53 protein-coding genes (1 of these 53 only partly in view) are annotated in these 55223 nt (G+C 74.5%); 21 read left to right on the top strand and 32 right to left on the bottom strand.

Translation table 11 applies throughout. The features are described from left to right. Window positions 1-58 precede the first annotated feature (58 nt). On the bottom strand, window positions 59-1996 hold the full coding sequence (gene typA, locus AC3WUG_RS05915; protein WP_492326815.1) for a translational GTPase TypA: 1938 nt from the start codon (window positions 1994-1996) through the stop codon (window positions 59-61). A gap of 138 nt (window positions 1997-2134) precedes the next feature. Continuing rightward, complete coding sequence (locus AC3WUG_RS05920; protein WP_492326816.1) at window positions 2135-4060, bottom strand: ABC transporter ATP-binding protein; 1926 nt, start codon at window positions 4058-4060, stop codon at window positions 2135-2137. Window positions 4061-4153: 93 nt separating this feature from the next. On the opposite strand from AC3WUG_RS05920, the gene AC3WUG_RS05925 reads away from it, so the two are divergent. Next, entirely contained in the window at window positions 4154-4768 is a 615-nt protein-coding gene (locus AC3WUG_RS05925) for a PH domain-containing protein (RefSeq protein ID WP_492326817.1), read from the top strand. A gap of 4 nt (window positions 4769-4772) precedes the next feature. On the opposite strand, the gene AC3WUG_RS05930 is transcribed toward AC3WUG_RS05925, so the two are convergent. The 5 genes from AC3WUG_RS05930 to AC3WUG_RS05950 form a co-directional block, all read right to left on the bottom strand. Continuing rightward, on the bottom strand, window positions 4773-5843 hold the full coding sequence (locus tag AC3WUG_RS05930; protein WP_492326818.1) for an ABC transporter permease: 1071 nt from the start codon (window positions 5841-5843) through the stop codon (window positions 4773-4775). Beyond that, window positions 5840-7456: an ABC transporter permease gene (locus AC3WUG_RS05935; protein WP_492326819.1), complete on the bottom strand. Its 1617-nt coding sequence runs from the start codon at window positions 7454-7456 to the stop codon at window positions 5840-5842. The genes AC3WUG_RS05930 and AC3WUG_RS05935 overlap by 4 nt, the downstream gene beginning before the upstream one ends. A gap of 206 nt (window positions 7457-7662) precedes the next feature. Further along, the gene (locus AC3WUG_RS05940) at window positions 7663-9513 is read right to left on the bottom strand and encodes an ABC transporter family substrate-binding protein (RefSeq protein WP_492326820.1); all 1851 of its coding nucleotides are present in this window, start codon (window positions 9511-9513) and stop codon (window positions 7663-7665) included. Between the two features lie 520 nt (window positions 9514-10033). Next, window positions 10034-10450, bottom strand: a complete 417-nt coding sequence (locus AC3WUG_RS05945) for a VOC family protein (RefSeq protein WP_492326821.1) — start codon at window positions 10448-10450, stop codon at window positions 10034-10036. A gap of 92 nt (window positions 10451-10542) precedes the next feature. Further along, window positions 10543-11064, bottom strand: coding sequence for a CGNR zinc finger domain-containing protein (locus AC3WUG_RS05950; protein WP_492326822.1), 522 nt, complete (start codon window positions 11062-11064; stop codon window positions 10543-10545). Window positions 11065-11186: 122 nt separating this feature from the next. Here AC3WUG_RS05950 and AC3WUG_RS05955 point away from each other — a divergent pair, with 122 nt between their 5' ends. The 4 genes from AC3WUG_RS05955 to AC3WUG_RS05970 all read left to right on the top strand — a co-directional run bounded on the left by AC3WUG_RS05955 (window position 11187) and on the right by AC3WUG_RS05970 (window position 14536). Then, window positions 11187-11855 carry a hemerythrin domain-containing protein gene (locus AC3WUG_RS05955; protein WP_492326823.1) on the top strand — a complete coding sequence of 223 codons (669 nt, stop codon included), beginning with the start codon at window positions 11187-11189 and terminating at the stop codon, window positions 11853-11855. 99 nt (window positions 11856-11954) lie between these two features. Beyond that, the gene (gene gadC, locus AC3WUG_RS05960) at window positions 11955-13550 is read left to right on the top strand and encodes a glutamate/gamma-aminobutyrate antiporter GadC (protein WP_492326824.1); all 1596 of its coding nucleotides are present in this window, start codon (window positions 11955-11957) and stop codon (window positions 13548-13550) included. Further along, window positions 13547-13990, top strand: coding sequence for a hypothetical protein (locus tag AC3WUG_RS05965; protein WP_492326825.1), 444 nt, complete (start codon window positions 13547-13549; stop codon window positions 13988-13990). Before gadC ends, AC3WUG_RS05965 begins: the two co-directional genes overlap by 4 nt. Before the next feature lie 102 nt (window positions 13991-14092). Then, window positions 14093-14536: an iron chaperone gene (locus AC3WUG_RS05970; protein ID WP_492326826.1), complete on the top strand. Its 444-nt coding sequence runs from the start codon at window positions 14093-14095 to the stop codon at window positions 14534-14536. A gap of 15 nt (window positions 14537-14551) precedes the next feature. Here the strand turns inward: AC3WUG_RS05970 and AC3WUG_RS05975 are convergent, their stop codons facing one another. Further along, window positions 14552-15799, bottom strand: coding sequence for an ATP-binding protein (locus AC3WUG_RS05975; RefSeq protein ID WP_492326827.1), 1248 nt, complete (start codon window positions 15797-15799; stop codon window positions 14552-14554). A gap of 117 nt (window positions 15800-15916) precedes the next feature. After that, the gene (locus tag AC3WUG_RS05980) at window positions 15917-16420 is read right to left on the bottom strand and encodes a MarR family winged helix-turn-helix transcriptional regulator (protein ID WP_492326828.1); all 504 of its coding nucleotides are present in this window, start codon (window positions 16418-16420) and stop codon (window positions 15917-15919) included. A 109-nt stretch (window positions 16421-16529) separates the two neighbouring features. Here AC3WUG_RS05980 and AC3WUG_RS05985 point away from each other — a divergent pair, with 109 nt between their 5' ends. Next, a complete protein-coding gene (locus AC3WUG_RS05985; protein ID WP_492326829.1) occupies window positions 16530-17321 on the top strand; it encodes an SDR family NAD(P)-dependent oxidoreductase in 792 nt (263 codons plus the stop codon). 10 nt (window positions 17322-17331) lie between these two features. On the opposite strand, the gene AC3WUG_RS05990 is transcribed toward AC3WUG_RS05985, so the two are convergent. The 6 genes from AC3WUG_RS05990 to AC3WUG_RS06015 all read right to left on the bottom strand — a co-directional run bounded on the left by AC3WUG_RS05990 (window position 17332) and on the right by AC3WUG_RS06015 (window position 22619). Beyond that, window positions 17332-18465: a class I SAM-dependent methyltransferase gene (locus tag AC3WUG_RS05990; RefSeq protein ID WP_492326830.1), complete on the bottom strand. Its 1134-nt coding sequence runs from the start codon at window positions 18463-18465 to the stop codon at window positions 17332-17334. After that, a complete protein-coding gene (locus tag AC3WUG_RS05995) occupies window positions 18462-18881 on the bottom strand; it encodes a type II toxin-antitoxin system VapC family toxin (RefSeq protein ID WP_492326831.1) in 420 nt (139 codons plus the stop codon). Before AC3WUG_RS05995 ends, AC3WUG_RS05990 begins: the two co-directional genes overlap by 4 nt. Then, window positions 18878-19111 carry a FitA-like ribbon-helix-helix domain-containing protein gene (locus AC3WUG_RS06000; protein WP_492326832.1) on the bottom strand — a complete coding sequence of 78 codons (234 nt, stop codon included), beginning with the start codon at window positions 19109-19111 and terminating at the stop codon, window positions 18878-18880. The genes AC3WUG_RS05995 and AC3WUG_RS06000 overlap by 4 nt, the downstream gene beginning before the upstream one ends. Before the next feature lie 74 nt (window positions 19112-19185). Continuing rightward, on the bottom strand, window positions 19186-20271 hold the full coding sequence (ychF, locus tag AC3WUG_RS06005; protein WP_147795830.1) for a redox-regulated ATPase YchF: 1086 nt from the start codon (window positions 20269-20271) through the stop codon (window positions 19186-19188). Between the two features lie 39 nt (window positions 20272-20310). Beyond that, entirely contained in the window at window positions 20311-21876 is a 1566-nt protein-coding gene (locus AC3WUG_RS06010) for a hypothetical protein (protein ID WP_492326833.1), read from the bottom strand. Then, window positions 21852-22619, bottom strand: a complete 768-nt coding sequence (locus AC3WUG_RS06015) for an ABC transporter ATP-binding protein (RefSeq protein WP_492326834.1) — start codon at window positions 22617-22619, stop codon at window positions 21852-21854. Before AC3WUG_RS06015 ends, AC3WUG_RS06010 begins: the two co-directional genes overlap by 25 nt. Window positions 22620-22670: 51 nt before the next feature. Here AC3WUG_RS06015 and AC3WUG_RS06020 point away from each other — a divergent pair, with 51 nt between their 5' ends. Continuing rightward, entirely contained in the window at window positions 22671-24056 is a 1386-nt protein-coding gene (locus AC3WUG_RS06020) for a DNA recombination protein RmuC (protein WP_492326835.1), read from the top strand. A gap of 145 nt (window positions 24057-24201) precedes the next feature. Here AC3WUG_RS06020 and AC3WUG_RS06025 read toward each other — a convergent pair whose 3' ends face one another. Next, complete coding sequence (locus AC3WUG_RS06025) at window positions 24202-25242, bottom strand: 4-hydroxy-3-methylbut-2-enyl diphosphate reductase (protein ID WP_492326836.1); 1041 nt, start codon at window positions 25240-25242, stop codon at window positions 24202-24204. Window positions 25243-25452: 210 nt separating this feature from the next. Here AC3WUG_RS06025 and xseA point away from each other — a divergent pair, with 210 nt between their 5' ends. After that, window positions 25453-26793: an exodeoxyribonuclease VII large subunit gene (gene xseA / locus AC3WUG_RS06030; protein WP_492326837.1), complete on the top strand. Its 1341-nt coding sequence runs from the start codon at window positions 25453-25455 to the stop codon at window positions 26791-26793. A 15-nt stretch (window positions 26794-26808) separates the two neighbouring features. Here xseA and AC3WUG_RS06035 read toward each other — a convergent pair whose 3' ends face one another. Continuing rightward, window positions 26809-27573: an SDR family oxidoreductase gene (locus AC3WUG_RS06035; protein WP_492326838.1), complete on the bottom strand. Its 765-nt coding sequence runs from the start codon at window positions 27571-27573 to the stop codon at window positions 26809-26811. Window positions 27574-27673: 100 nt separating this feature from the next. On the opposite strand from AC3WUG_RS06035, the gene AC3WUG_RS06040 reads away from it, so the two are divergent. The 3 genes from AC3WUG_RS06040 to AC3WUG_RS06050 all read left to right on the top strand — a co-directional run bounded on the left by AC3WUG_RS06040 (window position 27674) and on the right by AC3WUG_RS06050 (window position 29847). Beyond that, window positions 27674-28525, top strand: a complete 852-nt coding sequence (locus AC3WUG_RS06040) for a helix-turn-helix transcriptional regulator (RefSeq protein ID WP_492326839.1) — start codon at window positions 27674-27676, stop codon at window positions 28523-28525. Window positions 28526-28576: 51 nt separating this feature from the next. Continuing rightward, the gene (locus AC3WUG_RS06045) at window positions 28577-28828 is read left to right on the top strand and encodes an exodeoxyribonuclease VII small subunit (protein WP_371300427.1); all 252 of its coding nucleotides are present in this window, start codon (window positions 28577-28579) and stop codon (window positions 28826-28828) included. An 80-nt stretch (window positions 28829-28908) separates the two neighbouring features. Beyond that, entirely contained in the window at window positions 28909-29847 is a 939-nt protein-coding gene (locus AC3WUG_RS06050) for a carbohydrate kinase family protein (protein ID WP_492326840.1), read from the top strand. Between the two features lie 103 nt (window positions 29848-29950). Here the strand turns inward: AC3WUG_RS06050 and AC3WUG_RS06055 are convergent, their stop codons facing one another. The 4 genes from AC3WUG_RS06055 to AC3WUG_RS06070 are packed head-to-tail and all read right to left on the bottom strand — an operon-like array spanning window position 29951 to window position 34413. Beyond that, entirely contained in the window at window positions 29951-31243 is a 1293-nt protein-coding gene (locus AC3WUG_RS06055) for an ABC transporter ATP-binding protein (protein ID WP_492326841.1), read from the bottom strand. 37 nt (window positions 31244-31280) lie between these two features. Beyond that, complete coding sequence (locus AC3WUG_RS06060; protein WP_492326842.1) at window positions 31281-32138, bottom strand: carbohydrate ABC transporter permease; 858 nt, start codon at window positions 32136-32138, stop codon at window positions 31281-31283. Further along, window positions 32138-33124 (bottom strand): carbohydrate ABC transporter permease, encoded by a 987-nt coding sequence (locus tag AC3WUG_RS06065; RefSeq protein ID WP_492326843.1) that lies wholly within the window; start codon window positions 33122-33124, stop codon window positions 32138-32140. Before AC3WUG_RS06065 ends, AC3WUG_RS06060 begins: the two co-directional genes overlap by 1 nt. Next, window positions 33121-34413: a sugar ABC transporter substrate-binding protein gene (locus tag AC3WUG_RS06070; RefSeq protein ID WP_492326888.1), complete on the bottom strand. Its 1293-nt coding sequence runs from the start codon at window positions 34411-34413 to the stop codon at window positions 33121-33123. The genes AC3WUG_RS06065 and AC3WUG_RS06070 overlap by 4 nt, the downstream gene beginning before the upstream one ends. 198 nt (window positions 34414-34611) lie before the next feature. Here AC3WUG_RS06070 and AC3WUG_RS06075 point away from each other — a divergent pair, with 198 nt between their 5' ends. Both AC3WUG_RS06075 and AC3WUG_RS06080 read left to right on the top strand, forming a co-directional pair. Then, entirely contained in the window at window positions 34612-35277 is a 666-nt protein-coding gene (locus tag AC3WUG_RS06075) for a carbonic anhydrase (RefSeq protein ID WP_492326844.1), read from the top strand. Window positions 35278-35373: 96 nt separating this feature from the next. Beyond that, entirely contained in the window at window positions 35374-36786 is a 1413-nt protein-coding gene (locus tag AC3WUG_RS06080; RefSeq protein ID WP_492326845.1) for a class II fumarate hydratase, read from the top strand. A gap of 60 nt (window positions 36787-36846) precedes the next feature. On the opposite strand, the gene AC3WUG_RS06085 is transcribed toward AC3WUG_RS06080, so the two are convergent. Beyond that, window positions 36847-38979, bottom strand: coding sequence for a methyl-accepting chemotaxis protein (locus AC3WUG_RS06085; protein WP_492326846.1), 2133 nt, complete (start codon window positions 38977-38979; stop codon window positions 36847-36849). Window positions 38980-39185: 206 nt separating this feature from the next. Further along, complete coding sequence (locus AC3WUG_RS06090) at window positions 39186-39671, bottom strand: MarR family winged helix-turn-helix transcriptional regulator (protein WP_492326847.1); 486 nt, start codon at window positions 39669-39671, stop codon at window positions 39186-39188. Window positions 39672-39745: 74 nt separating this feature from the next. Between AC3WUG_RS06090 and AC3WUG_RS06095 the strand changes: the two genes are divergently transcribed. After that, window positions 39746-40873: an FUSC family protein gene (locus AC3WUG_RS06095; protein ID WP_492326848.1), complete on the top strand. Its 1128-nt coding sequence runs from the start codon at window positions 39746-39748 to the stop codon at window positions 40871-40873. A 72-nt stretch (window positions 40874-40945) separates the two neighbouring features. Here the strand turns inward: AC3WUG_RS06095 and phoH2 are convergent, their stop codons facing one another. Beyond that, window positions 40946-42292: an RNA 5'-3' helicase PhoH2 gene (phoH2, locus tag AC3WUG_RS06100; protein WP_374225944.1), complete on the bottom strand. Its 1347-nt coding sequence runs from the start codon at window positions 42290-42292 to the stop codon at window positions 40946-40948. Window positions 42293-42583: 291 nt separating this feature from the next. Continuing rightward, the gene (locus AC3WUG_RS06105) at window positions 42584-43345 is read right to left on the bottom strand and encodes an isoprenyl transferase (protein WP_492326849.1); all 762 of its coding nucleotides are present in this window, start codon (window positions 43343-43345) and stop codon (window positions 42584-42586) included. Between the two features lie 209 nt (window positions 43346-43554). On the opposite strand from AC3WUG_RS06105, the gene trhA reads away from it, so the two are divergent. Both trhA and AC3WUG_RS06115 read left to right on the top strand, forming a co-directional pair. After that, window positions 43555-44226 carry a PAQR family membrane homeostasis protein TrhA gene (gene trhA / locus AC3WUG_RS06110; protein ID WP_492326850.1) on the top strand — a complete coding sequence of 224 codons (672 nt, stop codon included), beginning with the start codon at window positions 43555-43557 and terminating at the stop codon, window positions 44224-44226. Between the two features lie 95 nt (window positions 44227-44321). After that, entirely contained in the window at window positions 44322-45065 is a 744-nt protein-coding gene (locus AC3WUG_RS06115; RefSeq protein WP_492326889.1) for a GTP pyrophosphokinase, read from the top strand. A 121-nt stretch (window positions 45066-45186) separates the two neighbouring features. On the opposite strand, the gene AC3WUG_RS06120 is transcribed toward AC3WUG_RS06115, so the two are convergent. Genes AC3WUG_RS06120 through mca form a run of 3 tightly spaced genes read right to left on the bottom strand, consistent with a single transcriptional unit; the run spans window position 45187 to window position 47221 of the window. Further along, on the bottom strand, window positions 45187-46011 hold the full coding sequence (locus AC3WUG_RS06120; protein ID WP_492326851.1) for a carbon-nitrogen hydrolase family protein: 825 nt from the start codon (window positions 46009-46011) through the stop codon (window positions 45187-45189). Next, window positions 46008-46367, bottom strand: coding sequence for a hypothetical protein (locus AC3WUG_RS06125; RefSeq protein ID WP_492326852.1), 360 nt, complete (start codon window positions 46365-46367; stop codon window positions 46008-46010). Before AC3WUG_RS06125 ends, AC3WUG_RS06120 begins: the two co-directional genes overlap by 4 nt. Beyond that, window positions 46364-47221, bottom strand: coding sequence for a mycothiol conjugate amidase Mca (gene mca / locus AC3WUG_RS06130; RefSeq protein WP_492326890.1), 858 nt, complete (start codon window positions 47219-47221; stop codon window positions 46364-46366). Before mca ends, AC3WUG_RS06125 begins: the two co-directional genes overlap by 4 nt. A gap of 133 nt (window positions 47222-47354) precedes the next feature. On the opposite strand from mca, the gene AC3WUG_RS06135 reads away from it, so the two are divergent. Beyond that, window positions 47355-47759 carry a DUF4307 domain-containing protein gene (locus AC3WUG_RS06135; protein WP_492326853.1) on the top strand — a complete coding sequence of 135 codons (405 nt, stop codon included), beginning with the start codon at window positions 47355-47357 and terminating at the stop codon, window positions 47757-47759. 225 nt (window positions 47760-47984) lie between these two features. Further along, window positions 47985-48473, top strand: a complete 489-nt coding sequence (greA, locus tag AC3WUG_RS06140) for a transcription elongation factor GreA (RefSeq protein ID WP_166943209.1) — start codon at window positions 47985-47987, stop codon at window positions 48471-48473. 76 nt (window positions 48474-48549) lie between these two features. On the opposite strand, the gene AC3WUG_RS06145 is transcribed toward greA, so the two are convergent. From AC3WUG_RS06145 to AC3WUG_RS06160, 4 genes are all read right to left on the bottom strand, one after another. Further along, window positions 48550-48783, bottom strand: a complete 234-nt coding sequence (locus tag AC3WUG_RS06145) for a hypothetical protein (RefSeq protein WP_492326854.1) — start codon at window positions 48781-48783, stop codon at window positions 48550-48552. A gap of 186 nt (window positions 48784-48969) precedes the next feature. Next, complete coding sequence (gene ilvA / locus AC3WUG_RS06150) at window positions 48970-50175, bottom strand: threonine ammonia-lyase (protein ID WP_492326855.1); 1206 nt, start codon at window positions 50173-50175, stop codon at window positions 48970-48972. Between the two features lie 17 nt (window positions 50176-50192). Further along, a complete protein-coding gene (locus AC3WUG_RS06155; RefSeq protein WP_492326856.1) occupies window positions 50193-51533 on the bottom strand; it encodes an AI-2E family transporter in 1341 nt (446 codons plus the stop codon). Further along, window positions 51530-52759: a cystathionine gamma-synthase gene (locus AC3WUG_RS06160; RefSeq protein ID WP_492326891.1), complete on the bottom strand. Its 1230-nt coding sequence runs from the start codon at window positions 52757-52759 to the stop codon at window positions 51530-51532. The genes AC3WUG_RS06155 and AC3WUG_RS06160 overlap by 4 nt, the downstream gene beginning before the upstream one ends. A 126-nt stretch (window positions 52760-52885) precedes the next feature. Between AC3WUG_RS06160 and msrA the strand changes: the two genes are divergently transcribed. The 3 genes from msrA to AC3WUG_RS06175 all read left to right on the top strand — a co-directional run. Continuing rightward, window positions 52886-53554 carry a peptide-methionine (S)-S-oxide reductase MsrA gene (gene msrA, locus AC3WUG_RS06165; protein WP_492326857.1) on the top strand — a complete coding sequence of 223 codons (669 nt, stop codon included), beginning with the start codon at window positions 52886-52888 and terminating at the stop codon, window positions 53552-53554. Window positions 53555-53743: 189 nt separating this feature from the next. Next, window positions 53744-54481, top strand: a complete 738-nt coding sequence (locus AC3WUG_RS06170) for a HEAT repeat domain-containing protein (RefSeq protein ID WP_492326858.1) — start codon at window positions 53744-53746, stop codon at window positions 54479-54481. 76 nt (window positions 54482-54557) lie between these two features. Then, window positions 54558-55223: the 5' portion of a hypothetical protein gene (locus AC3WUG_RS06175; RefSeq protein WP_492326859.1), read on the top strand. The gene runs 87 nt beyond the window's last position; only the first 666 of its 753 coding nucleotides appear in the window; its start codon is at window positions 54558-54560; the stop codon falls past the right edge of the window.

The following is a 55223-nucleotide window of genomic DNA, read 5'->3' on the forward strand; positions in this document are numbered from 1 at the left end:
ACAACCACCCACCCTGTCCTGTTCTCCGGCCTCCCGGTGCCGGTCATGCGCGCAGGCGTCAGGCGCGCTTGGTACGGGCCACGGCCCGGGCGCGCTCCGTCTGGTCCAGGATCACCTTGCGGATGCGGACGACCTCGGGGGTCACCTCGACGCACTCGTCCTCGCGGGCGAACTCCAGCGACTCCTCGAGGGTCAGGTGCCGCGGCGGCACCAGGTTCTCGAAGTTGTCGGCCGTGGAGGAGCGCATGTTGGTGAGCTTCTTCTCCTTGGTGATGTTGACGTCCATGTCCTCGGCGCGGGAGTTCTCGCCGACGATCATGCCCTCGTAGACCTCCTGCGTCGGGTCGACGAAGAACGACCCGCGCTCCTGCAGGTTGATCATCGCGAACGGCGTCACGACGCCCGCGCGGTCGGCGACCAGCGAGCCCGCGACCCGGGTCTCGATCGGGCCGGCCCACGGCTCGTAGCCCTCCGCGATGGACGACGCGATGCCGGTGCCGCGGGTGTCGGTGAGGAACCGGGTGCGGAAGCCGATGAGGCCGCGCGACGGGACCAGGAACTCCATGCGGACCCAGCCGGTGCCGTGGTTCGACATGGTCTCCATGCGGCCCTTGCGCTGCGCGAGCAGCTGCGTGACGGCGCCCAGGTACTCCTCGGGCACGTCGATCGTCATGCGCTCGACCGGCTCGTGCACCTTGCCGTCGATCTTCTTGGTGACGACCTGCGGCTTGCCGACGGTGAGCTCGAAGCCCTCCCGGCGCATCTGCTCGACCAGGATCGCCAGCGCGAGCTCGCCGCGGCCCTGGACCTCCCAGGCGTCGGGGCGGTCGGTCGGGACGACGCGGAGCGACACGTTGCCGATGAGCTCCGAGTCGAGCCGGTCCTTGACCTGCCGGGCGGTGACCTTGTGGCCCTTGCCGCCCTTGCCGGCCAGCGGCGAGGTGTTGATGCCGATGGTCATCGAGATCGCCGGGTCGTCGACCGTGATGAGCGGCAGCGGCCGCGGGTCGTCGGGGTCGGTCAGGGTCTCGCCGATGGTGATGTCGGCGATGCCCGCGACCGCGACGATGTCGCCGGGGCCGGCCTTCTCGGTCGGGACGCGGTCGAGCGCCTTGGTCTCGAGCAGCTCGGTGATGCGGACGTTCTGCATCGTGCCGTCGTGCCGCGCCCAGGCCACGGTCTGGCCCTTGGTGAGCTCGCCGTTGAAGATGCGGAGCAGCGCGAGCCGGCCGAGGAACGGCGAGGCGTCGAGGTTGGTGACGTGCGCCTGCAGCGGCGCGCCCTCGGTGTAGGTCGGCGCCGGGATCTTCTCGAGGATCGTGGCGAACAGCGGCTCCAGGTTCTCGGAGTCCGGCAGGCCGCCGTCGGCGGGCTGGGTCAGCGAGGCGCGGCCGGCCTTGGCGGCGGCGTACACGACCGGGACGTCCAGGATCGCGTCGAGGTCCAGGTCCTCGACCTCGTCGTGCAGGTCGGACGCCAGGCCCAGCAGCAGGTCGGTCGCCTCGGCGACGACCTCGGTGATGCGGGAGTCCGGGCGGTCGACCTTGTTGACGACCAGGATGACCGGGAGCTTCGCGGCCAGCGCCTTGCGCAGCACGAACCGGGTCTGGGGCAGCGGGCCCTCGGACGCGTCGACGAGCAGCACGACGCCGTCGACCATCGACAGGCCGCGCTCGACCTCGCCGCCGAAGTCGGCGTGGCCCGGGGTGTCGATCACGTTGATCGTGATGCCACCGGGCTCGCCCGCCGCGGCCGCCGCGGGGCCGGCGTACCGGACCGCGGTGTTCTTCGCGAGGATGGTGATGCCCTTCTCGCGCTCGAGGTCGCCCGAGTCCATCGCGCGCTCGTCCACGTGGGCGTGCGCACCGAAGGCGCCGGACTGGTGGAGCATCGCGTCGACCAGCGTGGTCTTGCCGTGGTCGACGTGCGCGACGATCGCGACGTTGCGCAGGTCGCCGCGCACGCGCGTGCCCGTGGGCGAGGTGGGCACAGTCATGTCAGGACTCGTTTCCGCGAGGAAGTGGGGAGATGAGGGGCGCGACGACGTCGAGCGCCGATCGATTGTACGCGCACGCGCGCCCCGGCACGAGGAGGGGTCGTGCCGGGGCGCGCGTGGTGGTGCTCGTCGGAGGGGTCAGACCCCGTCGGAACCGCCGCGCGGGCGGATGTTGCCCTCGTAGCGGCCCGCGTTGGTGACCTGCTCGTCCTCGAACGCCTGGACGCGCTGCCCGTCGGCCACCGCGGCCTGCGCGGCCGAGGTGCCGGCCGGCGCGGCCGCGGCCAGCAGCCGGTCCCGCTCCTCGCGGCGCAGCTTCTGCTCGGCCGGGTTCGGCACGGGCACCGCGGCGAGCAGGCGCCGGGTGTAGTCCTGCTGCGGCGAGCGGAGGATCTGCTCGCGCGGGCCGACCTCGACCAGGTCGCCCTTGCTCATCACGGCGATCCGGTTGGACAGGATCTCCACGACCGCGAGGTCGTGGCTGATGAACAGGCAGGCGAACCCGTACTCGCGCTGCAGCTCCTGGAACAGCTCCAGCACGCGCGCCTGCACCGACACGTCGAGCGCGGAGGTCGGCTCGTCGGCGATGAGCAGCTTGGGCGACAGGGCCAGGGCGCGGGCGATGCCGACGCGCTGGCGCTGGCCGCCGGACAGCTCGTGCGGGTAGCGGTTCCGCATGGCGCGGGGCAGGTGCACCCGGTCCAGCAGGGACTCGACCCGGCGGTCCAGGTCGGCGCCCGAGGCGATCTTGTGCAGCTTGAGCGGCTCGCCGATGGACTCGCCGATCGGCAGGCGCGGGTTCAGCGAGGAGCCCGGGTCCTGGAACACGATCGAGACGTCCTGGCGGACGGCGCGCAGGTCCTTCGGCTTGATGCCGGCCAGCTCGACGCCGTTGACCGAGAGCGAGCCGCCGGCCACCGGGAGCAGGCCGACCGCGGCGCGGCCGACGGTGGTCTTGCCGGAGCCGGACTCGCCGACCAGGCCGACGACCTCGCCCTTGCCGATGGTCAGGTCGATGCCGTTGATGGCGCGGAACGCGGGGACGCGGCCGCGGCCCGGGTACTCGATGACCAGGCCCTTGGCCTCGAGCGCGAAGCCCGGGGCGGCGGCCGGCGCGGCGGTGCCGAACGGGTCGACGCCCGCGCGCTCGGTGACCTGCGCGGTGCCCTCGGCCTCGGCGACCGGGTGCTCGCCGTGCAGGCCCTGGGCCGCGTAGGTCTCGGAGCCGAGGTGCGGCACGGCGTCGAGCAGCTGGCGGGTGTACTCGTGCTGCGGGCGGTTGAACACCTCGTCCGCCGAGCCCGACTCCACGACGCGGCCGTTCTTCATCACCATCACGCGGTCGGACAGGTCCGCGACCACGCCCATGTCGTGGGTGATGAGGATGATGCCGGCGTCGACGCGGTGCCGCAGGTCGCGCATGAGCTTGAGGATCTCGGCCTGGACGGTGACGTCGAGCGCCGTGGTCGGCTCGTCCGCGATGAGCAGCTTGGGCTCGCAGGCGAGGGCCTGGGCGATCATGGCGCGCTGGCGCTGGCCGCCGGAGAGCTGGTGCGGGTACTTGTCGACCGACTCCTCCGGGTTCGGGAGGTCGACCAGGCGCAGCAGCTCGATCGCGCGCTCGCGCGCCTGCTTCGGCGTCATGTCGAAGTGCACGCGCAGGGTCTCGACGATCTGGAACCCGACGGTGTACACCGGGTTCAGCGCGGTCATCGGCTCCTGGAAGATGACGGCGACCTCGTTGCCGCGCACCTTGCTCAGCTGCTTGTGGTTCAGCCCGAGCAGCTCGCGGCCCGCCAGCTTCGCGGAGCCCGACGAGCGGCCGTTCGGGGGCAGCAGGCCGATCAGCGACATCGACGACTGGGTCTTGCCGGAGCCGGACTCGCCGACGATCGCGAGGACCTCGCCCGGGCGGACGTCGTAGCTGACGTCCTGGGCGGCCGGGAACCACTCGCCGTCGACGAAGAACTCGACCGTGAGGTCGCGGACCTCGAGGATCGGCGCCTTGGCACCGGGGGCCGGGGCGGCCGGGCCGCCGGGGGCGGTGGCGAAGTCAGTGGACACGGTTCACGAGATCCTTCCGTGGGACGACCCGATGTGGGCGGGCCGCGCGACGTCGAGAGGGGCGGTCGTCCGCTGGTCTGGGACGATGGCCGCATGGTCTCGGCGGACGTGGTGGAGTACAGGCCGGCCTTCGGCCGGGTTCTGGCGGTGGTCGTGGCGGTCCTGGGCCTCGGTGGCCTCGTGACCGGGCTGGTGGCCGACGCGGGGGCCACGTGGCCCTACGTGGCACCGGTGCTGCTGGTGGTGCTCTGGGTCTGGGCGGCCTACTGGCGCCCGGCCGTGCTGGTCAGCCCCGCGGGCGTCGAGCTCCGGAACGTCACCCGGACGATCGAGCTGCCCTGGCCGACGATCCAGCGGGTCGACACCCGCTACGCGCTCACGCTGCACACCGCCTACGGCGACTACGCCGCGTGGGCCGCTCCGGCGCCGAGCCGGGCCCGGGTGGCCACCGCCGGCAGGGACGACGTGGCGAACCTCCCCGGCTCGACCTACGGCCCCGGCGGCACCGTGCGCCCCGGCGACCTCGCGTCGAGCGCCTCCGGCCAGGCGGCCATCCTCGTGCGCGCCCGCTGGGAGGAGCTGCGCGACGCGGGCGTCCTGGACGACCCCCGCCTCGAGCGCGCGACCCCGCGGGTCCGCTGGCACGCCGGCACGCTGGCCGCGATCGCCGTGCTGATCGCGGCCAGCGTGCTGACCGTGGCGCTCTGACACGTCAGGCCCTGGCCGCGGCCCGCGCCTGGGACTTGGCCTTGCGCGCGTCCGCCCGGGCGAGCGCCCGCCTGGTCGGGATGCGCCGCTGCCGCGGGTCGAAGGCGTCCCGCAGGCCGTCACCGATGAAGTTCACGCACAGCGCGATCGTCACGATGAACAGGCCGGGCCACCAGAACAGCCAGGGCCGCGTGGCGAACGCGGTCTGATACTCGTTGATGAGCTGGCCCAGGGAGACCTCGGGGCTGTTGATCCCGAAGCCCAGGTAGGACAGCGCGGTCTCGAGCAGGATCGCCGAGGCCATGAGCAGCGTCGCGTTGACGATGATCACGCCGACGGCGTTCGGCAGGATGTGCTTGAACATGATCCGGCCGTTCGAGGCGCCGGCCACGCGGGCCGCGTCCACGAACTCCCGCTCGCGCAGGGTGAGGAACTGCCCGCGCACGAGCCGCGCCATGTTCGTCCACGACACCAGCGACAGGGCGATGGCCAGCGACCAGGGGTTCGCGCCGCCGACCAGCACGCCGAGGATGGCGCCGATCATGATCACCGGGATCGTGATGATCATGTCGGTGAACCGCATGAGCAGGTCGTCCAGGCGGCCGCGGAAGAACCCGGCCGCGGCGCCGACCAGCACGCCGATCGTCGTCGACAGCAGGCCGATCACGACCATGACGGTCAGCGACTGCTGCGTGCCGCGCATGACGAGCGCGAAGCCGTCGTGGCCGATGTTGTCCTGGCCGAACGGGTGGTCGCCGAAGACGAACCGGCCGTTCTCGAAGCCCATCGTCGGGGCGCCGCCGGCGTTCACGATGTCGCTGGTCTCGCGGTAGCCGTACTTCCACCAGCCGGGGATCGGGCCCCAGCCGATGGACGTGGTCACCAGGATGACGACGCCGAGCAGGACGATCGCGGAGATCATCGCGCCCCGGTGCCGGAGGAACCGCCGCAGGACGATGCGGCCCTGCGAGAGGCCCTCGACCTCCTTGAGCTCGATCGCGTTCTCGGTGTTCTCGACCGCGGCCTTCGGGTCGGTGATGCCCTCGTGGGGCTCGAGGGGAGGAGTGATGCTCATGAGTTCACCCGGATCCGGGGGTCGAGCGCGGCGTACACGAAGTCGACCACGATGTTGGCGAGGACGAGGAGCGTGCCGGTCACGAGGAAGTACCCCATGATCGGGTCCGCGTCCTTGGCGCCGAGGGACTTGATGAACAACGCGCCCATGCCGCTCCACGAGAAGATGCGCTCGGTGATGATCGCGCCGCCGAACAGGGCCGCGATGTCGAGCGGCACGACGGTGGCCAGCGGGATGAGCGCGTTGCGGAAGGCGTGCCGCGTGGTGACGACCCGCTCGGACAGGCCCTTGGCCCGCGCGGTGCGGATGTAGTCCTGGTTCATGACCTCGAGCAGGCTCGCCCGGGAGTACCGGGTGTAGCTCGCGAACGAGATCAGGATCAGGGCGATCGTCGGCAGGATCAGGTGGGTGAACTTGTCGAGCGACTGCACCCAGAAGTCCCCGGACAGGCCCGGCGTCTGCGACCCGATGGTCGCGATCGGCCGGCCGTTGATCTGCGACGCGTTCGAGTACGGGTACCAGACCGCCATCACGCGGTCGACGAACAGCAGCACGCCGACGCCGATCGCGGTGACCGCGGCGGCGCGCATCGAGACGACGCGGTCGTAGCCGCCGAACAGGTAGCCGACCACGAGGCCCACCGCGAGGGCGGCGACGGCGAGCAGCGCCATCAGGCCCCAGCTCGCGTTCACGAACGCGTACTGCAGCGGGTAGTAGAGCGCGGCGCCGATGGCGGCGGTCGTGAGCGAGGCGTACAGCGCGCGGCGGTTCTGCAGGCCCGCGGTCAGCGCCACGATGCCGAACGCGATGCCGACGCCGAGGGCGAGCACGCCCACCAGGCCCAGGCTCGGGTCGAGCAGCCAGCCGGTGTTCGAGATGAACAGCAGCGCGGCGGCCGTCGCGACGACCGCGGCGCCGAACGACACCCAGCGGGTGCGCGTCGTGCCGCCGATGATCGACGACCACAGCACGCCGGAGATCACCGACAGCAGGGCGATCCACAGCGGCGGGACGTGCGGGTTCGCCAGGAAGTCGTTGAAGCCGATGGCGCCCCAGAGCTTGAGGAGCACGGCGACCCAGAAGGAGGGCAGCGAGTACAGGACGAACGACATGAACGTCACGCTGTAGTCGAAGCGCGTGTACTGGCGCAGGGCCGACACGATGCCGACGAGGACGCCGAGGCCGATCGCGAGGAACGTCGACGCGGCGACGAGCTGCACGGTGCTCGGGATCGCGGAGCTCAGCAGCGCGGACACCGGCTGCCCCGTGACCCAGCTGGAGCCGAGGTCGCCGGTGAGCAGCGAGCCCAGCCACTTGAAGTACCGGATCACCGGCGGGGTGTTCAGGTCCAGCGCCTGGATCCGCGCCGCGATCAGCGCCTCCTTGTTGGGGGCGGTGCTGGTCCGCAGCTCCTCGAGGGGGTCGAGGGAGTACGCGAGGAGCATGTAGACGATGAACGTCGCTCCGAGCAGCACGATCGCGGACGAGACGAGGCGTCGCCCGAGGAACGTCAGGGTGGGCGCCGCGTTCCTGAACCAGGAACGGCGGGCCGTGACCGGTGCGTCGGGCGCGGAGCGCGCGCCGGAGGCACGGGTCGTCACAGAGGTGGCCATGGGGTCCTTGCCTCACGGGAAGGGGGGTACTCGCAAAGCGCAAGTGTAGGCACTCCCGGTAGGGGTGCTGCGCCTCGGGCCGGGGTCGGCCGTGAGTGCCGTTGCGGCTGTGGTACTAGGGGCACGGCAACGGGGGTACCGCGGTGGCCGCGGTACCCCCGTGCCGGCGTCGCTCGCTGGTGGAGCGTCAGTGCTGCGTCAGATCGTCACTCGGTCTCGGTCGCGCTCGGCGCGTCGAGGGAGTCGGACGCGCTGATCTCCCAGTCCCAGTAGTTCCAGAAGATGGTCGGCGAGAGCGCGATGGTCGAGACGCCCTGCAGGACGTCGCGGTGCGCGACCACACCGGGGAACTGGAAGATGTTGACGCCGAAGGCGTCCGCGTTCAGCTGCTTCTCGATGTCGATCGTCAGCTGGGTCTCGACGTCCGCGTCCGTGTTCGTCGACATCTGGCCGTACAGCTCGTCGATGGCCGGGTTCGAGTAGCCACCGAAGTTGTTCACGCCGTCGGTGATGTAGTTCGCCTCGGAGTTCAGGGCGAACGTGTTGGTCGACTGCCAGCCGAAGAGCGAGGCGTCGTAGGTGCCGCCACCGAGCAGCGAGGACCAGTTGTCGTCACCGTTGTCGATGACGTTGAAGCCGGCCTGCGACGCGGACTGCGCGATGAGCTGGTACTCGTTCGCGCGGCGCACGTTGGACTTGCCGTAGAGGAAGCGCACGTCCACCGGGGTGGTCACGCCGGCCTCGGCGAGCAGGGCCTTGGCGCCCTCGATGTCGACGTCCGTCCAGAGCGAGGAGTCGTTGTTCGCGACGACCTCGTCGTAGTTCGGGGAGCCCGGGACCACGGTGAAGGAGTCACGCGTCGTGGCGTCCTCCTGCAGCGGCTGGATGAGCTTCTCGATGATCTCCTGGCGCGGGATCGTCTTGAGGAACGCCTGGCGGACCTTGAGCGCCTTCTCGGCGTCGCCGCCGTAGGCCGCCGGGTCGAACGGGCCGCCGTTGTTGAACGTCAGGTCGACGTGCTCGTAGGTGCCCTCCTGCTCGGTGGAGTAGGAGACGCCGTCGATGCCCTCGAGGGTGGCCAGCACGTCCACGGAGGACTGCGGGGCGATCAGGTCGACCTCACCGTTCTGGAGCGCGGTGACCGCGGCCAGCGGGTCCTCGGTGTAGCGGATCGTGATCGAGTCCACCTTGGGCTCCGGGCCCCAGGTGTAGTCGGGGTTCTTCGTCAGCGTGACGTACTGGTTCTCGACGTAGTCCGAGATGATGTACGCGCCGTACGAGAGGTAGAGACGCTCGTCGTCCGGGAGCGACGTGAAGTTGAACCCGTTGTTCCAGGTCTCCGAGATCGGGGCCAGGGCCGCCGCGTCGTTGTTCTTGAACGCGTCGATCAGGGCGTTCTTCGCCTCGGTCGGGTCGTCGATGCCGAGCGCGATCTCCGCCACGGCGTGCGCCGCGATCGGGGACGGCTGGCTCATCGAGACCTCCCAGTCCGAGCGCGGCTCGGTGTAGTGGAAGGTGACCGACTTGTTGTCGTCGCTGATCTCCGGGAAGTCGGTGATCAGGTTCATCGCCGGGGAGGACGAGTCGAAGTAGACCGAGCCCTCGGGGGCGGTGACGGAGCCGTCGTCGCCGGACTCCACGTCGTCGCCGGAGGCGGTGTCGAACATGTCGTTCTGCGCGCCCCACCAGAGGATCATGTCGGCCGCGTCGACGGGCTCGCCGTCGGACCACGTGACGCCGTCGTTGATCGTGTACTTGACGACCAGCGGGTCCTCGGACTCGACCTCGTACGTCCCGAAGTCCTCGTTCTTCGCGAGGTTCAGGTCGCCGTCGTAGTAGTTGAAGAACGAGGTCATCAGGTAGATGACGTTCGCGTTCGCGGTCGCGTTGCCGTTCGACGTGAGGTTGTTCGTCGAGAACATCGGCTGGTTCCAGCTGACGTTGACCGACGTCGTCTCGTCGATCTCGCTCTGCGGGGCGGGGCTCGAGCACGCCGTGAGCACGAGTGCCCCCGCCGCCACCGCAGCCGCCGCGGCGCTGATTCGCCTGATCTTCAATGTTCCTCCTGTGAAGGTGGCGCCCGCCCGTCCTCGCGCCGCGTGGGCCGACCTCCGGGGTCGTCCCGAGCGCGGCAGACGTGCGGTCCCGCCGTGGATGGGGCAACGCTAGTGACCCCAGTCAGGACAAATCGGACACATCCCCCCGCAGCGGGCGATCGTTACCGGATCGATACTGAGCAGTAGTGTCCAGCATTCAAGACGGAACCCGCCGGTAACATCGCGGAAACATGCCGCTCGGAGCGCCCGTCGGCGGCGGGCGCCCTCGTCGGGGGCCGTCGGCTCAGCGCGGAACCACGGCCCTGTGCTATGGGGACGACCTCGCGGCCGCCCGTCCCCCGCGCGACGACCTCGTCGTCCCCGCGCGCGGTGTGACGAGGGTCGCACAACCCGGCCGGTCCGGCACCCCGGCGGCCGCGGGCGCGGCGGGGCCGCCCCGCCCGGGACGGGAGGGGCGGCCCGTGGTGTGCGGCGTCGGGGCCGCGACGGCGGCCCCGACGCCGCCCGTGACGAGCGGGGCTCAGACCGCGGCGGCGACGCGCACCGCCTCGACGTTGAGGATGTTCCCGTCCGGGTCGGCGAACCACACCGACCGCATCGGCCCGTCGGTCAGCACGCCGTCGGACCAGGAGCCGGACGGCAGCTCGAACGTCTGGAACTCGATGCCGCCGGCCCGCAGGGCCGCGACCTCCTCCTCGAAGGCCTCGTCGGCGACCTGGAACGTCACGGCGGTCGCCTGGTTGGTGCCGGCGTAGGAGGACGGGTACACCAGCATCCCGCCCTGCTTGGTCGCGTAGACGACGCCGGTCATCTCCTCGGCGTCGGTGAACCCCGGCAGCTCCTGCTTCCGGAAGCCCAGGGTCTGCTCGTAGAACTGGCGCGCACGGCCCAGGTCCCGCACGGCGAGGCAGGGCATCGCGGGGTGGTCGGACAGCATCGTCGCCTCCAGCGCGGGTCGGCCGACGGTCGACCGACCGGCGCCGCGAGCGTACGGCGACCGGGTCGCAGCGGGGTCGCAGCCCGGGGCCGTCAGGCCCGCGCGCGGCGGCGGTACGCGCGCGCCTTCATCACGTCGCCGCACTCGTCCATCGCGCACCAGCGGCCCGACCGGTTGCGGGACGCGTCGTGGTAGACCCACTGGCAGTCCGGGTTCGCGCAGGCCTTGAGCCGCGCCCACTCCCCCGTCGCGACCGCGCGGTGCAGCGCGGCCAGCACCTCGGCGACGAGCGCCGTGTCCCGGTCGGCGCCGGGCGCGGGCACGAGGGCGAGGCCGCCGCCGGACGCCGGGTCGCCGGGGGCCAGCACGAGCGGGTACCGCGCCGCGAGCGCGCCCAGCGCCGTCGCGTCGCCGCCGCCGAGGTAGCCGCGCAGGACGTCGCGGGCCTCGACGAGCACCCGCGGCCCGGTCCCGCGGAGCCGGTCGACCCCGTGGAACCGGTCGTCGGTGTTGAGCAGCGCGCGCAGCCCCTCCGTCGCAGCGGGCGCGACGCCGGGCGCGGTCCCGCGCACGACCCACGCGTCGAGCGGGTCGGTGCTCTTGACGGCGGACATGGCCCTGAGGATAGTCGTCACCACCGTTCGGCGATAGCCGGTGACGCCCGCAGGGGCGGCGTCACCGGCGCCGGGCGCCCCCTGCCCCGCCGCACCACCCACCGAGCGAGAGCGAGCCGACGATGACCGCGACCACCGACCGTCCCGGGTGCGACACCTCGGACCTGCTGCACATCCACCAGCTGTTCCGCCGCGCGTTCGGCGACGCGCCCGGGCTCGTCCGCGGGGTGCGGGACGGCGACGTCGCCCGGATGCGCGTCGTCGCCGCGCACGTCCGGGAGGTCGCGACCGGCTTGCACCACCACCACGAGGGCGAGGACCTCCTCCTGTGGGACCGCCTCGAGCAGCGGTCCCCCGCGTGCGCGCTGCACGTCGGGCTGATGCGCGCCCAGCACGCGGACGTCGCCGGGCTGCTGCGCGACCTCGACGCCGCGCTGCCCGCGTGGGAGGCGGGCGCGCCCGCCGCCGCGCGCGACGACGTCGCCCGGGTGCTGGACGAGCTGCAGGCGCTGCTCGTGCTGCACCTCGGCCAGGAGGAGGACCGCATCCTGCCCACGGCGTCGAGCGTGCTGAGCCAGCGGGAGTGGGACCAGCTGCACGAGCACGGCATGGCCTCGGTCCCGCGCAGCCGGATGCTCCTCCAGCTCGGCTGGATCCTGGACGCCGTCCCGGAGGCCGAGCGGGCGGGCTGGCTGCGCACCAACCTGCCCGCGCCCGCCCGGCTGCTCTGGCGCACGGTCGGGCGGCGGCGGTTCGCGGCGCACCGCGCGCGGGTCTACGGCGTGCGGTGACGCGTCCCCGGGGGTAACCCCGGCCGGGTGAGGACGACCGCTCCGGCGCCTCCCTAGCGTGAGTCCCGTCGCCGGAGACGGCGCGGAGAGGGGGGCACCATGTCCGCGGAGACCGCACCCACCACCGGCGAGCCCGCGCCGCGGCACCGGGCGGCGACGGGACCCGACGCCGGCGGCGTCGCCGTCGACGGCACCCCCACCACGAACGGCAGCCCGGTCGGCGACGGGCGCGCGGGTGACGCCCCCGAGCCGCCGCCCGCCGACGCGGTGCCGCCCCGCGCCCCCGCGCCGGCGGCCCAGTGGATCTCCTGGGTCGCGCTCGCGATGATGACCACCAGCTCGGTGGCCAGCCTGCGCGCGGCGCCGACGATGGCGATCTACGGGCTCGCGGCCGTGTTCCTCTACGTCGTGCCGGCCATCGTGTTCCTGCTGCCGACCTCGCTGGTGTCCGCCGAGCTCGCGTCCGGGTGGAAGGGCGGCGTCTACAACTGGGTCTCCGAGGGCATCTCGAAGCCGGCCGGCTTCCTCGCCGTCTGGTGCCAGTTCGCGATGACGATCTTCTACTACCCGACGCTGCTCGGGTTCGTGGCCAGCACGCTCGCGTACGTCATCAACCCCGACCTCGCGACGAGCGGCGTGTGGACCGCCGCGGTCATCGTGGTCGTCTACTGGAGCGGCGTGTGGGTGTCGTCCCGCGGCACCAAGGCGATCGCGGGGCTCGCGTCCGGCGGCCTGATCATCGGCACGCTGATCCCCGGGGTGCTGCTGGTGACCCTGGGCGTCGTGTTCCTCGGGCAGGGCAACCCGTCGGCCGCGCCGATGGACGCCGAGCACCTGCTGCCCGCCTGGGCCGGCCTGTCGAGTCTCGTGCTGATCGTGAACAACTTCCTGTCCTACTCGGGCATGGAGATGAACGCGGTGCACGTGTCCTCGCTGCGGAACCCCGGGCGCGAGTTCCCGCGGTCGATGTTCCTGGCGATGGGGATGGTCCTGCTCATCTTCATCCTGCCCGCGCTGGCCATCTCCTGGTTCGTCCCCGCGGAGGAGCTGTCGCTCACCGCCGGGATCATGCAGGCCTTCGACGCGGTGTTCGCCCAGTTCGGCTGGCAGTGGCTCACGCCGGTCATCGGGGTCATGCTCGTCACGGCGTCGGTCGCCGGGATGCTCACCTGGCTCGCCGGGCCGTCGAAGGGCCTGCTGCTGATCTCCCGGCAGGAGGGCTACCTGCCGCCGTTCCTGCAGCGGCTGAACAAGAACGGCGTGCAGCAGAACATCCTGGTCACCCAGGGCGCCGTCACCACCCTCATCGCCCTCGGGTACGCGCTGATCCCCTCGGTGTCGAGCGCGTACTGGGTGTTCTCGGTGATCACCACGCAGGTCTACCTGATCATGTACCTGCTGATGTTCGTGGCCGCGGTGCGGCTGCGGCGCCTGCACGCGGACCACCCGCGGGGCTACCGGGCCCCGATCATCCGCACGCTGTGCGGCGTCGGGTTCGTCGCCTCGGCGGCGGCGCTGCTCGTCGGCTTCGTCCCGCCGTCGCAGCTCGGCACCGGCAGCCCGTGGGTCTACGTCCTGGTCGTCGGCGGCGGTGCCCTCGGCCTCGGCCTGCTCGTGCCGTTCCTGTTCTACCGGTTCCGCAAGCCCTCGTGGCGGCTCGCGGAGGCGCAGCAGCCGGAGGTGAGCGCGTCATGACCGTGCCCGTCGAGACCTCGACCCGCCGCGAGCGCGGCTGGGTGTACGGGGTGAGCATCGCCGTCCTCGCGGTGCTGGTGCTGGTCGCCCTGCTGTCGTTCCGCTCCGCCCGGCAGGGCGCCGAGGCGCAGGAGAAGGCCCAGGAGCTGGTCGACGCCATGGCCGCCGCCGGCGCCGAGCAGCTGCCCTCCGCCGACCGGGTCGCCGCCGTCCTCGGCACCGACGGCGGGGTCGCGTGCAGCGACCCGGCGTCCGCGCTGGGCCAGGCCGCGATCTTCGCCGGCCTCTCCAACGGCGCGACCGGGCCGGGGTACCGGCCGACGATCGCGGAGAGCCGGGCAGTCCAGGCGGAGCTGCTGATCGTGGGCGTCTACTGCCCGGAGCACCTCGAGGACGTGCAGGCGATCGTCGACGACCTGGACCTCGCCGAGTCCGACTGAGCCGCCACGCGGACCCGTCAGGATCGGAGAAGCACCGCGCCGACCGCGGCTCCTACGGTGGGGAGCACGCACCGCACCCCGCCCGACCAGGAGGCACCGAGCATGGCCGACACCCACGGGTCCACCGCGAACTTCACCGCCGAGGAGCGCGCCGCGATGCAGGAGCGCGCCGCCGAGGTCCGCACCGCCCGCAAGCGCGGCAAGGCCGGCGGCGACCCGGAGGCCGAGCTGCTCGCGAAGATCGCCGAGCTGCCGGACGAGGACCGGGCGATGGCCGAGCGGATCCACGCGATCGTCCGGGAGGTCGCCCCCGGGCTCACGCCGCGCACCTGGTACGGGATGCCGGCCTACGGCGCGACGAAGGCCGTGCTGTTCTTCCAGCCCGCGTCCAAGTTCAAGGCCCGGTACGCGACGCTCGGGTTCAACGACGACGCGCGGCTGGACGACGGCGCGATGTGGCCGACCGCGTACGCGCTGACCCGGGTCGGCGACGCCGAGGAGGCGACGATCCGGGAGCTGGTGCGGCGGGCTGCCGGGGAGGGGTGAGGGCGGTCGTGCTGCTCACGCCCCGAGGAGCGCGAGCGGCACGACCGCGACCCCGTCGCGGCGACGGTAGGCCGTCGTCCCCGTGGTCACGACGACGAGGTCGGCGACCAGGTCGGGCAGCCGCTCGCGCAGCCACAGCAGGTGCCGCACGTCGGCGTCGGTCACGGCCGGGGCCAGCTTCACCTCGACGCCCACGACCCTCCCGTCGTCCCCCTGCACCACCAGGTCGACCTCGCGGTCGCCCGACCCGGTCCGCAGATGGTGCACCGTCGCCTCGGCCGCCTGCGCGGCGACCCGCACCCCGAGCGTGACGAGCGACTCGAACAGCGGGCCGGTCATGTGCGCGCCCGCCGGGCCGAGCAGGGAGTCCGCCGAGAGGCCGAGGAGCCGGGCCGCCAGCGCGGGATCGGCCAGCTGGTGCTTGGGCGCCCGCTGCAGGCGGGAGATCGGGTTGTTCGCGGGGATCCACCCCGGCACCGGGTCCAGCAGCCACAGCCGGGTGAGGTGGTCGCGGTAGGCGATCGTGGTCGTCTTGGCCGGTTGGGCGCCGTCTCCCCCGGTCGTCGCGTCGAGCAGCCGCGAGTACGCGGTGGTGGTCGAGGAGGCCGCGCCGTACGCGGCCAGCCAGCGCCGAAGGGTCTCCGGACGGCGCACCGAGAAGCCGAGGTCGGGCAGGTCGCGGTCGACGACGCGCTGGAGGTAGGCGTCGAGCAGGCCGCGGCGCACGCGCGACGCGTGCGTCCTGACCCCGGGCAAGCCGCTCTCCACGATCGCCTCGGCGTAGTCGCGGAGCGAGGTGGTCGACTCGCCCTCGACGATCGCACCCCCGGTGAGCAGGGCCGCGAGCGACACGGTCGGCTCCACCTCGCCCCGCTCGTGGAGGGCCATCGGCCGCATCCGCAGCGAGAGGATGCGGCCGGCGCCGCTGTGCGTGCCGGCACCGTCGACCGGGGTCGCGGAGCCCGTGAGCAGGAACCGGCCCGGCGGCGCGCCGGCGTCCACCTGGCGGCGCACCGCGTCCCACACCTGCGGGATCCGCTGCCACTCGTCGAGGAGCACGCCCCCGGGCGGGGGCGTGGAGAGCGCGGGGTCGGCAGCGGCCACCTGCCGCTGAGCCGGGTCGTCGAGGAACCAGGCGGTCGTGGCGCGACGGAGCGCGGTGGCGGTCTTCCCCACGCCCTTGGGACCGTCGAGGGCGATCGCGGCCGCGTGCGGGAGCAGCGCGGACAGCTCGGCGTCGACGGTCCTGGTGAGGTACTCCACGGCCCATACGCTACCGCTCGCGGCCGCACTACGCTACCTCTGACAGGATTCCTACGCTACCTTTTGCACCCTTCCGACGCTACCTTCCGCAGGCGCCTCGCGGGCCCGCCACGCCGCTCACCGCTCCCCCGCCGCGGGCGGCAGCCAGCCGCCCTCCTCGCGCACCCCCCGCGCGATCCGCCGGCTGATCTCCCGCAGCTGCCGCGCCTGCGCCGCCGTCAGCCGGTCGAGCACCAGCCGGTGCACCGTCGCGACGTGGGCGGGCGTCGCCGCCGCGACCGCCGCCCGCCCGGCTTCGGTCAGCAGCGCGAGCGTGTAGCGCCCGTCGGCGGGGTCCGGCTCCCGGCGCAGCCACCCGCGCCCCTCCAGCCGGGCCGCCGCGCGGGACAGCCGGGACAGCGTGCTGTTCGCGTAGTCCGCGAGCACGCTCATCCGCAGCGTCCCGTCGTCCGCCCGGCTCAGCGCGTAGAGCACCCCGTACTCGAAGTGCGTGATCCCGGCGTCCCGCTGGAGCTGCGCGTCGAGCGCGGGCGGGAGCCACTCGAGGACGGTGGCGAGCGACGACCAGGTCGCGAGGTCGTCGCCCTCGAGCTCGGCGGGGGGCTGCGCGGCGTCGGTCACACGGAGCAGCCTAGCGCGGACTGACTTGCTCAGGAAAGTCCTCTCCGCCTAGGTTGACTTTCCTGAGCAAGTGATCGCCGCGCGGTGCGGCGGCACGGGGAGGACCACCATGGATCTGCAGCTGACCGGGACCCGCGCGTTCGTCAGCGGGTCGACGCAGGGCATCGGCCACGCGATCGCCGCGGCCCTGCTGCGCGAGGGCGCCGAGGTCGTCGTCAACGGGCGCGACGAGGGCCGGGTGCAGGACGCGGTCGCCCGGCTGCGCGCCGCCGTCCCGGGGGCCGCGGTGTCCGGGATCGCCGCCGACCTCGCGGACGCCGGCCAGGTGGAGCGGCTGCTCGACCGGCTCGGCGACGTCGACGTGCTCGTGAACAACGCGGGCGTCTTCGACGTCGCGCCGTTCGACCGGGCCACCGACGCCGACTGGCAGCGCTACCTCGACGTCAACCTGATGAGCGGCGTGCGCCTCACCCGCCGGCTGCTCCCGCCGATGCTCGCCCGCGGCCGGGGCCGGGTGCTCTTCGTCAGCAGCGAGTCGGGGGTGGACGTCCCGGCCGACATGGTGCCCTACGGCGTGACGAAGGCCGGGGCGCTCGCGCTGGCCAACGGCCTCGCGAAGACGACCCGCGGCACCGGCGTCACGGTCAACACGATCCTCGGCGGGCCGACCTACTCCGACGGGGTCGCGCGCACGGTCGAGCAGATCGCGCAGGCCCAGGGGGTGCCCGCCGGCGACCTCAAGGACACGCTCGCCGCGGCCCGGACGACGTCGCTCCTGCAGCGGTTCATCGAGCCCGAGGAGATCGCGCGGCTGGCGGTGTACCTGGCGAGCCCGCTGTCGTCGGCGACGAACGGCGCGGCGGTGCGGGCCGACGGGGGCGTGCTGACGACGCTGCTGTGAGGCCGTCTGGTCAGACCCGGCGGGACGCCGTGATCGTGAACTTCGGGTTCCGCGCCACCTGCCGGGTCGGGCCGACCGCCGCCTGCAACGCCGGCCGGTAGCCGAGCCCGGAGTTCCACACGCACCACAGCTCGCCGCCGGGGCGCAGCACCCGCGCCGCCTCGGCGAACAGCCCGCGCGCGACGCCGTCGTGCACCGCGGCGCCCACGTGGAACGGCGGGTTGAGCAGGACGAGGTCGGCGCTCGCGTCGGGGATCCCGGCCGTCCCCCGGGCGCGCTGCACGCGCACCCGGCCCGCGAGGCCGTTCGCCTCGACGGTCGCCCGGGCCGAGGCCACCGCGGCCGCGGACTCGTCGGTCGCGACCACCTCGACGCCCGGACGCGCGGCGGCCAGCGCGGACGCCAGCACCCCGGTGCCGCAGCCGAGGTCCACCGCGGTGCGCGCGTCCGGCACGGCGTCGGCGAGGTGCTCGACCAGGAACCGGGTGCCGATGTCCACGCGGGCGCCGGCGAAGGCCGCCCCGTGCGCGCGGACGGTCAGGCCGAGGTCGTCGTGCCGCGCGGTGGCGGGCCACGCGGGGTCTCCCCCGTCGACGGCGCGGGGTCCGGCGGCGTGCAGGACGCGGGCCTTCTGCCGCCCGCGGCTGGCGCGCACCTCCGCGAAGTGCCGCGCGAGGACGTCGTTCATGGCCCGGGACATGTGCTTCTCCCGGCCGCCGGCGACCACGGCCACCGACGGGTCGGCCTGCCGGGCGATCAGCGCGGCGATCTCGTCCAGGGCGTCGAGCGACCGCGGCAGCAGGAGCAGCACCACCCGGGCGCCGGCCACGAGCTCCGGACCGAGGTCGGCGAGCGACCGGAACGCGTCGGCGCGACCCAGCCGGGCCGCGTTCTCCGCCAGCGCGAGCTCGCCGGTCAGCCGGTCGGTGTGCGCGCGGACGCCGGTCAGCCCGAACCGGTCGACCGCGCCCAACGTGACCGCGCCGTACCGGTCGCCGATCACGACGACGGAGCCGGGCGCGGCGCCGTCGAGCAGCGGCGCGGCCTCGTCCAGGACCAGCCGGTCGGCGGCGTCGACCGCGACCAGGTCCGGCGCGGGGATCTCGGGGTCGCAGCGCAGCGCGGCGAGCAGGTCCTCGGTCACGCGGCCCACGGGTCGACGACGTCGACCCCGGTCCCGTCGAAGTCCTTGACGTTCCGCGTCGCGCATGTCGCCCCGTGCACGCGGCAGATCGCCGCGATCTGCGCGTCCGCCGAGTGGATCGGCCGCCCCGCCCGCTCCCGCGCGGCGAGCACGTCCGCGTACTGCTCGGCCGCCGCGACGTCGAACGAGAGGATCGCCCGGGTCGCGCGGTAAGGCTCGACGGCCAGGTGGATCCGCTCGGTGAGCGCGGACCGGCGCTGCCCGTCGGGCAGCCGCCGCACTCCCGCCAGGAGCTCCGCGAGCGTCACGGCCGTGATCGCGACCTCACCGGTCAGGGCCTCGAGCCACGTCACCACGCGCGGCTCGGGCTGCGGCCGGAAGATCTCCGAGATGACGTTGGTGTCGAGGACGATCACCCGAAGTCCACCGCGCGGGCGTCGTCGGTGCGCTCCGGCACGACGAGGTCCTCGACGCCGCCGGCCTGACGCGCCGCCCGGAGCAGGGCCATCCCGATGTGGGGTCGGCGCGCGGCCTGCGTGAGGATGTCCCGTGCCTCGGCCTCCATGGAGCGGCCGTGCTCCTTCGCCTGGGCGGCGAGCTGCTGCTTGACGGACTCGTCGAGCCCGCGGACGACGATGGTGGACATGGCGGCGACCCCTCCCGCGGCGAGTGCTAGCCCTGATGCTAGCAGTCGGGCGCGAGCGCGCGACGGCCCGCCGGTCACACGTTGAAGCGGAACTCCACCACGTCGCCGTCGGCCATCACGTAGTCCTTGCCCTCGATGCGCGCCTTGCCCGCGGACCGGGCGGCGGCGACGGAGCCGGCCTCGACCAGGTCGTCGAACGAGATGACCTCGGCCTTGATGAAGCCCTTCTGGAAGTCCGTGTGGATCACCCCGGCGGCCTGCGGCGCGGTCCACCCCTGGTGGATCGTCCAGGCGCGGGACTCCTTCGGGCCGGCGGTGAGGTAGGTCTGCAGGCCCAGGGTGTGGAACCCGACCCGGGCGAGCTGGTCGAGGCCGGCCTCGTCCTGGCCGTTGTCCGCCAGCATCTCCTTGGCCTCGTCGGGCTCGAGCTCGACCAGGTCGGACTCGAACTTCGCGTCGAGGAAGATCGCGTCGGCGGGGGCGACGAACGCGCGCAGCTCGTCCTGCATCGCGGTGTCGGCCAGGCCGGCGTCGTCCGTGTTGAACACGTAGATGAACGGCTTGGCCGTCATGAGCTGCAGCGAGGCGAGGTCGGCCAGGTCGAGCCCGGCGGCCTTGGCGCCCTGGAACAGCGTCTGGCCGGACTCGAGCACGGCCTGGGCGGCCTGCGCGGCGGCGAGCTCGGCGGGGTCCGCCTTCTTGATGCGGACCTCCTTCTCCAGGCGCGGGACGACCTTCTCGAGCGTCTGCAGGTCGGCGAGGACCAGCTCGGTGTTGATGGTCTCGATGTCGTCCTTGGGCGACACGCGGCCGTCGACGTGCACGACGTCGGGGTCGGCGAACGCGCGGGTCACCTGGCAGATGGCCTCGGCCTCGCGGATGTTGGCGAGGAACTTGTTGCCGAGCCCCTCGCCCTCGCTCGCGCCCTTGACGATGCCGGCGATGTCGACGAACGACACCGTGGCCGGGAGGATCTTCTCGCTGCCGAAGATCTCCGCGAGCTTCTCAAGCCGCGGGTCGGGCAGCGGCACGACGCCGACGTTGGGCTCGATCGTGGCGAACGGGTAGTTCGCCGCGAGGACCTGCGCGCGGGTGAGCGCGTTGAACAGGGTGCTCTTGCCGACGTTGGGCAGGCCGACGATGCCGATGGTGAGTGCCACGGGCGACCATCCTAGGGGGCGGGCGCCCCGGGCGGGTCCTCAGGCGAACGAGCGGATGGTCTGCAGCAGCTCCGGGGCCCGCCGGTCGTACAGGCCGCCGCCGACCCGCACGCCCACGACCAGCGCCGCCGCGCCCGAGCCGAGGCCGACGACGAGGGTGAGCACCTGGAGCAGCGGGTGCCCGGTGACCACGGCGCCGATGCCCAGCCCGACGGTCGGCGCGCACACCGCCAGCAGCAGGAGCATGCCGAGCGACTGGGTGAGCATCACCGCGAGCGACGAGCCCTGCGGCGTCGAGAACGGGTTGTCCCCCGGCTTCGGCACCGGGTAGACGACGCGGGCCGAGTAGATCGACGACGCCCCGACGCCCACCGCCAGCACCCCGAGCGACATGCCGAGCACCGGGACGGCGGCGTCCCACCGCCCGGACACCCCGAGCACGAGCACGTCCGTCGCGAGCACGACCACGCCGCCGACGAGCATCCCGGCGACCGCGCGGCCCGCCCGGTCCACCCGGCCGTCGACCGGGGCGGCGACGTGCGTCCAGAACGCGGTGTCGTCGTAGGAGATGTCCGCGGAGAGCGACCAGCCCATGACGAACGCCACGACGACGCCCGCGCCGAGCAGGATCCCGCCGCCGCGCCCCATGAACCACAGCAGCAGGACCATGACGGGGACGACGGCGACCGCCGCCGCGTACCGCGGGTCCCGGAGCCAGTAGGTGAGGCTGCGGGCCGCGACCGCACCGGTCGGCGTCGCCGGGAACCGGGCGAAGAAGCCCAGGCCCTCGCTGCGGGCGACGTGGCCCGTGCCGCCGGGCGAGCGCACCAGGGCCGCGGACAGCGCGCGGTCCCAGACGCCGACCAGGACCGCGAGGGTCGCCCCGGTCACCGCGAGCTTGCCGAGCGCCGGGAGCCACGCGCCGGCCTGGACGTCCCCCGCGAGCGCCCACGGGGCCCCGAGCGGGGTCCAGCCGACGACGACGCCGACCTCGGGCAGCGCGTCGGCGACCGCCTGCAGGCCGGCGGTCGCACCGAGCAGGATCGGGCCGATCAGCATGAGCGGGACGATCGCGAGCACGGCGGCGACCTCGCGGAACCGCCGGCCGCCGACCAGCGGCGCGAGCATCGTGGTGATCGCGCGGGAGCCGATCACGCACACCGCGACGCCGAGCGCCCCGCCGACGACCCCGGCGACCACCGCGCCCGGGTCCCGCCACCAGGCCAGGGCCGACGCGCCGCCGAGCACCAGGGTGGCGGCGCCCGGCACGCCGACCAGGCCGGCGAGCGCGAGGCCGGTCAGCAGGTGCCGGCGGCGGATCGCGAACAGCTGGAACCGCTCGGGGTCCAGCGTGCTGTCCACGCCGAACGCGACCAGCGGCAGCAGCCACCACCCCGCGACGAGCAGCGCGCCGCCGAGCACGACGACCGTCCGGGTCAGCTCGGGGTCGTCGTGCGCGCCGAGCGCCACCAGGCCGACCACCGCGAGCCCGAGCAGGAACAGCGCGTACAGGACCGACAGCAGGAGGGCGACGACCTTCCACACGCTGCGCCGCAGGCCGTTGCGCAGCAGGGTCAGCTTCAGTCGGACGAGGTGCGCAACCACGCGAGCGCCCCCTCCGTCCGGCGGCCGCCGACCAGCTCGACGAACCGGTCCTCCAGCGAGTCGTCCCCGCGCACCTCGTCGACCGTGCCCTGCGCGAGGACGTGGCCGCCGGAGATCACGGCGACGTGGTCGCACATCCGCTGCACCAGGTCCATCACGTGCGAGGAGACGACGACAGTGCCGCCGCCCGCGGCGTAGGCCGCCAGGATGTCCCGGATGTTCGCGGCGGACACCGGGTCGACCGCCTCGAACGGCTCGTCCAGGACCAGGACCCGCGGGGCGTGCACGAGGGCGCAGGCCAGGCCGATCTTCTTGGTCATGCCCGCCGAGTAGTCGACGACCAGGGTGTCCGCGTCGGCGGTGAGGTCGAAAGTGCGCAGCAGGTCCGCCGTGCGGTCGCGGACGGTGTCCCGGTCCAGGCCGCGCAGCAGGCCCGCGTAGGTGACGAGCTGGGCCCCGGTGAGCCGGTCGAACAGCCGCACGCCGTCGGGCAGCACGCCGAGCCCGGCCTTGACCGCGGGCGGGTCCGCCCACAGGTCCTGCCCGCGCACCAGCACCCTGCCGAAGTCCGGGCGGAGCAGGCCGGTCGCCATCGACAGCGTGGTGGTCTTGCCGGCGCCGTTCGGACCGACGAGGCCGTAGAACGAGCCCGTCGGGACCTCCAGGTCGACGCCCGCCACGGCGATCTTCGTGCCGAACCTCTTCCACAGCCCTTGCATGGACAAAGCGGACATCGGCTCCATCGATCCAGCATAGGGGCGGGCGTGTCGGTGGCGCCTGGCAATCTGCAGGTCATGGACACCGGACTCGTGCTCGCCCTCGCCGGGGCCCTCCTCGCGGGGCTCGCCCTCGGCTGGCTCCTGGCCGCCGGCCGCTCGGGGGCGCGGCTGCGCCGGGCCGAGGTGGAGGCCGCCCGCTGGCGGACCGCCGCCGAGCTCGGCGGCGGGACCGTCGACGCCGACCGGCAGGCGGAGCGGTTCCGCGCGCTCGCCGCCGACGCGCTGGCCCAGAGCAGCGAGCAGTTCCTCGCGCTCGCGCACCAGAGCCTCGCGGCGCGGCACCAGGAGCAGTCCGGCGACCTCGCGCAGCGCGAGCAGGCGGTCCGCTCGATGGTCGACCCGCTGGCCCGCACGCTCGACGCGGTGCGGGCCGAGCTGCGCACCGCCGAGCAGACCCGCGCGCAGCACGACGCCGCCCTGAGCGAGCAGGTGCGGCAGATGCACGAGGAGGCCGGGCGGCTGCGCGAGCAGACGGCCCAGCTGGTCACGTCGCTGCGCGCGTCGCAGGTGCGCGGCCGCTGGGGCGAGGTGCAGCTGCGCCGGGTGGTCGAGGCCGCCGGGATGCTGCCGCACGTCGACTTCGCCGAGCAGGACCAGGTCCGCACCGACGACGGGCTGCTGCGGCCGGACATGGTCGTGCACCTCGCGGGCGGCAAGCGCGTGGTGGTCGACGCGAAGGTGCCGTTCCTCGGCTTCCTGGAGGCGGCCGAGGCGACGGACCCGGCGGAGCGCGAGCGCCGGCTCGCCGCGCACGCCCGGCACCTGCGCGCGCACGTCGACCAGCTCGCCGCCAAGCGGTACTGGGACCAGTTCAGCCCCTCGCCGGAGTTCGTCGTGATGTTCGTGCCGGCCGAGGCGTTCCTGCACGCGGCGATCGACGTCGACCCCGCGATCGTGGAGCGCGCCTTCGAGAAGGACGTCGTCATCGCGACGCCGATGACGCTGCTCGCGCTGCTGCGCACCGTCGCCTACGCCTGGCGGCAGGACGCGCTGGCGAGCAACGCGCAGGCGGTGCTGGACCTCGGCAAGGAGCTGCACGGCCGGATCGCGACGCTCGGCGGGCACCTGTCCAAGGTCGGCCGGGCGATCGACTCGGCGGCGACGGCCTACAACCAGTCGGTGGCGTCGCTGGAGTCCCGGGTGCTGGTGAGCGCGCGGAAGTTCGCCGACCTCCGGGTCGTGGACGCGGGCCTGGAGACGCCGCCGTCCGTCGAGCGGCGGCTGTCCGTGGTGACGGCGCCGGAGCTCGTGGCGTGGGAGACGCAGCAGGTCGTGGGGCTGGGGCCCGACGGGCCGGCCGCGCCGGGGACCGGGCGGCGGGCGGCCGACGCGCTCGGGGCGCTGGACGACGCGGTGCTCGGCGACGTGCGGCCGCCGGAGGCGGGGCCGGGCGGGGTCTGAGGGCAGGGCGGGGCGGGCCGCGGGTTCGGGCCGCGGGTTCGGGCCGCGGTTCGGGCCGCGGGTTCGGGCCGGGCGGGTCCGAGCCCGGGCCGGGCGGGGGCCTCGGCCGGATCGCGGGCCTGACGGCCGGACCGGTGGGCCCGGATCAGACGGGCCGGACCGCCAGGTCCGGGCGGTCGCCGCGGCGCGGGCGCGGGTCGTCGCCGCCGGCCGCGCGCAGGTCGGCGCGCAGCTCCCGGGGCAGCGAGAACATGAGGTCCTCGGTCGCGGTCCGCACCTCCTCGACGTCGCCGAACCCGTGCGCCGCCAGCAGGTCCAGCACGTCCCGCACGAGGATCTCCGGCACCGACGCCCCCGAGGTCACGCCGACGGTCCGGGCGCCGGCCAGCCACGCCGGGTCCACCTGCGCCGCGGTGTCCACCCGGTACGACGCCCGGGCGCCGTACTCGAGCGCCACCTCGACCAGCCGCACCGAGTTGGACGAGTTCGCCGACCCGACGGTGATCACCACGTCGCACTCCGGCGCGAGCTTCTTGACCGCGACCTGCCGGTTCTGGGTGGCGTAGCAGATGTCGTCGCTCGGCGGGTCCTGCAGCAGCGGGAACCGCTCGCGGAGCCGCCGGACGGTCTCCATCGTCTCGTCCACGGACAGCGTGGTCTGCGAGATCCACACGACGCGGCTCTCGTCCCGCACCACCACGTCGGCCACGGCGTCCGGGGAGTCGACCACCTGGACGTGCGCGGGCGCCTCGCCCTGAGTGCCCTCGACCTCCTCGTGCCCCGTGTGGCCGATCAGCAGGATGTCGAGGTCCGCCGCGGCGAACCGCACCGCCTCCTTGTGCACCTTGGTGACCAGGGGGCAGGTCGCGTCGATCGTCCGGAGCGACCGGGCCTCGGCCGCCGCGCGCACCGCCGGGGACACCCCGTGGGCCGAGAACACGACGCGGGCACCCTCGGGCACCTCGTCGGTCTCCTCGACGAAGACCGCGCCGCGGGCCGCGAGCGTGTCCACGACGTGCCTGTTGTGCACGATCTCCTTGCGGACGTACACCGGGGCGCCGTAGTGCTCGAGGGCCTGCTCGACGGCGACGACCGCGCGGTCCACCCCGGCGCAGTAGCCGCGCGGGGCGGCCAGGAGCACGCGCCGGCCCGCGGGGGCCGCGCCGGGCTCGGTGCCGAGGGTCACGCGCCCATCGTAGGTCGCCCGGCGGGCGGCGGTCGGGCGAGCCGCCGCGCTGCGCCGAGGCAGACCCGCTCGCCGAGGTAGGACCTGCTCGCCGAGGTAGGACCGTCGGGGGTCCTATCTCGGCGCGACGGTCCTATCTCGGCTCGAGAGTCGGAGGGTCGGCGTGGTGCCGCGCCGCGCGGTGTCGGGAGCGCGTGGCAGGGTGGGGCCGTGCAGCAGCAGTCCTCCCCCACGACGCCCCGCGCGGACGCCGCCGGCGCCCCGGCACCCGGCGCCCCCGCCGAGCTGCCCGCCCGCGCGAACGAGACCACCGCCGAGCGCCCCTGGCCCGTGCGGCTGCTCTCGGTGAAGATCGCCGACTACGTCGCCAAGATGTCGCCGCTGTGGGTCGAGGGCCAGGTCGTCCAGCTCAACCGGCGCCCCGGCGCGAACATCGCGTTCCTCACGCTGCGCGACACGGACACCGACATGTCGCTGCCCGTGTCGATGCCCGCGGGCGTGCTGTCCGGCGCCGCCACCCCGCTCGCCGAGGGCGCGCACGTCGTGGTGCACGCGCGCCCGACGTTCTGGACCAAGCGCGGCACGCTGCAGCTCAACGCCGACGAGGTGCGCGCGGTCGGAGTCGGCGAGCTGCTCGCCCGGATCGAGCACCTCAAGCGGGTGCTGGCCGCGGAGGGCCTGTTCGACCCGGAGCGCCGGGTGCCGCTGCCCTTCCTGCCCCGGGTCGTCGGCCTGGTGTGCGGGCGGGAGTCGAAGGCGGAGCACGACGTGGTGGTGAACGCCCGCGCGCGCTGGCCCCAGGTGGAGTTCGTCATCCGCGAGGTCGCGGTGCAGGGCGTCGGCGCGGTGCCGCAGGTGAGCCGGGCGATCGCCGAGCTGGACGCCGACCCACGGGTCGAGGTGATCGTCGTCGCGCGCGGCGGCGGGTCGGTCGAGGACCTGCTGCCGTTCAGCAACGAGGCGATGGTGCGCGCCGCCGCGGCCTGCCGGACCCCGCTGGTCTCCGCGATCGGCCACGAGACCGACACCCCGCTGCTGGACCTGGTCGCCGACTACCGCGCGTCCACCCCCACGGACGCCGCGAAACGGATCGTGCCGGACGTCGGCGAGGAGCGGACCCGGGTCACCCAGGCCCGCGCCCGGATCCGGTCGGCCGTCGAGCACCGGGTCGCCCGCGAGGCCGCCGGGCTGGAGCAGGTCCGGAGCCGCCCGGTGCTCGCCCGCCCGCACACGATGGTCGAGACCCGGGAGGCCGAGGTGCTGCGCGCCCGGGACCACGCCCGGCGGAGCCTCGACCACGCGCTCGCCGGCGCGGTCACGTCGACCCGGGCGCTCGCCGCGCAGGTCCGCGCGCTGTCCCCCGCCGCGACGCTCGACCGCGGGTACGCCGTGGTGCAGACGTCCGACGGCCGCGTCGTGCGGGAGGCGACCGAGGTCGCCGCCAAGGACTCGCTGCGGATCCGGGTGTCCCGCGGCGAGCTCATGGCGACGGTGCTGGCGGTCGCGCCCGGCCGGAAGCGCCCGGCCGCCGGGGACGACGCGGACGCCTGACGGCCGGACATCGCGTCACTTCCCGTGCGGGTCCCGCGCGTTGAGCGCCGCGACCACCTGCGGGTAGTCCCCGCGGGCCTCGCCGTACCGGAGGAACTTCACGCGCTCGACCTGGATCTCCGTGGCGTCGGGCTGCGCCTCGATCAGCGCCAGCACCTCCGCGACGAAGTCGGCGAGCGGCATCGCGTCCGCGTTCTCCCGGTGCCCGGGCATGAGGTCGGTCTGCACCGACGGCGGCTCGAGCTCGACGACCCGCACGCTCGTGCCGGCCAGCTGCAGTCGGATCGACTCGCTGAGCATGTGGATGAACGCCTTGCTGGCGTTGTACGTGGGGGTGACCTGGAGCGGCGCGAACGCCAACCCGGAGGACACGGTGAGGATCGTGGCGTCCGGCCGGGTCTGCAGGTGCTCGACGAACGCCGCGATCAGCCGGATCGGCCCGAGCACGTTGGTCGTGACGGTCTGCTCGGCCGTGCCGAGGAACCCGGCCGGGTCGGTCCAGTCCTCGACGCGCATGATGCCGGCCATCGGGACCAGCACGTTCACCTCGGGGTGCTCGGCGATGACCCGCTTCGCGACCTCGGCGACGTCGTCGGCGTCGGCGGTGTCGATCCGGTAGGCGTGGATGCCGGGGTGCTCCGCGGTGACGCGGTCGAGCAGCTCGGTGCGCCGCCCGCCGACGATCACCTCGTTGCCCCGCTCGTGCAGGGCGACGGCGAGGGCCAGGCCGATGCCGCTCGTCGCGCCGGGGATGAAGACGGTGTTCCCAGTGATTCGCATGCCCCGAGTCTTCGGCGGCAGGCGCAGCCCCGCCAGAGAGCGGTTGTCGGGGGACCGCCGATCCCTGGTTGCGCATCGGCGCCCCGCCGATACTGCTCGGGTGGATCGCGACGCGCTGGCCGACTTCCTCCTCCGGCACCGGGAGGCGCTGCGCCCGGACGACGTGGGGCTGCCCCCGGGCGCGCGGCGCCGGGCACCCGGCCTGCGCCGCGAGGAGGTCGCGCAGCTCGCGGTCATGTCGACGGACTACTACACCCGGCTCGAGCAGCGCCGCGGCCCGCAGCCCAGCACCCAGATGCTCGGCTCGCTCGCCCGCGCCCTGCGGCTGACGCCCGACGAGCGCGACTACCTGTACCGCGTCGCCGGGCACAGCGCCCCCGACCGCGCGGCGCGCGAGGACTACGTCGCCCCGGGGCTGCTGCGGGTGCTCGACCGGATCACCGACAGCCCGGCGCTGATCCTGGACGGGCTGGGCCGGACGCTGGTGCAGAACGACCTGGCGCGTGCCCTGTTCGGCCCGGTCGAGCAGCTGACCGGCTGGGAGCGGAGCGCGATCTACCGCTGGTTCGCGCACCCGGACACCGAGCGCCTGATGTACCCGGCCGAGGACCGGGACCGGCAGAGCCGGGCGCAGGTCGCCTCGCTGCGCGCGACGCTCGGGGCGGACGGGCCGCGGTCCCGGGCCGCCGAGCTGGTGCGCGCGCTGTCCGCGCGGAGCCCGGAGTTCGTCGCGATCTGGGAGGCGCACGAGGTGTCCCGGCGGTTCGAGGACCACAAGACGCTGGTGCACCCGCGGGTCGGGCCGATCGAGGTCGACTGCCAGGCGCTGTTCACGGAGGACGGGTCGCAGACGCTGCTGGTGCTCACGGCGGCGCCGCGCAGCGAGGCCGAGGGGCGGCTCCGGCTGCTGGCCGTGCTCGGCACCCAGGAGTTCGCGGCGCGGGAGGGCTGAGCGACCCCCGGGTGGGCGCGCGGGTCGGCGGTCGTTGGTTAGATGGTGCCCGTGAGCGACACCTCCCCCGCCTCCGACTCCCCCGGCGCCCCCGGCGTCGCCGACCTGTCCTACGAGCAGGCGCGCGACGAGCTCGTCGCCGTCGTCTCCCGGCTGGAGGCCGGCGGCGCGACGCTCGAGGAGTCGCTCGCGCTCTGGGAGCGCGGCGAGGCGCTGGCCGCCCGCTGCCAGCAGTGGCTGGACGGCGCGCGCGCCCGGCTCGACGCCGCCCGTGCGGCCGACGGCGAGGACGCCGGCTCCTGACGGCCGGGCGCGCCCGCGCCCCGCGCACCCCCGCACGACCCACCCCGACCCGGCACCGCCGCCGGACGCGAAGGAGCCCCATGACCGAGCAGCCCGCCGCCCGTGCCCTCGTCGTCGGGGAGGCGCTCGTCGACGTCGTGCTCCGCCCGGGCGCCGAGCCCGCGGAGCACCCCGGCGGCAGCCCCGCGAACGTCGCGATCGGGCTCGGCCGGCTGGGCCGGCGCGTCGACCTGCTGACCTGGCTCGCCGACGACGCCCACGGCGACCTGGTCCGGGAGCACCTGGCCGGCTCGGACGTGCACGTCCTCGCGGGCGACCGCGGCCCGGAGCGCACCCCCGTCGCGCGCGCCCACCTGGACGCCGAGGGCGCCGCGACCTACGAGTTCGACCTGACCTGGGACCTGCCGGACCGCTGGGACGAGGACGAGGACGCCCCCGTCGTCGTGCACACCGGCTCGATCGCCACGGTGATCGCCCCGGGCGGCGAGGCCGTCGCCCGCCTGCTGGCGGACCGCCGGGACGGGTCCACGATCACCTACGACCCCAACCTGCGCCCGGCGCTCATGGGCTCGCCCGAGGAGACGCTGCCGGTCGTCGAGCGGCTGGTGGCGCTGGCCGACGTCGTCAAGGTGTCCGACGAGGACCTGGCCTGGCTGCACCCGGGGGTCGCGCCGGCCGAGATCGCCCGGGACTGGCTGGGCCGCGGCCCCGCGCTGGTCGTCGTGACGCTGGGCGGCGAGGGCGCGCTCGCGATCACGGCGGGCGGCGACGAGGTGCTGGTCGAGGCGCCCCGGGTCCAGGTGGCCGACACGGTCGGCGCGGGCGACTCGTTCATGGGCGCCCTGGTCGACGGCCTCTGGACGGCGGACCTGCTGGGCGCCGACCGGCGCGAGGCGCTGCGCGCGATCGACCGCCCGACGGTCGAGCACGTCCTGGTCCGCTGCGCCCAGGTCGCCGCGATCACGGTCTCCCGCTCGGGAGCCAACCCCCCGACCTCCGCGGACCTCGGCGAGGCCTGACCCCACCGCCGAGGTCGAGGGTTCCGCCCCGGAGAGGGCGCGGACACCCTCGACCTCGGCGGAAACCCTCGACCTCGGCGGGGGCAGATCGCGGGGGTGCGGGTCAGCTCGCCCGGCGGTGGCGGCCCGCGCCCTCGCCGTTCGACTGCTTCTCGGCGTCGCGGTGGGCGCGCTCCAGGGCCGCCCGGCGGTCCTCCTCCGTCTCGCCGTCGATGCGGCGGGCCGCCTCGTCGTCGTAGGTGAGGTTCTCGCCCGACTCCGGGTCGAAGATCAGCAGCCGCCTCGGGTCGAACCACAGGTCGGCGCTGCTGCCGTCGCGGACCCGGCTCTCGGAGCCGAGCGCGACGATCATCTGGGTGCGCATCCCCTCGCCGTCGAGGTCGCGGTCGAGCTCCTCGAGCTTCTGCGCGACGTCGGCGTGCGTCTCGAACGGGATGTAGGCGTACAGCTCCGCGCCCAGCCACTCGACGACGTCGACCTCGGCCGAGAACGTGGCGCCCTTGGCGCGCTTGTCCTCGTCCAGGACGCGGGCGTCCTCGACGTGCTCCGGCCGCAGGCCGACGATGACCAGCTCGCGCCCGTCCAGCTTGCCGCGGGCGGTCTCCGGGATCGGCACGTCGCCGAACGGCAGCCGCAGCGAGTCGCCGTGCACCTCGCCCGGCAGGAAGTTCATCGGCGGGGAGCCGATGAACCCGGCCACGAACAGGTTGACCGGCTGCTCGTACAGCGCGCGCGGGCTCGCCACCTGCTGCAGCTCGCCCTTGCGGAGCACCGCGACCCGGTCGCCGAGCGTCATGGCCTCGGTCTGGTCGTGCGTCACGTAGACCGTGGTGGTGCCGAGCCGGCGCTGCATGCGGGCGATCTCGGTGCGCATCTGGCCGCGGAGCTTGGCGTCGAGGTTGGACAGCGGCTCGTCGAACAGGAACGCCTGCGCGTCCCGGACGATCGCGCGCCCCATCGCGACGCGCTGCCGCTGGCCGCCGGACAGGTTGGCCGGCTTGCGGTCGAGGTGCTCGCGCAGCTCCAGGGTGTCCGCCGCGTACTCGACGTTGTCCTTGATCTGCTCCTCGGTGTACTTGCCCTTCTGCAGCCGCAGCGGAAACGCGATGTTCTCGTACACGGTGAGGTGCGGGTACAGCGCGTAGTTCTGGAACACCATCGCGAGGTGCCGGTCGCGCGGGGCCTTCTCGTTGACGACCTCGTCGCCGATCCGCAGCTCGCCGGAGGTGATGTCCTCCAGGCCGACGATCATGCGCAGCAGCGTCGACTTCCCGCAGCCGGACGGGCCGACCAGGATGACGAACTCGCCGTCCTTGATGTCGAGGCTGACGCCGTTCACGGCGGGGTAGCCGTCGCCGTACTTCTTGACGATGTCCGTCAGGGTGATGGATGCCATGGGATGTGCCTCCTGAGGGGTCCGGGCGGTGAGGGCGTCAGCCCTTGACCGCGCCCTGGGTCAGCCCGGACACGATCTGGCGCTGGAACAGCAGCACCAGGACGACGACGGGGATGGTCACGACGACGGCGGCGGCGGAGATCGCGCCGGTGGGGTCCTCGAACTGCGAGGCCCCGGAGAAGAACGCGAGCGCGGCGGGCACGGGCCGGGCCGCCTCCGTGGACGTCAGCGAGATGCCGTACACGAAGTCGTTCCAGGCGATGAAGAACGCGATCAGCGCGGTGGTGAACACGCCGGGCGCCGCGAGCGGCACGATCGCCTTCCGGAACGCCTGCCACGTGGTGGCGCCGTCCACCTGGGCGGCCTGCTCGAGCTCCCACGGGATCTGCCGGAAGAACGCGGTGAGCGTCCAGATCGAGATCGGCAGCGTCAGCGAGAGGTACGGGATGATCAGCCCGGGCCAGGTGTCGTACAGGCCGATGGTGCGCCACAGGTTGAACAGCGGCGTGACGATCGAGATGACCGGGAAGATCGACACCCCGAGCGCGGTGGTGAGGATCAGCTTGCGGCCCGGGAAGTCGAGCCGGGCGATCGCGTACGCGGCCAGCGTGGCCAGCACCGACGAGATCGCCGTGGCGATCAGCGAGATGCCGATCGAGTTCCGCAGCGACGACAGGAACAGCTCCTGCGCCGAGCCGTCCGGCCCGAGGATCTGCTCGTAGTTCGTCCAGCTCCAGGACGTCGGCAGGAAGTTGCCCGTGTTCAGGTCGCTGGGCAGCTTGAACGACGTCGCCAGGATCGACAGCACCGGGAACAGCGCCCACACCAGGACGACGAGCGTGATCGCCGCCCACGCCAGCTTCTGCCTGCCCGTGAGGGCCTTGGTCGCGCCCATCACTTCTCCCCTCGTGCACCGGCGAGGTCGACCTTGAAGATCTTGATCGCGATGAAGCAGATGATGATCACGCAGACGAACAGCAGCACCGAGATGGCCGAGCCGAGGCCGATCTCCAGCCGCCCGATGGACGTCCGGTAGGCCAGCAGCGACAGCACCGTGGTGCCGTTCGCGCCGTTCGTCATGATGAAGACGTTGTCGAAGATCCGGAACGCGTCGAGCGCCCGGAACAGGACGGCGACCATGATCGCGGCCTTCATGTTCGGCAGGACCACGCGCTTCATCCGCTGCCACCAGGTGGCGCCGTCGACCTGCGCGGCCTCCTCGAGGTCGCCCGGCACCTGCGCCAGGCCGGCGAGCAGCAGCAGCGAGATGAACGGCGTGGTCTTCCAGACCTCGGACGCGATGATCACGAACAGGCTGGTGCCGGTGCCGGCGAACCAGTTGAGGTCCTCGCTGATCCCCGGCACCCAGCTGAACCAGCTGTTCACGTACCCGGAGTTGATGTCGAACGCGTAGAACCACGCGAACGCGGAGACGACCGTGATGATCCCGTACGGGACGAGGATCGCGGTGCGCAGCAGGCCGCGCAGCCGCAGGACGGCCCGGTGCATGACCAGCGCGAGCGCGAAGCCGAGCACCAGCTCGATCGCGACGGTGATGATCATGATCAGCGTGGTCACGCCCAGCGACTGCCAGAACACCGGGTCGCCCAGCACCACGCCGTAGTTGCCGAGCCCGACGAACGCCCGGTCGTCCGGCGCGGTGAGCCGGTACCGGAACAGCGAGTCGTAGACGGCCTGCAGGATCGGGTACGCGGTGACGGCCAGCATCACCACGAACGCCGGGCCGGCCAGCCACCAGCCCAGCCGGGCCTCGGCCCGCGCCCGGTCGCTCTTGCGCGGCTTCGACGCCCGGTCCGGGCCGGCGCCGCGGGTGGCCCGCGCCGTCGTCCCCGCCGTGGCGCCCGTGATCTCGGTACTCACAGGAGTCGCTCCCCTCGCAGCACGGCGGTGATGAAGTCCGTGGACTCCTGCGGCGTCCGGTCGGGGTCGACCGAGGCCGGCGGGTGCCAGGTCTCCTGGAGACCCTGGGAGACCTCGTTGTAGTACGGGGTCTGGGGGCGCGGGGCCGCCTGCTCCAGCGACTGGCGGATGACGTCCGCCATCGGGAACGTCTCCTGCACCTTCGGGTCGTCGTAGGCGACGGTCGACGCGGGCGGGTTGCCGTCGGTGACGAAGTACGCCGCCTGGTTCTCGGGCCGCACGATGCACGCGGCGGCCTCGTAGGCCTCGTCGACGTGCTCGCTGAACGCGCCGACCCCGAGGTTGATCCCGCCGTACGGCGGCGCGGCGTCGGTCCCCTCGACCACCTGCGGGTAGACCGCCCAGCCCACGTCGTCGAGGAACGACTGGTCCAGCGCGCCGTCCTCGACCGAGGCCTGCATGGCCGGCCAGACGAACGGCCAGTTGACCATGAACGACCCGCTGTCCCCCTGGAACTGGGTGAGCGAGGCGTTCTCGTCCTGGGTCGGCAGCCCGGGGCCGCCGAGCCGGTCCTTCCCGATCTCGCCGATGATCCGGGCGGCCTCGCGCCCGGCGTCGGTCTCCAGGCCCAGCTGCACGTCCTCCGCGGACGCCTCGGGGTTCTCCACGATCTGGCCGCCGGCCGACTCGACCAGGGCGTTGATCCACACGGTGTACGCCTCGGCCTTGATGCCCTGCACGCCCAGCGTCTTGTCCTGGTCGCGCGCCGCGTCCATGATCTGGTCCCACGTCACCGGCGTGGTCGCGGGGTCGAGCCCGGCGGCCTCGGCCACCGACTTCTTGTACCAGAGCAGCTGCGTGTTGGCCCAGAACGGGACCGTGACGAGCTCGTCGCCCCACGAGGCGCCCTGCAGCGCACCCTCCGCGACGTCCTTGCTGACCTCGGTCGCCACGTCCTCGGGCACCGGCGCCAGGAAGCCGGCGTTGGCCAGCTCCGGGATGAACGGCGGGTCGAGGCTCATCAGGTCGATCGACGAGTCCGACGCCGCGAGCCGCCGCGCCAGCTGCTCGCGCTGGGAGCTGGCGTCGCGGGGCAGCACCGACACCTCGATGCGGTACGCCCCGCCGGCCTCCTCCGTGCACTGCTGGGCCAGCGTCGCCTGGCCCCCCGCGTCCGGGTTCGTGTACCAGGTGAGCACCGGGGTGGAGTCCGCCGGCGCGCACGCCGCCAGCCCCACCCCCAGCGCGAGCACCGACACCCCGGCGATCGCCCTCGACCGTCTCCGCACGCGCACCGCTTCCCCTCACTCCGGCGCCGCGGGGCTCCCACCTGGGGCTCCGCGACGTCTCCACGCTTCCCCCTAAGGGCTACACCGCCCCGTCGCGGCCTGCCACCGGAGCGGGGCCGGCGGAGGTGGTCCCACCCGTCGCGGACGAGGCGCGGACGAGGTCGCCCGTCCCGCGCCGCGTGGTGCGACCATGGCCGCATGGCACACCCCACCACCCCCGCCGAGGCCTGGGCCGCGCTGCGCGACGGCAACGACCGGTTCGTCCGCGGCGCCATGGAGCACCCGTCCCAGGGCATCGACCGGCGCGCCGAGGTCAGCACCGGCCAGGCGCCGTTCGCCGTCGTGTTCGGCTGCTCGGACAGCCGCGTCGCGGCCGAGATCATCTTCGACCAGGGGCTCGGCGACGTGTTCGTCGTCCGGACCGCCGGCCACGTGCTCGACACCACGGTGATCGGGTCGATCGAGTACGGCGTCGAGGTGCTCGGCGCCTCGCTGGTCGTCGTGCTGGGCCACGACTCGTGCGGCGCGGTCGCGGCGGCCACGGCGGCGCTCACCACCGGCGAGCTGCAGCGCGGGTTCGTGCGCGCCGTCGTCGACCGGGTCATCCCGTCGATCGTGTCGCTGGCGCACGGCGCCGACTCCGAGGGTCGCCCCCGCGACCTGTCGTCGGTCGACCCCGCGGAGCTCGGCCACGAGCACGTGCGGCACACCGTCGACATGCTGCGCTCGTACTCCGTGACGCTGGCCGAGGGCATCGACGCCGGCCGCGTGGCGGTCGTCGGCGTGGAGTACGCGCTGGCGGACGGCCACGCACGCCTGACGTCCGCGATCGGCGACATCGGCGACGTCCCGGTCCCGGCCTGACGCCGCTGCGCCCCGGGGTGTGACGTGCGCCACCCACGCGGCCCCGCGCGGGGCGTGGACGGGACCGAGGTCCCTGGCGGTGGCAGGATCGGCCGCATGAGCCTGCACGCCGACGACGACGTCCAGTACCGCATCGAGCACGACACGATGGGCGAGGTCCGCGTCCCCGCGGACGCCCTCTACCGCGCGCAGACCCAGCGCGCGGTGGAGAACTTCCCGATCAGCGGGACCGGCCTGGAGCGCGGGCACGTCGCCGCGCTGGCCCGGGTCAAGAAGGCCGCCGCCCTGGCCAACGCCGAGCTCGGCATCCTCGACGCCGCCGTGGCGCGCGCGATCGCCGACGCGGCGGACGAGGTCGCCGACGGCCGGCACGACGCGCACTTCCCGGTCGACGTCTACCAGACCGGGTCCGGCACGTCCTCGAACATGAACATGAACGAGGTGCTCGCGACCCTCGCGTCCCGGTCCCTCGGCGCCGACGTCCACCCCAACGACCACGTCAACGCCTCGCAGTCCTCCAACGACGTCTTCCCGACCTCCGTGCACGTGGCCGCCACCGCCGGCGCGGTCCACGACCTGGTCCCCGCCCTGGAGCACCTCGCCGCCTCGCTGGAGCGGCTCGCCGAGAAGCACGCCGGCGACGTGAAGGCCGGCCGCACGCACCTGATGGACGCGACCCCGGTGACCTTCGGCCAGGAGTTCGGCGGCTACGCGGCCGCCGTGCGCCGGGGCGTCGAGCGGGTGCAGGCGGCGCTCCCCCGGGTGGCGGAGGTCCCGCTCGGCGGCACGGCGGTGGGCACCGGCATCAACACCCCGGCCGGGTTCCCGCAGCGGGTCATCGCCCTGCTCGCGGAGGAGACCGGGCTGCCGCTCACCGAGGCGCGCGACCACTTCGAGGCGCAGGGCGCCCGGGACGGGCTGGTCGAGCTGTCGGGCGCGCTGAAGACCATCGCGGTCAGCCTGACCAAGATCTGCAACGACCTGCGCTGGATGGGCTCCGGCCCGAACACCGGCCTGGGCGAGATCCGCATCCCCGACCTGCAGCCGGGCTCGTCGATCATGCCGGGCAAGGTGAACCCGGTCATCCCGGAGGCCGTGCTCATGGTCGCCGCGCGCGTGGTCGGCAACGACGCCACCGTGGCGTGGGCCGGCGCGAGCGGCTCCTTCGAGCTCAACGTGCAGATCCCGGTCATGGGCCAGGCGGTCCTGGAGTCGGAGCGGCTGCTCGCGGCGGCCTGCCGGGTGCTGGCCGACCGGACCGTCGACGGCATCGAGGTCGTCACGGACCGCGGCGCGGCGTACGCCGGGTCGTCCCCGTCGATCGTCACCCCGCTGAACCGGGTGATCGGCTACGAGGCCGCGGCGAAGATCGCCAAGCACGCGGTGGCGCAGGGCATCACGGTCCGCGAGGCGGTCGTCGACCTCGGCTACGTCGAGCGCGGCGAGGTCACCGAGGAGCAGCTGGACGCGGCGCTCGACCTGCTGAGCATGACCCGCCCGAAGGCCTGACCCCGCACGCGGCGGCGCCGCCGGTCCGGGGCAGGGGGTCCCGGGCCGACGGCGCCTCGCCTAGCGTGCCAGGTCGAACTGCGCTCCGGGCCGGTTCAGCGTGAATTCCTCCGCGCCCCGCGCGAGCTCGGCGGCGACGTCACCCAGGATGATGACGGCCTGCCGCACCTCCGCGGCCCCGTCGAACGCCTGCCCGGCCGCCTGCGCGACGTCCGCGGCGCTGCCGGCGATGTCCGTCGTGCTCTCGGCGGCGACCACGAGGTTGCGCTCGATCTCGGACGTCGTGGCGGTCTGCTCCTCGACCACGGCGGACACCGCGCCCTGCAGCCCGTCGACCGTCGCGACCGCGCGGGAGATCCGGGACACCGACTCCTGCACGTCCGCGGCGTCCCGGGTGACGGCCTCGAGCACCGGTGCGATCGTGCCGATCGCGCTGGAGGTCTGCTGCGCGAGGTCCTTGACCTCGCCGGCCACCACGGCGAACCCGGCGCCGGCGCTGCCCGCGCGGGCCGCCTCGATGCTGGCGTTCAGCGCGAGCAGGTGGGTCTGCCCGGCGATCGTGGTCACGGTGTCCAGGACGGCCGCGATCTGGCCGGTCGACGCCGCGAGCCGGTCCGCCGCCGCGGCGGCCTCGGCGGTCACGCCCACGGCCTGCGCCGCCTCGCCGGAGGCCGCGCTCACGTCCTGCGCCACCGACTCGATGGACGCGCGCATCTCCGTCATCGCCGCGGTGACGGTCTGCACCTCGGTGCTGACGACCGAGGCGGAGCCGGCGGCGCCCTCGGCGCGGGACACGGTGCGGCCCGCGGCCTCCTCCAGCGTCCCCGACGAGCCGTCGAGCCGCCCGGCGGTGCCGCGCACCGCCTCGGCGCCCTCGCGCATCCGGGTGAGCGCGGCGCGCATGGCGTCGATGGCCTCGCCGAGCGCCGCGCCCATGACGCCGATCTCGTCCCGGCCCTCGCCGCGCACCGCGACGGACAGGTCGCGGTCGGCGACCCGGCGCAGCGCGGTGGTGAGCCGGCCGACGCGCGCGACGACCCGCCCGGAGATCCACACCACGAGCGCCACCGCGGCCGCGGCGACCACCAGGCCGACGACCAGCAGGGTCACCATCAGCGTGCTCGCGCCGGACTCGAGCTCCGCGGACACGGCCCGCAGGTCGGCGTCGAAGCCCCACGCGGCGACGGTCCAGCCCCACGGGGCGTACCGGGCGAGCTGCACGGTGGCGGCGCCGGCCTCCCCGAGGTCCACGCGCTCGGTGGCGGTCTCCCCCTCGCCCAGCGCGGCGGCGGCCTCGACCAGCCGGGGCGCGTACGCCTCGCCGTCCGCGTCCACCGCGCCCGCGGCGTCGCCCGCCTGGGCACCCGGCGGCGGGACGACCCACTGCCCGTTCGCGTCCGCGACCGTCAGGTAGCCCGCCTCGCCGACGGCCACCTCGGCCAGCGCGGCGCGCAGCGGGGCGTCGACCTCGGTCTGCGGGACGCCGACGAACAGGCCGCCGACCACCTCGTCGCCCGCCAGCAGCGGGGCGTAGGCGGTGACGAACGGCTGCCCGACGACGGTCGCGGTGCCGTAGTACGGCTGCCCGGACAGCAGCGAGGCGACCACGGCGTTCGGCTTGCCGTCGGCGCCCGTCGCGCCGATCGCGGTGCCGATGACCCGCGCGCCGTCGGCGTTCGTCACGCTCGTCGCGACCCGCAGCATGTCGCCCTCGGCGTTCACCCGCTGGAAGACCGTGACCGGCGCGTCGAGCAGGGTGGTGATGTCGTCGACCACCGGGACCGGAGTCGCCGGGTCGGTGGTGCGGCCGAGCCAGGTGCCGCCGACCTGCAGCCGCGGGAGGTCCACCTCCTCGGTGGCGCCCGTGGTCTGGTCGGTGACGGTCCAGTGCTCGGAGCCGTCGAACGTGAGGGCGCCGGCCTGGGCGAACGTCTCCTGGGCGACCCGGAGGCTCGAGGCCATCCGGTCGGTGACGGTGGCGACCTGGGTCTCGACCAGCGTCACCGCCTGCTGGGTGGTCTGGGTCATCGAGTCGCGCATGAGGCGGTCCACGTCGTCGCCGGCCTGGGAGGCCAGGCCGGTCACCTGCCAGCCGCCGACGGCGGTGAGCAGGGCGGCGGTGACGGCGACGGCACCGGCACCCGTCGCGACGAGCTGAGCGCGCAGGGAGGTGCGCAGTCGGGGCAGGGGCACGGTGGTCTCCTGGGCCGAGGGGCGGGGGGCTCCGACCGCCTGGTGGGCTGCCGGGGTTCCTCGACCCATCGGGGGGACCTCGGTCCCTTGTGAGCGGTCACAGGGGTGGAAACCGGGTGTAGAGCCGCGACTTCACCCGGCGATCGGCCGCGAGCGGGGCGCCGACCTGCTCGGACGACCGGGCGGGCGGCCGCGGGGACTCGCGCTCAGGCCCCGCCCTCGACCCGGACGAGCACCCGGGACAGCAGCGCCGCGAGCGCGTCCGCCTCGTCCGGGCCGAGCGCGCCCAGGGCGTCGGCCTCGCGCGCGAGGTGCTCCGGCATCAGCCGGTCGACGGCGGCGCGACCCTCGTCGGTCAGCTCGAGGAGCACGCCCCGGCGGTCCCGGTGCGGGATCGCGCGGGCCACCAGGCCGGCGCGGACCAGCGTGTCCGCGCGCTTGGTGATCGCGGCCGGGGACGCGGCGGTGATCGTGGACACCTCGGCGGCCCGCAGCGCTCGCCCGGCCCGGCGCAGCGCGCACAGGACGTCGAACTCGCCCCGCGTCAGGTCCGCCTCCGCCAGCGCGGCCTCCGCGCGGGCGTCCAGCAGCGCGGCGATCCGGGTGATCCGCCCGGCCACGGCGATCGGCGCGACGTCGAGCCCCGGCGCCTCGCGCTCCCAGTCCGCGCGCAGGCGGTCCACGCTGTCCACGGCCGCCACCCTACCGAGCGTGAGTTGCTTCACGAATCATTTACCCGTGAACGATTCGGTGGCAGGATCGTGGGGTGCACCGCCTGTCCCTCGCCGCCGCCCTCCTGCACCCGTCCCAGCTCCGCGACGCCCTCCGGCCGCACCGGGGCGGGCCCAGCACCCGGGACTCCCTCGGCGGGGCGCTGCGCTGCGGCGCGAGCGTCGCGCTGGCGTTCCTGCTCGTCGCCGCGATCGGCCGCCACGACCTGGCCGGCTACGCCTCGCTCGGCGCGCTCGCGTCGCTCTACGGGCGGTCCAGCGGGTACGCCTGGCGGCTGCGGCTCATGGCGCTGGTCGGCGGCGCGCTCACGGCGGCCGTGCTGGCGATGTCGGCCCTGGCGGCCGCGGGCGCCGCGGTGGTCGCGGAGCTGGCCGTGCTGACGCTGCTCGCCGCGGGCGCCACGGCCGGGGCGGTGGCGCTGCGCACCGGCCCGCCCGGGGCGACGATCCTGGTGTTCGCGGCGGGCGCCGGCACGGCCGCGGCCGCCGGCGCGGGCGACGTCCTGGCGCGGGGCGTCGCGGTCGCGGGCGGCGCGCTCGTCGCCTGCCTGGTGTGCAACGCCGGCTGGGCGCTCGACCGGCGCCGGGGGCTCCCGACCGAGCCCGCGCCGCGGGTGCGCGACGTCGTGCGCGCCGGCATCGCGGGCGGCGCGACGCTCTCCCCCACCGTCTCGGTCGCGGTGGCCGCCGCGCTCGCCGGGTCCGTCGCGGCCGCCGCCGGCTGGGGCCACCCGGCCTGGGCCGTCATGGGTGCCGCCGCCGTCCTGCAGGGGGCGCACGTCCGGCACATGGGCGTCCGGGCGCTGCAGCGCGCCGCGGGCACCGCCGCGGGCGTGGCGATCGCGCTGCCGCTGCTCGGCGCGCACCTGCCGTTCTGGGCCGTCGCGGCGCTCGTCGTCGTGCTGCAGACCGCCACCGAGCTGGTCGTCGCCCGGCACTACGGGGTCGCGATGCTCACCATCACCCCGATGGCCCTGCTGATGACGTCGCTGGGCGCGCCGCTGGACCCGACCCGGCTGGCGCTGGACCGCGCCCTGGACACGGCCGCCGGCGCGGTGGTCGGCCTGGTCGTGGCGGTCCTGGCGGCCCGCCCGGAGCACGCGGCCCCGCCCCACGCGTCCGCCCCAGCCCCCGCTCCCGGCACCTCGCCGAGCGGGCGGTAGACGCCCCCTCCGGGGCCCGGGAGGCGACACCTGCTGCCCGCTCGGCGACGCGTGGCCGGGCGGCCGCGGCCGTCAGAGCTCGATGCCCTCCAGCATCTCCGTGACCAGGGCCGCGACCGGGGACCGCTCCGAGCGGGTCAGGGTCACGTGCGCGAACAGCGGGTGCCCCTTGAGCGCCTCGATCACCGCCGCGACGCCGTCGTGCCGGCCGACCCGCAGGTTGTCCCGCTGCGCGACGTCGTGCGTCAGCACCACCCGCGAGCTCTGCCCGATCCGGGACAGCACCGTGAGCAGCACGTTCCGCTCCAGGGACTGCGCCTCGTCGACGATCACGAACGCGTCGTGCAGCGACCGCCCGCGGATGTGCGTGAGCGGCAGCACCTCGAGCAGCTCGCGGTCGATGATCTCCTCGACCACCTCGCGGCTGACCACCGCGCTCAGGGTGTCGAACACCGCCTGCGCCCAGGGGTTCATCTTCTCGGCCTCGCTGCCCGGCAGGTAGCCGAGCTCCTGGCCGCCGACCGCGTACAGCGGGCGGAACACCATCACCTTGCGGTGCTGCCGGCGCTCCAGCACGGCCTCGAGGCCGGCGCACAGCGCGAGCGCCGACTTGCCGGTGCCGGCCCGACCGCCCAGCGACACGATGCCGACCTGCTCGTCGAGCAGCAGGTCGATCGCGATGCGCTGCTCCGCGCTGCGGCCGTGCAGGCCGAAGACGTCCTGGTCGCCGCGCACCACCTGCACGTGCTTGTCGGCGGTCACCCGGCCGAGCGCCGAGCCGCGCGGGCTGTGCATCACCAGGCCGGTGTGGGTGAGCAGCGTCGGGGAGTCGGGCAGGTCGGCCAGCGGGAGCGACTCGTGCTCCCACAGGTCGGCCATCTGCTGCTCGGTGAGGTCGAGCGCGTCCATGCCGGTCCAGCCGGAGTCGACGGCGAGCTCGTGCCGGTACTCCTCGGCGCGCAGCCCGATCGCGGACGCCTTGATCCGCATCGGCAGGTCCTTGGAGACGACCGTGACGTCGTGGCCCTCCGCGGCGAGGTTGGCCGCGCACGCGAGGATCCGGGTGTCGTTGTCCCCCAGCCGGAAGCCGGCCGGCAGCACCTCGGGGTTCGTGTGGTTGAGCTCGACCCGCAGCGTGCCGCCCTGCTCCCCGAGCGGGATCGGCGTGTCCAGCCCGCCGTGGGCGACCCGCAGGTCGTCGAGCAGCCGCAGGGCGGCGCGGGCGAAGTAGCCGAGCTCGGCGTGGTGCCGCTTGGCCTCGAGCTCGGTGATCACGACGACGGGGAGCACCACGTCGTGCTCGGCGAACCGCGTGATCGCGCGCGGGTCCGACAGGAGGACGGAGGTGTCGAGGACGTGCGTCCGGCGCCCCTCCGGCTGGTCGGTCGAGGCGGTGGCGGTTCCCAGCTTGCTGACCACGGCAGGCTCCCTCCGGCGCTGCTCAGCGCCGAGTCGGACCCCTCGCGCCGGACCCGCGGGTCCTGCGGCGCTCGGTGACGGGACGAGGGCGGCCGGCCACGGAGGACCAGGACCGGCCCTCCCCCCGGAGCGCGTGCTCCATGGGCTGGCCTCCCGGGGGCGGCGGGTGCCGCCCGTTGCTCCGGACGCTACGCCGCGCCTCCGACACCGCGGCGCGCGCGACACGCCGCGGATGTGATCCGCAACACGATGTTCACCCGGACGTCGCCCCGCCGTGGCCGCCGGCCCGGCTCACTGCCCGTGCCGGCGCTCCCGGGCGGCGTAGTCGCGCACCGCGCGCAGGAAGTCCACCCGCCGGAAGTCCGGCCAGTAGACCTCGCAGAAGTAGTACTCCGAGTGCACCGACTGCCAGAGCATGAAGCCGCCGAGCCGCTGCTCCCCCGAGGTGCGGATCACCAGGTCCGGGTCGGGCTGGCCCTTGGTGTACAGGTGGTCCGCGATGTGCTCGACGTCGAACGTCGCGGCGATGTCGTCGAGCGTCGCGCCCTCGGCCGCGCGCTCGCGGAGGTAGGACCGCACCGCGTCCGCGATCTCCTTCCGGCCGCCGTACCCGATCGCCACGTTCACGTGCAGGCCGCGGACGTCGGCGGTGGCGGACTCCGCGTCCCGCAGCGTGGCGCGGGTGTGCTCGGGGAGCAGGTCCAGCGAGCCGACCGCCTGCAGCCGCCAGCGCCGGGTGGCCGCCAGCTCGCGCACCGCGTCCTCGATGATGCCGAGGAGCGCGTCCAGCTCCTCGGGGTCGCGGCTGAGGTTGTCCGTCGACAGCATCCACAGCGTGACGACCTCGACCCCGACCTCCTCGCCCCAGGCGAGCAGGTCCGCGATCCGGTCCGCGCCGCGCCGGTGGCCGGTCGCGGTCGACTCGCCGAGCTGCCGCGCCCACCGCCGGTTGCCGTCGAGGATCACGCCGACGTGCCGCGGGACCCGGTCGCGGGGCAGCGAGGCGGCGAGGCGGCGCTCGTACAGCCCGTAGAGCGGATGGGGCAGGCGCACGCGCGGGTCTCCTCGTCTGGGCGGTCGGGCGTGCTCACGCTACCGCTCGCCGGGGCGCCGGGACCGCCGGTCGCGCGAGGTCCGAGGGGGAGGATTCGTGCAGGCCCGCGGCGCGCCCGCCGCCACTACCTACGCATCCGTAACCTACGCACTCGTAGGTTAGGCTCGTCCGCGTCGCCGCCCGAGCCCGCCGACAGGGAGGACCCGCCGTGAAGGTCGCCGAGACCGCCGAGCAGATCGCCGACGCCGTCAAGCCCCGGCTGCGGGGCTGGATCCACGCCGGGATGTTCCCGCTCGTCACCGTGGCCTCGGTCGTGCTCGTCGTGCTCGCGCCCACCGCGCCGCTGACGATCGCGTGCGCCGTGTTCGGCGTCGCCGCCATGCTGCTGTTCGGCACCAGCGCGGTCTACCACCGCGGCACCTGGTCCCCGCGCGTCGCCGGGATCCTGCGCCGCATGGACCACACCAACATCTTCCTGGTCATCGCCGGCACCTACACCCCGCTGGCCGTGGCCCTGCTCCCCGCCTCGACCGCGCGCACCCTGCTGATCATCGTGTGGTCGGGCGCGCTGGTCGGGCTGCTCGCGCGGGTGTTCTGGCTCGGCGCCCCGCGATGGGTCTACGTCCCGGTCTACATCGCCCTCGGCTGGGTGGCGGTCTGGTTCCTGCCCGCGTTCTGGCGGGCGCCCACCGGCGGCCCCGAGGTCGTGTGGCTCGTCGCGGGCGGCGGCCTGGCGTACACGCTCGGTGCGCTGGTGTACGGCCTGAAGCGGCCGAACCCGAGCCCCCGCTGGTTCGGGTTCCACGAGATCTTCCACGCGCTCACCGTCGTCGGGTTCACCTGCCACTACGTCGCGGCCGCCCTGGCGGTCCTGCGCTGACCCCCGCTTGGGGCAACTACGGTGGAGGCATGACCGGCACCGTGCACCGCGTCCCCGACCCGTCGGCCCCGGACCGGGCCGTCGCCCCTCCGGCGATGCCCGATCCCGCGGAGCTCCGCGCGCTCATGCGCGACATGCGCCGCCTCGCGCTGACGTACAAGTTCGGCATCGACGAGGTCATGACCAAGATCGCGATCCTGCGCGACGAGTTCCGGCACATGGCCAACTACAACCCGGTCGAGCACGTCGGGAGCCGGCTCAAGTCGTTCGAGTCGATCGTGACCAAGTGCCGCCGCAAGGGCATCCCGCTGACGCCCGACGCCGTCCGGGCGCAGATGTTCGACATCGCCGGCGTCCGGGTGACGTGCTCGTTCGTCTCGGACATCTACCGGGTGCGGGACATGCTCGTCGGCCAGGCCGACCTCACACTGCTGGAGGAGCGCGACTACATCGCGCACCCCAAGGGCAACGGGTACCAGTCGCTGCACCTCATCGTGCAGGTGCCCGTCTACCTGTCCGACCGCGTTGAGCAGGTCGTCGTCGAGATCCAGCTGCGGACCATCGCCATGGACTTCTGGGCGAGCCTCGAGCACAAGATCTACTACAAGTACGACCGGCAGGTGCCCCGGCACCTCACCGACTCCCTCAAGCTCGCGGCGGACGTCGCGGCCCAGCTGGACGCGTCGATGGAGCGGATCCACGACGAGGTGCGCGCGCTCGCCGGCGGCGACGAGCCGGTCGAGCACGCCGAGGCGGTGCTCACGCCGGAGGAGCTGCTCCGGACGTTCTGGCCGTCCCCGGACACCGACCTCGACCCGGAGGGCCGCCCGCGCGGCTGACCGCCGCGTCGCGCCCGGCGTCCCCGCGAGGCGCGTGCGCCGAGGTCGGTGGTTCGCGCCGAGGTCGGCGGCAGGAACCACCGACCTCGGCCAGAAGCACCGACGTCGGCGGACCGACGACTCAGACCGCCGGGACCACGCGGTAGCGGCGGTTCGCCAGCGACGGGTTCGACTCCCGCACCCCGCGCAGCGCCTCGGGGTCGAGGTCGACCGTGCGCAGCTCCGGCTCCTCGCCGAGCTCCAGCCCGACGACGCCGTCCGGGCCGACGACGAGCGACCGCCCGGTGACACCCCGGCCCGCCTGGCCGACCGCCACGACGACCGCGGTGTTCTCGATGGCCCGGGCCGTCGCCAGCGTGCGCCAGTGCTCGGCCTTGAGCGGGCCGGCGGCCCAGGCGGCGGGGACCACCAGCACCTCGGCCCCGGCGTCCACCAGGCGGCGCGCGGACTCGGGGAACCGCAGGTCGTAGCAGGTCAGCACGCCGAGCCGCACGCCCGCGACGTCGAGCGTCAGCGGCGGGGCGTCCGCCGGACCGGGTTCGAGGCGCTCCGACTCGCGGTGCCCGAACGCGTCGTACAGGTGCACCTTGCGGTAGACCCCCGCCAGCGCGCCGTCGGCGTCGACCGCGACCACCGCGTTCACCGCACGCTCGGGGTCGGCGCCGGGCAGGGTCGTGCCGGCCAGCACCGCCACGCCGTCGGCGGCGGCGCGCTCGCGCAGCAGGGACACGAACGGGCCGTCCAGCGGCTCCGCGTGCTCCGGGCCGGTCCCCCGCGGGTCGAAGCCCGAGGCGTACTCCGGCAGCACCAGCACGTCCGCCCGCGCGCGGCGCGCGGTGTCGAACGCCCGGCGGACCACCTCGCGGTTGGCGTCGTGGTCGTCGCTCACCCGGAGCTGGCCGACCGTGACGCGCACCGCCGGGCGGACCGGCGGCGGGGTGCTCACGCGCGACCCCGGGGCGGGGTCGGGCCGGGGCCGTCGGGACGCTCCGGGCCGTCGGTGGCCGGGGCGTCGCCCGCCGCCGGGCCGCCCGGGGCGCCGGCGCCCGCGGCCTCCTCGGCCTCGCGCAGCCGCCGGGCGTTCCGGTCGACGACCCGCAGGTGCCGGACCATCGAGAACGCCAGCAGGATGACCGCCGCCGCGGCGGCGAACGTCACGAGGAACCCGAGCAGCCCGGGCGACGTCTGGTCCTCCGGCGGGATCTCGATGCTCGACGGCGAGGGCGACGGGCTCACCGCCCCGGCGACGGCCCCCCAGCCCTGCAGCAGCGTCCCGTGCGCGACCGCCAGCGCGCCGGTCACGCGAGCACCTCGCGCACACCGGCGAACAGGTCGTCCTCGGGCAGCGTGGTCGGCACCCGCGACTCCGCGAGCTCGAACTCCTCGGTCGGCCACACCTCGAGCTCGAGGTCGCGCGGCATCGCGAAGAAGAAGCCCTCGGGGTCGATCTGGGTGGCGTGCGCCCGCAGGGCGGCGTCCCGCGCGTCGAAGTGCTCGTGCACGTCGACCAGCGTGGTGACCTCGCGCTCCGGGATCTCCCGGGCGGCGCGGGACTCGACCCACTCGCCGAACGGCGACTCCAGGCCGCGCTCGACCATCGCCTCGTGCGCCGCGCGGATCCGGGCCATCGAGAAGCCGTGGTTGTAGTAGAGCTTGAGCGGCTCCCAGGGCTCGCCGGCCCCGCGGTACCGCTCCGGGTCGCCCGCCGCGTGGAACGCCTCGAACGCCACCCGGTGGCACATGATGTGGTCGGGGTGCGGGTAGCCGCCCGTCGGGTCGTACGTCGTGATCACGTGCGGACGGAACTCGCGCACCAGCTCGACCAGCGGGCGGGCCGCCTCCTCCAGCGGCTGCAGGGCGAAGCACCCCTCGGGCAGCGGCGGCAGCGGGTCGCCCTCGGGCAGCCCCGAGTCGACGAAGCCCAGCCAGTGCTGCCGCACCCCGAGCGCGGCGGCCGCCGCGGCCATCTCGACGCGGCGCACGGCGCGCATCTCCTCGATCCCGCCCTCGACGGGCGGGTGGTGCGGGTTCAGCACGTCGCCGCGCTCCCCGCCGGTGCAGGTGACGACGAGGACGTCCACGCCCTCCGCGGCGTACCGGGCGGTGGTCGCCGCCCCCTTGCTCGACTCGTCGTCCGGGTGGGCGTGCACCGCCATCAGGCGCAGCTGCTCGGTCACGGTGTGGTGTCGTCCTCTCCTCGTCGCCGGTACGGCACCCGGCGCGAGACAATGGTCGCACCCCGACGACTCCGCGCGGCCCGCGCGCGACCCGTTCCCCCAGGAGATGACCGTGACGGCGACCCCGACCCCCGCCCCCGAGCTCCCCGCCGGGCGCTACGGGAAGCCCACCGGACCGGGGCGCCGCCGGGCCGGCCGCGTCGCGATGGTCGCGCTCGGCGTCCTGGCCGTGGCGGTCGCCGCCTGGCTCGCGCTCGCCCAGGACGGGCTCAGCTGGAAGGTGGTCGGCTTCAAGGTGGACGGCCCCACCAGCACCCAGCTGACCTTCGACGTCACGAAGGACGCCGACGCCACCGTCTCCTGCCGGGTGCAGGCGCTGTCCGAGTCCTACGCGGAGGTCGGCGTGCAGACCGTCGAGGTCGGCCCGGCGGGCACCGCCACGCAGCGCGTGACGACGACGATCCCGACGACCGAGCTGGCCGTGTCGGCGGTCGTGGAGTCCTGCTCCGCCGCGTGATCGCGCGGCGCGACACGGCGGGACCCGGCCACGCCGGACCCCGCCAGTTGCTATGCTTGCCGATTCATACGCCGCCCCCGGTCCGACGTCGCCCGATGTCGCCGCAGGCCGACGCGACCGCGAGGGAGACGGCATCCCCGTTCATCGCTCGGGCCCGCGCACGCCTGGCCGGGGTCACCGACGGCGCGTCCCGACCGGGCGCGCGACACGCAGGAAGGAGTGGACGTGACCGACACGACGCAGGCCGCCACCTGGCTGACGCAGGAGGCCTACGACCGCCTCAAGGCTGAGCTCGAGCACCTCGAGGGCCCGGGACGAGCCGAGGTCACCGAGCGGATCGCCGCCGCGCGTGACGAGGGCGACCTCAAGGAGAACGGCGGCTACCACGCCGCCCGCGAGGAGCAGGCCAAGCAGGAGGCCCGCATCCGCGAGCTCAAGGAGAAGCTCCGCAACGTCCAGATCGGCACCCCGCCGGACGACGGCGTGGTGGAGCCCGGCATGGTCGTCACCGCCGTGGTCGCCGGGGACGCGATGACGTTCCTGCTCGGCTCGCGCGAGATCGCCGGCAGCGCCGACATCGAGGTGTTCTCCCCGACGTCGCCGCTCGGCGCCTCGATCAACGGCCGCAAGGTCGGCGAGAAGGTGTCCTACACGGCGCCCAACGGCCGCGACATCCCGGTCGAGATCACGGACGCGAAGCCCTTCACCGGCTGACGCACCGCCCGCGACGCGACGAGGGCCCCGACCGGCGATCCGGTCGGGGCCCTCGTGCGTGCGCCGGTCGCGGGCGTCAGACCACGCACTCGCAGACCAGGTTGTACTCGACGACCTGCTCGCCGTCCTCCGGCCGCGCGAACGCCTCGGCCTCCGCGCGGGACGCGAACCGCCGGCCCACGAGCCGCCCGTTGGCGAGCAGCACGCCCACCTCGATCTGCGTGCGGGGGTCGACCCAGCCGTCGGCCGGGTCCGCGGTCGCCGGGGTGGTGGTCGCCGGGGTGGTGGTCGTGGCCGTCGTGCTCGTCACCGTGGTCCCTCTCGTCCGTGCGGGGCCGCACCGGCCCTCGGTGTCCTCAACACCGCGCGGCCCGGGTCCATGCCCGCGCGCCGGGCCCGTCGAGGCGTCGAGTGCCTATCGGACACGTCGAGTGCCTATCCGCGGGATAGGCACTCGACGTGTCGCGTAGGCACTCGACGCAGCGCGCGCCGCGCCTCAGTGCTCCGCGAGGCGGAAGCCGCCGTCGCGGAGGTGCTGCAGCACGCGCGCGCAGTGCTCGGGGCCCTTGGTCTCGACCTGCACCTCGATCTCGACCTCGTCGATCTCGAGGTCCACCCCGGTCCGGACGTGGGACACGTGCATCACGTTGCCGCCGGTCGTCGCGAGCTCGCGCAGCAGCGCCGCCAGCGCGCCCGGGGTGTCGTGCACCCGCACCCGCAGCTGGAGATAGCGACCGGACACGGCGAGGCCGTGCCGGACGACGCGCAGCAGCACCAGCGGGTCGATGTTGCCGCCGGACAGCAGCACGACGACCGGGCCCTCGAGGTCGCCCGGCGGTGCCGCCATCACGGCCGCGACGCCCGCGGCGCCCGAGGGCTCGACCAGCAGCTTGGCGCGCTCGGCGACCAGCAGCAGCGCGCGGGACAGGTCCTCCTCGGACACCGTCCGCACCTCGCACCCGTGCCGCTGGAGCAGCGCGAACGGCACCGCACCGGGCGTGCCGACCGCGATGCCGTCGGCCATCGTGTGCAGCTCGGGCGCCGGCACCGGCTCGCCCGCGACCAGCGACGCCGGGTAGGCCGCGGCCCGGGCCGCCTGCACGCCGATCACGCGCACCTGCGGCGCCAGCTCGGCCACGACGGCCTGGATGCCCGCTGCCAGCCCGCCGCCGCCGAGCGGCACGACGATCGTCCGGACGTCCGGCACCTGCTCGAGGATCTCCAGCGCCAGGGTGCCCTGCCCGGCGACGATGTCCTCGTGGTCGAACGGGTGGATGAGGACCCGGCCGGTGCGCTCGGCCTCGGCGCGCGCGGCGACCAGCGCCTCGTCGACGCTGCGGCCGTGCGGCCGGACCTCCGCGCCGTACTCCTTGGTCGCCGCCACCTTCGGCAGCGCCGCGTCGACCGGCATGTAGACCACCGCGTCGATGCCGAGCAGCTGCGCGGCGAGCGCCACGCCCTGCGCGTGGTTGCCGGCGCTCGCCGCGACGACGCCGCGCGCCTGCTCCTCGGGCGACAGCCGGGCCATCCGCACGTACGCCCCGCGGATCTTGAACGACCCGGCGCGCTGCAGGTTCTCGCACTTGAGCAGCACCGGGGTCCCGGCGATCTGGGACAGGGCGCGGGAGGTCTCCACCGGGGTGCGGGTCGCCACGCCCTGGAGCAGGCGCGCGGCAGCGCGGGCGTCGTCGAGGAAGGTCACCGGTGCATCATTCCCGATCAGGCGGGGTGCTCGTCCGGGCCGCGACGCGCGCCCCCGGCCCCGCGCGCGCCGCCGGGCTCCACGCCCGCCGTGGCGTCGCCCCCGGCGCGCAGACGCCCGCGCCCGCCGAGGCGCCGGCGCCCGAACACGCCGGGGGGCCGGAGCGTCACGTGGTCGTCGGTGCCGAGCTCGGGGAACTTGTCGTGCCCGTGCAGATACAGCAGCACCGTGTTGAGCACCGCCGCGATCGGCACCGCGAACAGGGCGCCGACGATGCCGGCGGCCAGGGAGCCCGCGGCCACCACCAGCAGCACCGCCACCGGGTGCAGGGACACCGCGTGGCCCATGAGGAACGGCTGCAGCACGTGCCCCTCGATCTGCTGCACCAGCAGCACCACGCCGAGCATGATCAGCGCCACGACCGGGCCCTGCGCGACGAGCGCGACCAGCACCGCGACGGCGCCCGTCGCGATCGCGCCGACGATCGGGATGAACGAGCCGACGAACACCAGCGTCGCGAGCGGCACCGCCAGCGGGACGCCGAGGACCGCGGCGCCGATGCCGATACCGGTCGCGTCGACGAACGCCACCAGGATCTGCGTCCGGGTGTAGCCGGAGAGCGTGACGATGCCGCGGCGGCCCGCCTGGTGCACCCGCTCGCGCACGGTGATCGGCAGCAGGCCGACCAGCCAGGTCCAGATGGTCCGGCCGTCGAGCAGGAAGAAGAACGTGCAGAACAGCGCGATCAGCGCGCCCGCGGCCACGTGGCCGACGGTGGTGGTGACCGACAGCGCGCCGGAGACCAGCGTGCTGGCGTTCTCGCTGATCTGGTCGCGGCCCTGCTGGACGAGGTCGTCGAGCTGGCTCGTGCTCAGCCCGAGCGGGCCGTCCGACAGCCACTGCAGCGCCTCGTCGACGCCCTGGGACGCCTGGTCGTACAGGTCGCCGAAGCCGCTCGCGATCGACCGCCCCGCCAGCACGACCAGCCCGGTCACCACGGCCAGGAGCAGCAGCACGGACGTGATCGCCGCGAGCCCCCGCGGGAACCGCAGGCGGGCGCTGAGGAACCGCGCGACCGGGGCGAGCAGCACCGTCAGCAGCAGCGCGATCGCGACCGAGACCACGATGACCTTGAAGAACCCGACGACCCACAGCCCGGCGGCGGTGGCCGCCGCGATCAGCAGGAACCGCCAGGACCAGGCCGCCGCCGCGCGCACCGACGGCGCGACCGACTGCTCGGCCGACCAGCCCGGGGGCGCCTCCCCGGACGCGAGGTCACCCTCGTGCAGCACCGGCGCCGGCGCGGCGGGCTCGCCCGGGCGGGTGCGGCCCCGACCGCCCCGGCGCGGGGTCGTCATGCCAGCGCCTGCGCCAGGTCCGCCAGCAGGTCCGCCTCGTCCTCGATGCCGACCGACAGCCGGACCAGGTCGTCCGGGACCTCCAGGTCCGTGCCCACCACGGAGCCGTGCGTCATGCGCGCGGGGAGCTCGATCAGCGACTCGACGCCGCCCAGCGACTCGGCCAGCGTGAAGACCTTCGTGCGGGCGCAGATGCGGTCGGCGCGCTCGGCGCTGCCCGCGCGGAACGACACCATGCCGCCGAACCCGGACATCTGCCGCGCCGCGACCTCGTGGCCCTCGTGGCTCTCGAGCCCGGGGTAGATGACCTGCGGGACGTCGTCGCGCGCCTCGAGGAACGCGGCCACCGCGGCGGCGTTCGCGCAGTGCCGGTCCATCCGCACCGCGAGGGTCTTCAGCCCGCGCAGCGTCAGCCACGAGTCGAACGGCCCGGCGACCGCGCCCGAGGCGTTCTGGTGGAACGCGACCGCGTCCGCGAGCGCCGTCGTGCCCGTGGGCCCGTCCAGCCCGACCGGGAGCTGCGCGCCGTCCGCGACGACGAGCGCGCCGCCGACCACGTCGGAGTGCCCGCCGATGTACTTGGTGGTCGAGTGCACGACCACGTCCGCGCCGAGCGCGATCGGCTGCTGCAGGTACGGCGTCGCGAACGTGTTGTCGACGACGAGCACCGCGCCGGCCGCGGCGGCGTGGGCCGCGAGCGTCGCGACGTCCGCGACGCCCAGCAGCGGGTTGGTCGGGGTCTCGAGCCAGATGACCTTGGTCTGCCCCGGGCGGATCGCCGCCAGCACCGCCTCCGCGTCCGACAGGTCGACCGCCGTGTGCTCGACGCCCCACGGGCCGAACACCCGGGCGATGAGGCGGTACGTGCCGCCGTACGCGTCGTTCGCCATCACGACGTGGTCGCCGGGGCGCAGCACCGCGCGCAGCAGGGTGTCCTCCGCCGCCAGGCCGGACGAGAACGCGAAGCCCGCGCCGCCGCCCTCGGCCGACCGCAGGGCCTCCTCGAGCGCCGCGCGGGTCGGGTTGCCCGACCGCGAGTACTCGTAGCCGCCGCGCAGCCCGCCGACGCCGTCCTGCTTGTACGTCGACACCTGGTAGATCGGCGTCACCACGGCGCCCGTGGCCGCGTCCGGGTCCTGGCCCGCGTGGATCGCGCGCGTCGCGAACCCGGCCGACGACCAGTCGCCGTGGTCCGTGTGCTGGTCGAGGTCGCCCGTGGCGGCCAGGGTCGGGGTGCTGTCGTTCGCGTCCGTCACGTGCCCAGGCTAGGCCCCCGCCCCGGCCGGTGCCGCGCGGGAACACGCGGGCCCGCGCGCGGGTTGAGCGTGTCGGACCCGTGGAAGGGAGTCACCATGAACTGGCTGTTCGGATCCGCCCTCAAGTCGACGATGGTCGAGCCAGAGCGCGCGCTGAAGGGGCACGAGGGGTACACCTACTCCGTCCCCGCCACCCACACGGTGCTGGGCACGCCGCTGCAGGGCCCGTGGCCCGAGGGGACCCGGACGATCGTGGTCGGCATGGGCTGCTTCTGGGGCGCCGAGCGCATCTTCTGGCAGCTGCCGGGCGTCGTCAGCACCTCGGTCGGCTACCAGGGCGGGTACACGCCGTACCCGACGTACGAGGAGACGTGCACCGGCCTGACCGGGCACGCCGAGGTGGTCCAGGTCGCCTACGACCCGGCCGTCGTCTCGGACGCCGACGTGCTGCGCACGTTCTGGGAGTCGCACGACCCGACGCAGGGCTACCGGCAGGGCAACGACCGCGGCACCCAGTACCGGTCGACCGTCTACACGACGACGCCGGAGCAGGCCGCCGCCGCGGAGGAGACCCGCGCCGCCTACCAGCAGCGGCTGACCCAGGCCGGGTACGGGGAGATCACGACCGAGATCCGCACCGCGGACGAGGCCGGCCCGTACTACTACGCCGAGGACTACCACCAGCAGTACCTGGACAAGAACCCGAACGGGTACTGCGGCATCGGCGGCACGGGCGTCTCGTGCCCGCGCCCCCTCGACGCCTGACGGCGCACACCCGGACGGCCCGGTCCCCGCACGGGGGCCGGGCCGTCCGGGTGTGCGGGCGCCGCTCCCCCGCTCCCCCGCGCCCCGCTCGCCGAGATGGGACCCGCGCGCCGAGATAGGACCATGGACGGCCCGATCTCGGACGGAAGGTCCTATCTCGGCGCCGGTGGCGGCGCTAGCGTGCCGGGCATGGGCGGGAGCAGGGGCGCGCGGGAGCGGCACCGGGAGGACCTGCGGGGGCTGCTCGAGGACCCCGGCGCCGTGCGGGCGCACCTCGCGGCCGGGTCGGGGCTGCCCGGGCCGCGGGCGAACCTCGAGCTCCTGGGCGCGTTCGCCGACGTCACGCCCGCGGACCTCGTGCTCGCGTTCGCCGAGGACCCCGACGACTACCTGCGCTGCTGCGGCACCGACGGCGTCGGCCGGCTCGTCCTGGAGGCCCCCGCCGCCGGCCGCGAGCCGCTGACCGCCCTGCTCCGCACCCGGGCCGCCGACGGCTCCTGGCGGGTTCGCGAGTCCGCGGCGATGGCGCTGCAGCGGATCGGCGACGCCGAGCCCGGCACCCTGCGCGCGCTCGTCGCCGACTGGGTCGCGGACCCCGACCCGCTGGTCCGCCGGGCCGCCGTCGCCGGGGTGTGCGAGCCGCGGCTGCTCCGGGACCCGGCGACCGCGGCGGCCGCCCTGGACGCGTGCGCGGCCGCCACGGCCTCGATCGCCGCGCTCCCCGCCGGCGACCGCCGCGACCCCGGCGTCCGGACGCTGCGCCAGGCGCTCGGCTACGCGTGGAGCGTCGCGGTCGCGGGCGACCCCACCGCGGGACTGCCGCGGTTCGCCGCGCTGCGAGCGTCCGACGACGCCGACGTGGCGTGGGTCGTGCGCGAGAACGAGAAGAAGGCGAGGCTGCGCCGGCTGCTCGACCTGCCCGGCTGACCCGCACCCCCGCCGGGGCACGCGTCCCCGGCCATACCCGACCGACACGCCTTCCGGCCGACCCCGAGGACCCCCCGTGCCGCCCACCGCCGACGACCGCGCCGCGCCCGCCCCCGAGGCCCGCGCCGCGCGCCGGGACCGCCGCCGGGCCGGCGTCGCGCTGGCGATCGTGCTGCCCGTCCTGCTCGCCGGCGGCTGCGGCCCGGAGTCCGCGCTCCCGCCGGCCGCCGAGGTCGCCGACGCCGGCCCGGACTGCCTCGCGGACGAGGTGCTGTGGGGGCTGGGCCTGACCCCGCCGGACGGGCGCGACCGGCCGGGGCCCGAGCCCGGGGCGGTCCCGGCGGACTTCGACGCCGTCGCGGTCGTCGACTGCCGCGGCGGGTGGCGCGCGCCGCTCGACATCCAGCCGGAGCCCAGCGCGCCGGCCGAGCGGATCGACCGCCTCGCGCCGGGGGACGTCGTGACCGCGGGTCCCGGGCTCGTGGACGACCTCGCGGAGAACGAGAGCGACCTCCAGGACCTGCCCGCCGTGCCGGAACCGGTGCCGGCGCCCGTCTCCGTCACGGTCGTGGAGGCCGAGCTGCGCGGCGACCTCGGCCCGCTGCTGGCGGCGCTCGCCCGGCCCAGCCGGCAGCCGGTCCCCGGCGAGGCCTGCCCGGCGATGTGGCAGTCTCGCCCGGTGATCTACCTGGTCGACGCCGACGGGCGTGCCGTCCTCGCCAGGTGGCCGACGACCGGCTGC

This window comes from Cellulomonas sp. EB106-03-03-XG116 (genome assembly GCF_058792015.1).

Bases quoted from the DNA above. Each gene is read 5' to 3' on its own strand.
- AC3WUG_RS05945 (WP_492326821.1), bottom strand. From the start codon at position 10,450: ATGCTGTCCGACCACCCCGCGATGCCCTGCCTCGCCGTGCGGGACCTG.
- AC3WUG_RS06080 (WP_492326845.1), top strand. From the start codon at position 35,374: ATGAGCCTGCACGCCGACGACGACGTCCAGTACCGCATCGAGCACGAC.
- AC3WUG_RS06035 (WP_492326838.1), bottom strand. From the start codon at position 27,573: ATGCGAATCACTGGGAACACCGTCTTCATCCCCGGCGCGACGAGCGGC.
- AC3WUG_RS06170 (WP_492326858.1), top strand. From the start codon at position 53,744: ATGGGCGGGAGCAGGGGCGCGCGGGAGCGGCACCGGGAGGACCTGCGG.
- AC3WUG_RS05950 (WP_492326822.1), bottom strand. From the start codon at position 11,064: ATGTCCGCCGTCAAGAGCACCGACCCGCTCGACGCGTGGGTCGTGCGC.
- AC3WUG_RS05970 (WP_492326826.1), top strand. From the start codon at position 14,093: ATGGCCGACACCCACGGGTCCACCGCGAACTTCACCGCCGAGGAGCGC.
- AC3WUG_RS06115 (WP_492326889.1), top strand. From the start codon at position 44,322: ATGCCCGATCCCGCGGAGCTCCGCGCGCTCATGCGCGACATGCGCCGC.
- msrA (WP_492326857.1), top strand. From the start codon at position 52,886: ATGAACTGGCTGTTCGGATCCGCCCTCAAGTCGACGATGGTCGAGCCA.
- AC3WUG_RS05935 (WP_492326819.1), bottom strand. From the start codon at position 7,456: ATGGCCACCTCTGTGACGACCCGTGCCTCCGGCGCGCGCTCCGCGCCC.
- mca (WP_492326890.1), bottom strand. From the start codon at position 47,221: ATGGCGGTGCACGCCCACCCGGACGACGAGTCGAGCAAGGGGGCGGCG.
- AC3WUG_RS06000 (WP_492326832.1), bottom strand. From the start codon at position 19,111: ATGTCCACCATCGTCGTCCGCGGGCTCGACGAGTCCGTCAAGCAGCAG.
- typA (WP_492326815.1), bottom strand. From the start codon at position 1,996: ATGACTGTGCCCACCTCGCCCACGGGCACGCGCGTGCGCGGCGACCTG.
- AC3WUG_RS05965 (WP_492326825.1), top strand. From the start codon at position 13,547: ATGACCGTGCCCGTCGAGACCTCGACCCGCCGCGAGCGCGGCTGGGTG.
- AC3WUG_RS06060 (WP_492326842.1), bottom strand. From the start codon at position 32,138: ATGGGCGCGACCAAGGCCCTCACGGGCAGGCAGAAGCTGGCGTGGGCG.
- AC3WUG_RS06050 (WP_492326840.1), top strand. From the start codon at position 28,909: ATGACCGAGCAGCCCGCCGCCCGTGCCCTCGTCGTCGGGGAGGCGCTC.
- AC3WUG_RS06055 (WP_492326841.1), bottom strand. From the start codon at position 31,243: ATGGCATCCATCACCCTGACGGACATCGTCAAGAAGTACGGCGACGGC.
- AC3WUG_RS06020 (WP_492326835.1), top strand. From the start codon at position 22,671: ATGGACACCGGACTCGTGCTCGCCCTCGCCGGGGCCCTCCTCGCGGGG.
- AC3WUG_RS05985 (WP_492326829.1), top strand. From the start codon at position 16,530: ATGGATCTGCAGCTGACCGGGACCCGCGCGTTCGTCAGCGGGTCGACG.
- AC3WUG_RS05925 (WP_492326817.1), top strand. From the start codon at position 4,154: ATGGTCTCGGCGGACGTGGTGGAGTACAGGCCGGCCTTCGGCCGGGTT.
- AC3WUG_RS06075 (WP_492326844.1), top strand. From the start codon at position 34,612: ATGGCACACCCCACCACCCCCGCCGAGGCCTGGGCCGCGCTGCGCGAC.
- AC3WUG_RS05955 (WP_492326823.1), top strand. From the start codon at position 11,187: ATGACCGCGACCACCGACCGTCCCGGGTGCGACACCTCGGACCTGCTG.
- AC3WUG_RS05930 (WP_492326818.1), bottom strand. From the start codon at position 5,843: ATGAGCATCACTCCTCCCCTCGAGCCCCACGAGGGCATCACCGACCCG.
- AC3WUG_RS06015 (WP_492326834.1), bottom strand. From the start codon at position 22,619: ATGGAGCCGATGTCCGCTTTGTCCATGCAAGGGCTGTGGAAGAGGTTC.
- AC3WUG_RS06155 (WP_492326856.1), bottom strand. From the start codon at position 51,533: ATGACGACCCCGCGCCGGGGCGGTCGGGGCCGCACCCGCCCGGGCGAG.
- gadC (WP_492326824.1), top strand. From the start codon at position 11,955: ATGTCCGCGGAGACCGCACCCACCACCGGCGAGCCCGCGCCGCGGCAC.